Source organism: Sphingomonas canaveralia (assembly GCF_047238125.1).
In the GTDB taxonomy this organism is placed as follows: Bacteria; Pseudomonadota; Alphaproteobacteria; order Sphingomonadales; family Sphingomonadaceae; genus JBDFMH01.
Genome location: NZ_JBDFMH010000001.1, coordinates 284,608 through 341,355 on the forward strand (window position 1 = coordinate 284,608; position 56,748 = coordinate 341,355).

Annotated in this window: 51 protein-coding genes (2 of these 51 cut by a window edge); 24 read left to right on the forward strand and 27 right to left on the reverse strand. The window is 68.1% G+C overall.

The window, feature by feature from the left end; genetic code table 11:
- Window positions 1-1,001: the 5' portion of a tryptophan synthase subunit beta gene (gene trpB / locus ABC347_RS01420; RefSeq protein ID WP_413244002.1), read on the reverse strand. It extends 253 nt beyond the left edge of the window; 1,001 of the gene's 1,254 nt are visible here — the first part of the coding sequence; the start codon lies at window positions 999-1,001; its stop codon lies beyond the left edge, outside the window.
- Window positions 998-1,633: a phosphoribosylanthranilate isomerase gene (locus ABC347_RS01425; RefSeq protein ID WP_413244003.1), complete on the reverse strand. Its 636-nt coding sequence runs from the start codon at window positions 1,631-1,633 to the stop codon at window positions 998-1,000. The genes trpB and ABC347_RS01425 overlap by 4 nt, the downstream gene beginning before the upstream one ends.
- Window positions 1,634-1,711: 78 nt before the next feature.
- Between ABC347_RS01425 and ABC347_RS01430 the strand changes: the two genes are divergently transcribed.
- Both ABC347_RS01430 and ABC347_RS01435 read left to right on the forward strand, forming a co-directional pair.
- Window positions 1,712-4,333, forward strand: coding sequence for a valine--tRNA ligase (locus ABC347_RS01430; RefSeq protein ID WP_413244004.1), 2,622 nt, complete (start codon window positions 1,712-1,714; stop codon window positions 4,331-4,333).
- Complete coding sequence (locus ABC347_RS01435; RefSeq protein WP_413244005.1) at window positions 4,334-5,773, forward strand: MATE family efflux transporter; 1,440 nt, start codon at window positions 4,334-4,336, stop codon at window positions 5,771-5,773.
- A gap of 15 nt (window positions 5,774-5,788) precedes the next feature.
- Here ABC347_RS01435 and ABC347_RS01440 read toward each other — a convergent pair whose 3' ends face one another.
- Window positions 5,789-7,240, reverse strand: coding sequence for an AMP nucleosidase (locus tag ABC347_RS01440; RefSeq protein WP_413244006.1), 1,452 nt, complete (start codon window positions 7,238-7,240; stop codon window positions 5,789-5,791).
- A gap of 60 nt (window positions 7,241-7,300) precedes the next feature.
- Window positions 7,301-7,780 (reverse strand): peroxiredoxin, encoded by a 480-nt coding sequence (locus ABC347_RS01445; RefSeq protein WP_413244007.1) that lies wholly within the window; start codon window positions 7,778-7,780, stop codon window positions 7,301-7,303.
- Window positions 7,781-7,907: 127 nt separating this feature from the next.
- Here ABC347_RS01445 and ABC347_RS01450 point away from each other — a divergent pair, with 127 nt between their 5' ends.
- A complete protein-coding gene (locus tag ABC347_RS01450) occupies window positions 7,908-8,468 on the forward strand; it encodes a YqgE/AlgH family protein (RefSeq protein WP_413244008.1) in 561 nt (186 codons plus the stop codon).
- A gap of 9 nt (window positions 8,469-8,477) precedes the next feature.
- Here ABC347_RS01450 and ABC347_RS01455 read toward each other — a convergent pair whose 3' ends face one another.
- Window positions 8,478-10,769, reverse strand: coding sequence for a coiled-coil domain-containing protein (locus ABC347_RS01455; protein WP_413244009.1), 2,292 nt, complete (start codon window positions 10,767-10,769; stop codon window positions 8,478-8,480).
- Between the two features lie 81 nt (window positions 10,770-10,850).
- On the opposite strand from ABC347_RS01455, the gene ABC347_RS01460 reads away from it, so the two are divergent.
- The 4 genes from ABC347_RS01460 to ABC347_RS01475 all read left to right on the forward strand — a co-directional run bounded on the left by ABC347_RS01460 (window position 10,851) and on the right by ABC347_RS01475 (window position 14,923).
- A complete protein-coding gene (locus ABC347_RS01460; protein ID WP_413244010.1) occupies window positions 10,851-11,156 on the forward strand; it encodes an Hpt domain-containing protein in 306 nt (101 codons plus the stop codon).
- A gap of 66 nt (window positions 11,157-11,222) precedes the next feature.
- Window positions 11,223-12,416, forward strand: a complete 1,194-nt coding sequence (locus ABC347_RS01465) for a hypothetical protein (RefSeq protein WP_413244011.1) — start codon at window positions 11,223-11,225, stop codon at window positions 12,414-12,416.
- Window positions 12,417-12,458: 42 nt separating this feature from the next.
- Window positions 12,459-13,592 carry a DUF2336 domain-containing protein gene (locus ABC347_RS01470; protein WP_413244012.1) on the forward strand — a complete coding sequence of 378 codons (1,134 nt, stop codon included), beginning with the start codon at window positions 12,459-12,461 and terminating at the stop codon, window positions 13,590-13,592.
- On the forward strand, window positions 13,589-14,923 hold the full coding sequence (locus ABC347_RS01475) for a sensor histidine kinase (protein ID WP_413244013.1): 1,335 nt from the start codon (window positions 13,589-13,591) through the stop codon (window positions 14,921-14,923). The genes ABC347_RS01470 and ABC347_RS01475 overlap by 4 nt, the downstream gene beginning before the upstream one ends.
- A gap of 3 nt (window positions 14,924-14,926) precedes the next feature.
- Here ABC347_RS01475 and gltA read toward each other — a convergent pair whose 3' ends face one another.
- Together gltA and gltX are read right to left on the reverse strand one after the other, a co-directional pair.
- Entirely contained in the window at window positions 14,927-16,210 is a 1,284-nt protein-coding gene (gltA, locus tag ABC347_RS01480; protein ID WP_413244014.1) for a citrate synthase, read from the reverse strand.
- A 17-nt stretch (window positions 16,211-16,227) separates the two neighbouring features.
- Window positions 16,228-17,688, reverse strand: coding sequence for a glutamate--tRNA ligase (gene gltX, locus ABC347_RS01485; RefSeq protein WP_413244015.1), 1,461 nt, complete (start codon window positions 17,686-17,688; stop codon window positions 16,228-16,230).
- A 134-nt stretch (window positions 17,689-17,822) separates the two neighbouring features.
- On the opposite strand from gltX, the gene ABC347_RS01490 reads away from it, so the two are divergent.
- Window positions 17,823-19,886, forward strand: a complete 2,064-nt coding sequence (locus tag ABC347_RS01490; protein WP_413246977.1) for a ComEC/Rec2 family competence protein — start codon at window positions 17,823-17,825, stop codon at window positions 19,884-19,886.
- Window positions 19,887-19,957: 71 nt separating this feature from the next.
- Here ABC347_RS01490 and ABC347_RS01495 read toward each other — a convergent pair whose 3' ends face one another.
- From ABC347_RS01495 to ABC347_RS01525, 7 genes are all read right to left on the reverse strand, one after another.
- Window positions 19,958-20,710: a PEPxxWA-CTERM sorting domain-containing protein gene (locus tag ABC347_RS01495; RefSeq protein ID WP_413244016.1), complete on the reverse strand. Its 753-nt coding sequence runs from the start codon at window positions 20,708-20,710 to the stop codon at window positions 19,958-19,960.
- A 187-nt stretch (window positions 20,711-20,897) separates the two neighbouring features.
- A complete protein-coding gene (locus tag ABC347_RS01500) occupies window positions 20,898-22,517 on the reverse strand; it encodes a peptide chain release factor 3 (protein WP_413244017.1) in 1,620 nt (539 codons plus the stop codon).
- A 335-nt stretch (window positions 22,518-22,852) separates the two neighbouring features.
- Entirely contained in the window at window positions 22,853-25,114 is a 2,262-nt protein-coding gene (locus ABC347_RS01505) for an EAL domain-containing protein (protein ID WP_413244018.1), read from the reverse strand.
- Between the two features lie 113 nt (window positions 25,115-25,227).
- Window positions 25,228-26,238, reverse strand: a complete 1,011-nt coding sequence (locus ABC347_RS01510) for a fumarylacetoacetate hydrolase family protein (protein ID WP_413244019.1) — start codon at window positions 26,236-26,238, stop codon at window positions 25,228-25,230.
- A 136-nt stretch (window positions 26,239-26,374) separates the two neighbouring features.
- Entirely contained in the window at window positions 26,375-28,258 is a 1,884-nt protein-coding gene (locus tag ABC347_RS01515) for an outer membrane protein assembly factor BamB family protein (protein ID WP_413244020.1), read from the reverse strand.
- A 90-nt stretch (window positions 28,259-28,348) separates the two neighbouring features.
- Window positions 28,349-29,551 (reverse strand): mechanosensitive ion channel family protein, encoded by a 1,203-nt coding sequence (locus ABC347_RS01520; protein ID WP_413244021.1) that lies wholly within the window; start codon window positions 29,549-29,551, stop codon window positions 28,349-28,351.
- A 6-nt stretch (window positions 29,552-29,557) separates the two neighbouring features.
- Window positions 29,558-30,559: a DNA topoisomerase IB gene (locus ABC347_RS01525; RefSeq protein WP_413244022.1), complete on the reverse strand. Its 1,002-nt coding sequence runs from the start codon at window positions 30,557-30,559 to the stop codon at window positions 29,558-29,560.
- Between the two features lie 116 nt (window positions 30,560-30,675).
- On the opposite strand from ABC347_RS01525, the gene ABC347_RS01530 reads away from it, so the two are divergent.
- The 4 genes from ABC347_RS01530 to ABC347_RS01545 all read left to right on the forward strand — a co-directional run bounded on the left by ABC347_RS01530 (window position 30,676) and on the right by ABC347_RS01545 (window position 33,926).
- Window positions 30,676-31,230, forward strand: coding sequence for a type 1 glutamine amidotransferase domain-containing protein (locus ABC347_RS01530; protein WP_413244023.1), 555 nt, complete (start codon window positions 30,676-30,678; stop codon window positions 31,228-31,230).
- Between the two features lie 155 nt (window positions 31,231-31,385).
- Window positions 31,386-32,807 carry an exodeoxyribonuclease VII large subunit gene (xseA, locus tag ABC347_RS01535; RefSeq protein ID WP_413244024.1) on the forward strand — a complete coding sequence of 474 codons (1,422 nt, stop codon included), beginning with the start codon at window positions 31,386-31,388 and terminating at the stop codon, window positions 32,805-32,807.
- A gap of 16 nt (window positions 32,808-32,823) precedes the next feature.
- Entirely contained in the window at window positions 32,824-33,030 is a 207-nt protein-coding gene (locus ABC347_RS01540) for a DUF2093 domain-containing protein (protein WP_413244025.1), read from the forward strand.
- 38 nt (window positions 33,031-33,068) lie between these two features.
- Window positions 33,069-33,926 carry a M23 family metallopeptidase gene (locus ABC347_RS01545; RefSeq protein ID WP_413244026.1) on the forward strand — a complete coding sequence of 286 codons (858 nt, stop codon included), beginning with the start codon at window positions 33,069-33,071 and terminating at the stop codon, window positions 33,924-33,926.
- A gap of 16 nt (window positions 33,927-33,942) precedes the next feature.
- On the opposite strand, the gene ABC347_RS01550 is transcribed toward ABC347_RS01545, so the two are convergent.
- Window positions 33,943-34,575: a hypothetical protein gene (locus ABC347_RS01550; protein WP_413244027.1), complete on the reverse strand. Its 633-nt coding sequence runs from the start codon at window positions 34,573-34,575 to the stop codon at window positions 33,943-33,945.
- 150 nt (window positions 34,576-34,725) lie between these two features.
- Between ABC347_RS01550 and ABC347_RS01555 the strand changes: the two genes are divergently transcribed.
- Complete coding sequence (locus ABC347_RS01555; RefSeq protein ID WP_413244028.1) at window positions 34,726-37,779, forward strand: TonB-dependent receptor domain-containing protein; 3,054 nt, start codon at window positions 34,726-34,728, stop codon at window positions 37,777-37,779.
- A gap of 343 nt (window positions 37,780-38,122) precedes the next feature.
- Here ABC347_RS01555 and ABC347_RS01560 read toward each other — a convergent pair whose 3' ends face one another.
- Window positions 38,123-38,992: a LytR/AlgR family response regulator transcription factor gene (locus tag ABC347_RS01560; RefSeq protein ID WP_413244029.1), complete on the reverse strand. Its 870-nt coding sequence runs from the start codon at window positions 38,990-38,992 to the stop codon at window positions 38,123-38,125.
- Window positions 38,989-40,083, reverse strand: a complete 1,095-nt coding sequence (locus tag ABC347_RS01565; protein WP_413244030.1) for a sensor histidine kinase — start codon at window positions 40,081-40,083, stop codon at window positions 38,989-38,991. Before ABC347_RS01565 ends, ABC347_RS01560 begins: the two co-directional genes overlap by 4 nt.
- Before the next feature lie 93 nt (window positions 40,084-40,176).
- Here ABC347_RS01565 and ABC347_RS01570 point away from each other — a divergent pair, with 93 nt between their 5' ends.
- Together ABC347_RS01570 and ABC347_RS01575 are read left to right on the forward strand one after the other, a co-directional pair.
- Entirely contained in the window at window positions 40,177-40,908 is a 732-nt protein-coding gene (locus ABC347_RS01570; protein WP_413244031.1) for an RNA methyltransferase, read from the forward strand.
- A 59-nt stretch (window positions 40,909-40,967) separates the two neighbouring features.
- A complete protein-coding gene (locus ABC347_RS01575) occupies window positions 40,968-41,219 on the forward strand; it encodes a hypothetical protein (protein WP_413244032.1) in 252 nt (83 codons plus the stop codon).
- 4 nt (window positions 41,220-41,223) lie between these two features.
- Here the strand turns inward: ABC347_RS01575 and ABC347_RS01580 are convergent, their stop codons facing one another.
- Complete coding sequence (locus ABC347_RS01580) at window positions 41,224-41,496, reverse strand: chorismate mutase (RefSeq protein ID WP_413244033.1); 273 nt, start codon at window positions 41,494-41,496, stop codon at window positions 41,224-41,226.
- Between the two features lie 276 nt (window positions 41,497-41,772).
- On the opposite strand from ABC347_RS01580, the gene rpsD reads away from it, so the two are divergent.
- Entirely contained in the window at window positions 41,773-42,387 is a 615-nt protein-coding gene (gene rpsD / locus ABC347_RS01585) for a 30S ribosomal protein S4 (protein ID WP_413244034.1), read from the forward strand.
- Between the two features lie 60 nt (window positions 42,388-42,447).
- Here the strand turns inward: rpsD and ABC347_RS01590 are convergent, their stop codons facing one another.
- A complete protein-coding gene (locus tag ABC347_RS01590; protein WP_413244035.1) occupies window positions 42,448-44,436 on the reverse strand; it encodes an alpha/beta hydrolase family protein in 1,989 nt (662 codons plus the stop codon).
- Window positions 44,437-44,568: 132 nt separating this feature from the next.
- Between ABC347_RS01590 and ABC347_RS01595 the strand changes: the two genes are divergently transcribed.
- The 3 genes from ABC347_RS01595 (at window position 44,569) to ABC347_RS01605 (ending at window position 46,837) form a co-directional block, all read left to right on the forward strand.
- Complete coding sequence (locus tag ABC347_RS01595; RefSeq protein ID WP_413244036.1) at window positions 44,569-45,561, forward strand: agmatine deiminase family protein; 993 nt, start codon at window positions 44,569-44,571, stop codon at window positions 45,559-45,561.
- A 3-nt stretch (window positions 45,562-45,564) separates the two neighbouring features.
- Window positions 45,565-46,413: an N-carbamoylputrescine amidase gene (aguB, locus tag ABC347_RS01600; protein ID WP_413244037.1), complete on the forward strand. Its 849-nt coding sequence runs from the start codon at window positions 45,565-45,567 to the stop codon at window positions 46,411-46,413.
- 91 nt (window positions 46,414-46,504) lie between these two features.
- The gene (locus ABC347_RS01605; RefSeq protein WP_413244038.1) at window positions 46,505-46,837 is read left to right on the forward strand and encodes a hypothetical protein; all 333 of its coding nucleotides are present in this window, start codon (window positions 46,505-46,507) and stop codon (window positions 46,835-46,837) included.
- 251 nt (window positions 46,838-47,088) lie between these two features.
- On the opposite strand, the gene ABC347_RS01610 is transcribed toward ABC347_RS01605, so the two are convergent.
- The gene (locus ABC347_RS01610) at window positions 47,089-47,310 is read right to left on the reverse strand and encodes a hypothetical protein (RefSeq protein WP_413244039.1); all 222 of its coding nucleotides are present in this window, start codon (window positions 47,308-47,310) and stop codon (window positions 47,089-47,091) included.
- Between the two features lie 174 nt (window positions 47,311-47,484).
- Between ABC347_RS01610 and ABC347_RS01615 the strand changes: the two genes are divergently transcribed.
- The gene (locus ABC347_RS01615; protein ID WP_413244040.1) at window positions 47,485-47,715 is read left to right on the forward strand and encodes a hypothetical protein; all 231 of its coding nucleotides are present in this window, start codon (window positions 47,485-47,487) and stop codon (window positions 47,713-47,715) included.
- Window positions 47,716-47,795: 80 nt separating this feature from the next.
- Here the strand turns inward: ABC347_RS01615 and ABC347_RS01620 are convergent, their stop codons facing one another.
- The 3 genes from ABC347_RS01620 to ABC347_RS01630 form a co-directional block, all read right to left on the reverse strand.
- Complete coding sequence (locus tag ABC347_RS01620; RefSeq protein WP_413244041.1) at window positions 47,796-47,951, reverse strand: hypothetical protein; 156 nt, start codon at window positions 47,949-47,951, stop codon at window positions 47,796-47,798.
- Entirely contained in the window at window positions 47,951-48,589 is a 639-nt protein-coding gene (locus ABC347_RS01625; RefSeq protein ID WP_413244042.1) for a uracil-DNA glycosylase, read from the reverse strand. Before ABC347_RS01625 ends, ABC347_RS01620 begins: the two co-directional genes overlap by 1 nt.
- A 197-nt stretch (window positions 48,590-48,786) precedes the next feature.
- Window positions 48,787-48,972 (reverse strand): hypothetical protein, encoded by a 186-nt coding sequence (locus tag ABC347_RS01630; RefSeq protein ID WP_413244043.1) that lies wholly within the window; start codon window positions 48,970-48,972, stop codon window positions 48,787-48,789.
- 122 nt (window positions 48,973-49,094) lie between these two features.
- Between ABC347_RS01630 and ABC347_RS01635 the strand changes: the two genes are divergently transcribed.
- The 4 genes from ABC347_RS01635 to ABC347_RS01650 all read left to right on the forward strand — a co-directional run bounded on the left by ABC347_RS01635 (window position 49,095) and on the right by ABC347_RS01650 (window position 52,757).
- On the forward strand, window positions 49,095-49,421 hold the full coding sequence (locus ABC347_RS01635) for a hypothetical protein (RefSeq protein WP_413244044.1): 327 nt from the start codon (window positions 49,095-49,097) through the stop codon (window positions 49,419-49,421).
- A gap of 74 nt (window positions 49,422-49,495) precedes the next feature.
- Window positions 49,496-50,581, forward strand: a complete 1,086-nt coding sequence (locus ABC347_RS01640) for a winged helix-turn-helix domain-containing protein (RefSeq protein WP_413244045.1) — start codon at window positions 49,496-49,498, stop codon at window positions 50,579-50,581.
- The gene (gene mobA / locus ABC347_RS01645) at window positions 50,578-51,117 is read left to right on the forward strand and encodes a molybdenum cofactor guanylyltransferase (RefSeq protein ID WP_413244046.1); all 540 of its coding nucleotides are present in this window, start codon (window positions 50,578-50,580) and stop codon (window positions 51,115-51,117) included. Before ABC347_RS01640 ends, mobA begins: the two co-directional genes overlap by 4 nt.
- Window positions 51,114-52,757: a c-type cytochrome gene (locus ABC347_RS01650; RefSeq protein WP_413244047.1), complete on the forward strand. Its 1,644-nt coding sequence runs from the start codon at window positions 51,114-51,116 to the stop codon at window positions 52,755-52,757. Before mobA ends, ABC347_RS01650 begins: the two co-directional genes overlap by 4 nt.
- A gap of 22 nt (window positions 52,758-52,779) precedes the next feature.
- On the opposite strand, the gene ABC347_RS01655 is transcribed toward ABC347_RS01650, so the two are convergent.
- The 4 genes in view from ABC347_RS01655 to ABC347_RS01670 are tightly spaced (each overlapping or abutting the next) and all read right to left on the reverse strand, a layout consistent with a single transcriptional unit that may run on beyond the window.
- A complete protein-coding gene (locus ABC347_RS01655) occupies window positions 52,780-53,763 on the reverse strand; it encodes a hypothetical protein (protein WP_413244048.1) in 984 nt (327 codons plus the stop codon).
- The gene (locus tag ABC347_RS01660) at window positions 53,760-54,845 is read right to left on the reverse strand and encodes a GNAT family N-acetyltransferase (protein ID WP_413244049.1); all 1,086 of its coding nucleotides are present in this window, start codon (window positions 54,843-54,845) and stop codon (window positions 53,760-53,762) included. The genes ABC347_RS01655 and ABC347_RS01660 overlap by 4 nt, the downstream gene beginning before the upstream one ends.
- Window positions 54,842-56,011, reverse strand: coding sequence for a hypothetical protein (locus ABC347_RS01665; RefSeq protein ID WP_413244050.1), 1,170 nt, complete (start codon window positions 56,009-56,011; stop codon window positions 54,842-54,844). Before ABC347_RS01665 ends, ABC347_RS01660 begins: the two co-directional genes overlap by 4 nt.
- Window positions 56,008-56,748, reverse strand: the 3' portion of a protein-coding gene (locus ABC347_RS01670) for a HesA/MoeB/ThiF family protein (RefSeq protein ID WP_413244051.1). It continues 138 nt past the right edge of the window; 741 of the gene's 879 nt are visible here — the last part of the coding sequence; its start codon lies off the right edge, out of view; its stop codon occupies window positions 56,008-56,010. Before ABC347_RS01670 ends, ABC347_RS01665 begins: the two co-directional genes overlap by 4 nt.

Here is a 56,748-nt window from a genome sequence, read left to right on the forward strand (position 1 = left end):
GGGCCGATGCCCGGATAGTCGAGCCCGGCCGAGATCGAATGCGCCTCGCTGATCTGCCCGTCTTCATCCTGCAGCAGATAGGTGCGGTTGCCGTGGAGCACGCCGGGTGTGCCACCGGTCAGGCTGGCGGCATGGGCGTCGGTATCCAGCCCGCGGCCCGCGGCCTCGATGCCCAGCATCTCGACCGCCGGTTCGTCCAGGAAGGGGTGGAACAGGCCGATCGCATTCGATCCGCCGCCGACCGCCGCCACCAGCAGATCGGGCAGCCGGCCTTCCGCGGCCAAGATCTGCTCGCGCGCCTCGATCCCGATCACCGACTGGAAATCGCGGACGAGTTCCGGATAGGGATGCGGGCCTGCGGCGGTGCCGATGATGTAGAAGGTGTCGTGGACGTTGGCGACCCAGTCGCGCAGCGCCTCGTTCATCGCATCCTTCAGCGTCTGTGCGCCGCTTTCCACCGCGCGGACTTCTGCGCCCAGCAGCTTCATCCGGAACACGTTGGGCTGCTGGCGCACCACATCCTTGGCGCCCATGAAGATGGTGCAGGGCAGGCCGAACCGGGCCGCCACAGTGGCGGTCGCCACGCCATGTTGGCCTGCGCCCGTCTCCGCGATGATCCGGGTCTTGCCCATCCGGATGGCGAGCAGGATCTGGCCGATGCAATTGTTGATCTTGTGCGCGCCGGTGTGGTTCAGCTCTTCGCGCTTGAAATAGATTTTCGGGCCCATGCCCTCGGGCGCGCTGGCGCGCAGCACTTCGGTCATCCGCTCGGCATAATAGAGTGGGCTCGGGCGGCCGACATAATGGGTCATCAGCCCGTCGAGCTCGGCCTTGAAGGCCGGATCGGTCTTGGCCGCGCGATATTCGCGGTCGAGATCCAAAATCAGTGGCATCAGCGTCTCGGCGACATAGCGTCCGCCGAACTGGCCGAAATGCCCGCGATCGTCGGGCTGGGCGCGCAGCGAGTTCGCTCCGCCCGGAAGAGTGGTCTGCACGGTCATAGCTGGGCGACCGATTGGAGGAAGCCCGCGATCTTGTCCACATCCTTGACGCCCGGCGCGCTTTCCACGCCCGACGAGACATCGACGAGCCGCGCGCCGGTCATCCCCGCGGCGTCGGCGACGTTGCCCGCATCGAGCCCTCCGGAGAGCGCCCAGGGCAGCGGGTGATCATGCCCCTTAAGCAGCGTCCAGTCGAAGCGCAGGCCCATGCCCCCGGGCAGATCGGCCCCGACCGGCGTCTTGGCGTCATAGAGGATGCGATCGGCAGCGCCACGAAACGCGCGCGCCGCAGTGAGATCGGCGCGCAGCTTGACGGGGATCGCCTTCCACACCTCCAGGCTGTGGGCTCTCGCGATCGCGGCCGCGCGCTCCGGCGTCTCATGCCCGTGCAGCTGGATCGCGGTGAGCCGTGCGCGCGTGATCGCCGTTGCGAGAAGTTCGTCGTCGGGATCGACGAACACGCCGACCCGGCCGACCCCCGGCGGCGTGGCGAGCGATCCGGCGCGATCCGGATCGATATCGCGCGGACTGCGGGGAAAAAACACGAAGCCGACATGGCTCGCCCCGCCGCCGACCGCGGCGGCGACGGTGGCGGCGGTCGAAAGGCCGCAGACCTTGGCACGAACAGGCATCGCGCGCAGGTGCGCCTTTCGCGCGCGCGGTTCAAGGCGGCGTTGTCCTGATCGTGATTGGGCCCTAGATCGCGCGGCATGACGATCGACAAGACTTTCGACCCAGCCGCCATCGAAGCGCGCTGGTATGCCCATTGGGAAGCGGAAGGCCGGTTCCGCCCGGATCGGCCGGAGGCGGAGCCGTTCACGATCGTGATCCCGCCTCCGAACGTGACGGGCTCGCTGCATATCGGCCATGCGCTGGACAACACCCTACAGGATATCCTGATCCGCCACGCCCGGCTGAAGGGTAAGGACGCGCTCTGGGTGGTCGGCACCGATCATGCCGGCATCGCCACCCAGATGGTGGTCGAGCGCCAGCTGAACGCGAAGGGCGAAAAGCGCACCGATTTCAGCCGCGAGGCGTTCGTCGACAAGGTGTGGGAATGGAAGGCGGAGAGCGGCGGTCAGATCACCCGCCAGCTCCGCCGGCTGGGCGCTTCGTGCGATTGGGCGAACGAACGCTTCACGATGGACGAGGGCTTCAGCCGCGCGGTCATCAAAGTGTTCGTCGATCTGCACGCACAGGGATTGCTGTATCGCGACAAACGGCTGGTGAACTGGGATCCAGGCCTGGGCACGGCCATTTCCGATCTCGAAGTTGAGACGCGGGAGATCAACGGCAAGTTCTGGCACTTCCGCTATCCGCTGGCGGACGGGTCCGGCCATATCTCGGTCGCGACGACGCGGCCCGAGACGATGCTGGCCGACATGGCGGTGGCGGTGAACCCAGCCGACGATCGCTATGCGGCGCTGGTCGGCAAGCAGATCCGGCTGCCGATCACCGGCCGGCTGATCGCGATCGTAACCGACGAGCATGCCGATCCGGAGCTGGGATCAGGTGCGGTGAAGATCACCCCGGGACATGATTTCAACGATTTCGAGGTTGGGCGCCGCGCGGGCTTCAAGGCCGGCGAGATGCTCAACATGCTCGATGCGAAGGCGGTCGTCTGCCAGACCGCGGACGGGCTGATCCCGGCCGATCTGGTGGGATTAGACCGGTTCGAGGCGCGCAAACGCGTGGTCGATCTAATCGAGGCCGAAGGCCTGCTCGAAAAGGTCGAGGATCGCGTGATCCAGACGCCCTATGGCGACCGGTCGGGCGTGGTGATCGAGCCCTGGCTGACCGACCAATGGTATGTCGACGCAAAGGCGCTGGCCGGCCCCGCGATCGAGGCGGTGCGATCGGGCGACATCCGCGTGGTGCCCGAGACGTGGAAGAAGACCTGGTACAACTGGCTGGAGAATATCCAGCCCTGGTGCGTCAGCCGCCAGCTCTGGTGGGGCCACCGGATACCTGCTTGGTACGACGAGGACGGCAACGCCTATGTCGCCGAGGATGAGGCTGGCGCGCAGGCGCAGGCGGGCAACCGCCGGCTGACCCGCGACGAGGACGTGCTCGACACCTGGTTCTCGTCCGCGCTCTGGCCGTTCGGCACGCTGGGCTGGCCCGACGACGAGGCGATGGTGCGCCGCCATTATCCGAACGACGTGCTGATCTCCGGCTTCGACATCCTGTTCTTCTGGGATGCGCGGATGGCCATGCAGGGCTTGCACTTCATGGGCGAGAAGCCCTGGAAGACATTGTATCTCCACGGGCTCGTCCGCGATGCCACCGGCGCGAAAATGTCCAAGTCCAAGGGCAACACGGTCGATCCGCTGGGCCTGATCGATCAATTCGGCGCGGATGCACTGCGCTTCACGCTGGCGGCGATGGAAAGCCAGGGCCGCGATATCAAGCTCGATGAGAAGCGGGTCGAAGGCTATCGCAACTTCGCGACCAAGCTGTGGAACGCCGCCCGCTTCGCGCAGGCCAACGGCATCGGCGCCAGCACCGCGCTGGAGCCGCCCGCGGCCGAACAGGTGGTCAACCGCTGGATCCTGGCAGAGACCATTAAGACCATCCAGGCACTCGATCTGGCGCTGGCCGACCTGCGCTTCGATGAGGCCGCCAACACCATCTATCAGTTCGTCTGGGCGACCTTCTGCGACTGGTATCTTGAACTGATCAAGGGCCAGATCGACGACGAAACCAAGGCGGTGGCAGGCTGGGTGCTGGACCAGATCCTGGTCATCCTGCACCCGTTCATGCCGTTCATCACCGAGGAGCTGTGGCATGCGCTCGGAGACCGGCCTTATGATCTGATCCTGGCGAAGTGGCCGATGGCCGATGCGCGCGCGATCGATCCCGCCGCGGCCGCCGAGATCGACTGGCTGGTCCGCCTGATCGACGGCATCCGCGCCGCCCGCGCCGAACTGCAGGTGCCGCCGGGCGCGAAGCTGCCGCTGCATGTGCGCGATGCCGGGCTCGACACAGCGGTGCGGCTCGGCGCGCAGGCGGCGGCGCTTGCCCGCCTGGCGCGCGTCTCGATCATCACCACTGATGATGCACCGCCCGGCGGCGCGGCGCAGATCGTGGTCGACGAGGCGACCTATGTGCTGCCGCTGGAAGGCGTGATCGACATCGCGGCCGAACGCGCGCGGCTGGGCAAGGCGATCGCGCAGGCGGAAAAGGAGCGCGATGCGCTGGCGCGCCGGCTCGATTCGCCCGGCTTTGCTGAGAAGGCCAAGCCGGAAGCTGTCGCCAAGGCGCGCGCCGATCATGCCGAACGTTCGGCCGAGGCGGAGCGGCTGGGCGCAGCGCTCGCGCGGCTCGCATAGATGGCGGCAGCAGCATCGCGGCGTGATCTGACGACAGGTCCGATCGCGGCCACGCTGCTGCGGTTCGCCTTGCCGACGCTGGGATCGAGCATCCTGCAATCGCTGAACGGATCGGTGAACGCGATCTGGGTCGGCCGTTTCCTTGGCGAGAATGCGTTGGCGGCCACGTCCAATGCCAATCTCGTGATGTTCCTGATGTTCGCGGCCATGTTCGGCTTCGGCATGGCGGCGACGATCCTGGTCGGCCAGAGGATGGGCGCGCGCGATCTGGATGGTGCGCGGCGCGCGGTCGGCAGCGCGCTCGGCCTGTTCGCCGGGCTGTCGATCGTCATCGCCGTCGTGGGTTGGCTGCTGGCGCCCGATCTGCTGGCGCTGCTGGCGACGCCATCCGGCGCGCGTGCGGAGGCGCTGGCCTATCTCCGCGTGATCTTCCTCGCGATGCCGGCCTCGTTCGTTTCGACGCTGCTGATCATGGCGATGCGCGGCATGGGCGATTCGCTGACGCCGCTATGGTTCATGGGGCTGGCGGTCGCGCTCGATATCGCGCTGAACCCGCTGCTGATCGCAGGCATCGGTCCGTTCCCGGCGCTGGGCATAGCCGGATCCGCCTGGGCGACACTGATCGCGACCGTCGTGTCGTTGGCCGCATTGCTCGGCTGGATCTATGCGCGCGACCTGCCGGTCCGGCTGCGCGGGGGCGAGCTCGCCTATCTCCGCCCCGCGCCTGCGCTGGGGCGCGCGATGCTGGGCAAGGGCCTGCCGATGGGCCTGCAGATGATCGTAATCTCGGTGTCGGCCCTCGCGATGATCGGCCTGGTCAATCGCGAGGGCGTCATCGTCACCGCGGCCTATGGCGTGACCCAGCAGCTGTGGACCTATGTCCAGATGCCGGCGATGGCGATCGGCGCCGCCGTCAGCGCGATGGCCGCGCAGAATATCGGCGCCGGGCGCTGGGATCGGGTCGGCGCGATCACGCGCTGGGGCATCGTCTTCAATCTGGTGCTGACTGGCGCGCTGGTGCTGGCGCTCACCCTTGCCGATCATGGCGCGCTCGGCCTGTTCCTGGGGGCCGGCAGCCCCGCCATCCCGATCGCCGAACATATCCACCGCCTGGCCGGCTGGAGCTTCATCCTGTTCGGCGTCTCGCTGGTGCTGTTCGCTACCGTGCGCGCCAACGGCGCGGTGATCGCGCCGCTGGTCATCCTGACAGTCGCGCTGTTTCCGGTCCGGCTCGGGCTCGCCCGGCTGGCCTATCCCGTGCTGGGCGCGGACGCGATCTGGTGGAGCTTCCCGGCCGGATCGCTGGCCACGCTGCTGCTCGGAGCCGGCTATTACCGCTTCGGCAGCTGGCGCAAGGGCAGTTTCGTGCCGCCGGCGCAGGCGGAGGAAGCCGCGCTCGCCGACGGCGATGCCTGTGGCAAGCTCAGCCCCACCGGCTGAGTCTGCCGGCGTCGATCAGCGGAACGGCGGTTCGTTGAACGCCCGCAGCTTGCGGCTGTGGAGCGATCGGCCGGTGGCGCGCAGCTCGTCGATTGCGGCGATGCCGATCCGCAGATGCTCGTTGATCGCACGCTCGTAGAAGCGATTGGCCTGGCCGGGCAGCTTGATCTCGCCATGGATCGGCTTGTCCGACACGCACAACAGCGTGCCATATGGCACGCGGAAGCGATAACCCTGCGCCGCCAATGTCGCCGATTCCATGTCGATCGCGACCGCGCGGCTCTGGTTGAAGCGCAGCGCGGAGCGCGTGTAGCGCAGCTCCCAGTTGCGATCGTCGGTGGTGACGACGGTGCCGGTGCGCAGCCGCGCCTTCAGCAGATCGCCGCTCTCGCCCGATACGATCTCCGCCGCCCGGCTCAATGCCACCTGGACTTCTGCGATCGCCGGGATCGGGATTTCGGGCGGCAGCACATCGTCCAGCACATGATCGTCACGCAGATAGGCGTGGGCCAAAACATAATCGCCGATCCGCTGGCTGGGGCGCAGTCCGCCGCAATGGCCGATCATCAACCAGGCTTCCGGCCGCATCACGGCCAGATGATCGGTGATCGTCTTGGCGTTCGAAGGGCCGACGCCGATGTTGACCAGCGTGATGCCCGATCGGTCCGGCCCGACCAGATGGTAGGCCGGCATCTGATGCTTCTTCCAGGCCGAATCGCTGATCGCCCCGGCCGGATCGGGATGTTCGGGGCCGATCTCCAGTCCGCCCGAACAGCTCAGCAGTCGATAGGGCCCGTCGGCAGAAATCATGCTGGTCGCCCACTGCACGAATTCGTCGACATAACGGTTGTAGTTGGTGAACAGGATATAGTTCTGGACGTGCGCCGGCGGCGTGCCGGTGTAGTGCCGCAGCCGGGCGAGGCTGAAGTCGACGCGCTGCGCATCGAACAGCGCCAGCGGGCGGGCCGAATCGGGTACCGCAGGCGTCCAGAAACCGTCCGCCACCTCGTCGCCGATATGGACCAGTTCGTTGGCCGGGAAGATCCGCGCAAGCTCCACCGCGGCCGCCCCGGTCAGATCGATGTCGTGTCCGGCGTCGAGCACATAGGGGTAGGGGATCTCCTGCCGACCACGGCCGATCTCCACCGTCGCGCCATAATCGCTGACCAGCAGGTCCAGCTGTTCTGCCAGATAGTCGCGGAACAGCGCGGGCTGGGTGACGCTGATGGCATAGTCGCCCGCCGCGGTCAGCCGGCCATAGGCGCGCGCAGGATGTTCGCGCGGCAGCGAGCCGTCATAATGCAGCCGGATCTCGGGATAAGCGAAGGCGCCCGCCGCCCGCGCGGCGTCGTCCGGGCGCTCCCCGGTTTCGATGTAGAGCGCGAGCGCACGGCGCAGCGCCGCGACCGAGGCGCGGTACAGCCGGTCGAGTTCGTCGACGGTAGCGAAGCTTTGTTCGGAGGCCATCGGGCCCTTTCTTGCAAACAGGTGGTGCGGCCACCGATCGATCGGCGGCCGCAAGGCGGATCAGAGCTGCTCGAGCAGATACTCGGCGGAACTCACCTTGAACTCGCCGGGCGCTTCGACGTGCAGCTGCTCGATCGTGCCGTCGTTCACGATCATCGCGAACCGCTGCCCGCGCAGGCCCAGGCCGAATGCGGATCCGTCCATCGTCAGGTCAAGCGCCTTGGCGAACTCGCCATTGCCGTCCGCCAGCATAGTGATGCCGTCCGCGCCGGCGGACTTGCCCCAGGCGCCCATCACGAACGCATCGTTGACCGCGGTCGCAGCGACCTCGTCGATGCCCTTGGCCTTCAGCGCATCCAGCTTGTCGACGAAACCCGGCAGGTGGCGTGCGGAACAGGTGGGCGTGAACGCGCCCGGCACCGAGAACAGGGCGATGCGCTTGCCGGCGAAATAGTCGCGTGCGGAAACCTTCTCGGGGCCGTCCGCCGTCGCCTTGGTCAGCGCAACATCCGGAATGGTGTCACCGATCTTGATCGCCATGGCTCAGTCTCCTTCAGGGTCGTTCGTCGAGCGACTAGCCGATGGGGATGACAAAGGGAAACGGGCTTGGGGCGAAGCGCGCGCAGGCGCGTTGGAGGGGGATGCCGCACAGCCTATAGGTTGTTGAATGACCGAGCCGATCTTCCTCAGTGGCCAGTTCCTGCTTGCGATGCCGGGCATCGGCGATCCGCGGTTCGAGCGCGCGGTGATCGCGATGTGCGCGCATGACGAGAATGGCGCGCTGGGAATCGGGGTCGGCCGGGTCGCGCAAGGGCTGCGGCTGCATGCGCTGCTCGATCAGCTGTCGATCGACCGGGGGGTCGCTCCCGACGTGTCGGTCCATGTCGGCGGCCCGGTGGAGCCGCAGCGCGGCTTCGTGATCCACGGCCTGGATTGGGGCGGGCAGGATACGCTGCAGGTCGGCGATCGCTGGGGGCTGACCGGCACGCTCGATGTGCTGCGCGCGATCGCCGAGGGGCGGGGGCCGGCGCGCTACGTGATCGCGCTGGGCTATGCCGGCTGGGGCGAAGGCCAGCTGGATGAGGAGATGACGCGCCACGGCTGGTTCGCGACCCCCGCCGATACCGCCCTGTTGTTCAAGACGGAAGCGCCGCAACGCTGGGATGCTGCCTTCGCGAGTGCCGGTGTCGATTCGCGGCTGCTGGCAACGGGCGCGGGACGCGCCTGACGTCGCCGATCAGGCGCGCAGCCGCTCGATCGCCTGCGCCAGCGCCACATACAGCTTGCCCATGTCGGACGACAGCAATGTCACGCCCAGCGCATGGCCATCGCGGCTGGCCAGGATCCGGCGCAGCATCAGCTCGAAATCATGGATGTAGCGGTTCACCTGATCGCGGAACTCGGGCTCGTCCTCGTAGTGGCGCACAATCTCACGCACCTCGGCGGTGTCGAGCAGCCGCACCGCACGCCGCGTGAAGACGCCGCGGTCGCCCTTCAGATAGGCGGACCAGGCGGTGTCGGTGACATCGTTCGACAGCAACTTCGTCACGTCGATCGCAGTCGAATTGAGCGATTCGATCAGCAAAGCCACGCGCCGCGCCAGATTGTCCTCGTCATGCTCGGCGGCTTCGGCGCGCGCCTCGGCGATCCGGTCCTCGACCTGCGCAGTGGTGTCGGCGATCGTCAGCATCTGGCGCATCAACCGATCGGATGCCGCCTGCGCGGCGGATACCGCGCGCTCGGCCGCTTCGCCGATCTCGCGCATCTGGCCTTCGACGCGGTCACCCATCGCCGCGCGCATCGCATCGCTGGTGGCGGCGCCCAGCGCCTCGGCCGCCTCGGGGATCACACCAGCCAGCGCCTCGCGCGCCCGCTCGGATGCCTGGGTCGCGGTTTCGCGAACCCGCAGCAGTGCTTCGACCAGCTGTCCGCCGGCCGCCTCGGCCGCGATCCGCGCGGCTTCGCCAGTCTCATCGTTCAGCTGCTTCAGCGCCTGGGTGCGCGTCTCGACCGTGGAAAGGTGCCCCGCCAGCATGTCGGACAAGCCGGCCAGCGTGTCGTGCTGCGCCGCCAGCGCACCCCGCGATTCGTCGAACCGCGCGGCGATCGCGTGGGCCGATAGAGCCAGCTTCGCGGCATCGGTGGTCGCGCTCGAAACATGCTGCGCGCCGCGCGCCGCCTGGTTCTCGATATCCAGCAAAAGCGGGGGCAGATCCTCGACCAGCGTGCGCGCGCTGGCATCGATGCGGTCGCGCAGCGCCTCCGCCCGCGCGATCAGCGTGTCGGCCGATCCGGTGCCGTCCTCGATCGCGAGCCTGGCCCGTTCGGCCTGGCCACGTAGCGCGCCGACTGCGTCCGAAAGCATGTTGGTGCGCTGGATGCCGGCCGACTCCATCGTCGCCAGCAGCTGCTCGATCTCGACCAGCCCGCGCCCGAGCCGTGACAGCAGCGCATGGCTGGCCGCATCCTGCGCAGCCAACTGCGCCGACAGATGATCGACCTGCTGGCCTGCCTCGGCAAGCCGGCGGCCCAGCGACCGCGCCGCTTCCGATCCCGCGCTCTCGAACCCGGATTGGGCCTGATCGATCATCGCCATCAGCGCTGCGGCCTGGGCGTCGATGCCGGTGCGCACGCCATCGATCGCCCGGCCGGCCGCATCCAGCGCGGCATCCGCGCTCTCGGACAGGCGGGCGCCTGCTTCCTCGATCCGCCGGCCTGCCGATTCGCCCGCGCCTTCCAGCCGCGCGGCGTGCGCCGCCAGCCGCTGCGCCGCGCCGCCCGCGGCATCCTCCGCCTCGCGGCCGCGTGCGACGAGCGCGATCAGCTGCGCATCCAGCGCCGCCGCCTGCTCGTGCGCGCCGAGCCCGGCCTCGCGCAGCTGCCCGGTCATCGTGCGGAGCTGTTCCTCGGCGCGTGGCAGATCGGTCATCAGCACGCCCATGTCGGCGCGCGCGGCGGATGCGGCGCGGGCCAGGCTGTCCGAATGACGCGCGAGAATCGCTCCCTCCTGCGCGAACCCGGCGCTGACCGCAGCCAGCCGTCCGCCCGCTTCCTCACCGAGCGCCAACAGCCGATCGCCATGGTCGCCCAGCGATTCGCGCTCGGCGGCCAACCGGTCCGACAGGCTGGCGACGACCGCTTCGAGCCGCATCGATTCGGCGCGCATCGCTTCGGCCGTGGCGGCGAAGCGCAGCGATTCGCGGCGGCTGGTGCGCGCGATCAGCAGATAGGCGATGCCGATCACTGCGATCGGTGCGGCGATCACCGGCATCAGCGAGAACAGGTCCAGCAGCGGATCGGTGCCGCCCGGTAGCCGCGTCACCGCGACATAGGTGGCGAACAGCACCCAGCCGATCGCCACCACGCCCAGTAACACGGCCAGCGCCAGCATGCCGCGCCGGCGGGGTGGCAGCTCCTCCTCGAACAATTGGCTGTCCACCATCGGCGGGCCTTCCGGCTCCGCCTGCTCGCTCCTGCCCGCGGCGATCAGATCGCCCAGGCTCTGCGCCCCTTTTGCCCCTGGTCCCATGCCCGATGTTTACCATTTTTGGACGCAGGCGGAAGGGTGGCCGGCAACGCTTGGTTAAGCTCGTCGCACTATCACACCATCATGGCCTACGAACCCCAGGGACTTGATGCGATGCTCGCGGCAGCGGTGGGAGACGATCCCGCGCTGGTGAACGAGCTGCGAACCGCCTTTGCCGAGAGCGCCCGCGCGCTTGCCGGCGAATTGCGCTCGGCGCCCGGCGATGCCGAATGGCGTGCCGCGGCGCTGCGCCTGCAGGGGCTTGCCGCCAGCTTCGGCGCGCTCGGGCTCATGGCACTGGCCGAGACCGCGCTGGCAGGGAGCGCCGCCGATCGCGCAACGCTGCGCCGGATCGATGCCTTCGTCGACGGAATCCTGCTGCCGCACTGATCGCGGCGCTTTGCATCGCGCCTGAACTGTCGGTAACTCGCGCTCTTTTCGGGCGAGGGGACGGGTGTGGCGCTGGCGGCGCTGATCATGGCCTATGATACGATCGACGGTGGCAGCGAAGCGTTGCGGGCGACGCTGCCGGTGGCCGGTCGCACGCTGGTCGAGCATCAGGCGCGGCAGGCGATCGCCGCCGGCGCGCGCCACGTGATCCTGCTGGTCGAGCGTATTCCGGCCGAACTCGTCGCCGCCATCGACCGCCTGCGCCACGATGGCGTCCAGCTCGAAGTCGCGCGAACGATGGCCGATGCCGCGGACCGCGCCCATCCGGACGAGGGCCTGTTGCTGTTCGCCGATGGGTGCCTGGCCGATCAGCGGCTGGTCGAGCGCGTCGCATCGGCCGCTTCGCCGGCGGTGCTGGTGTTGGAGGACCGCGCCGGCCGCGATCGCCACGAGCGGATCGATGGCAGCCACCGTTGGGCAGGACTTGCCCGTCTCGACGGCGAATCGGTGCGGCGGACTGCTGCGATGCTGGGCGATTGGGATGCGCAATCCACCCTGCTGCGGCGCGCGGTGCAGGCCGGCGCCGCCCGGATCCTGGCCGATCCCGAACCTACGCCGCTGCTCGCATCGTCCGCGCAGGCGGTAGATGGTTATGATCGTGCGCTGGTCACTGCGTCGCGGCGCGATGCCCCGGGCTGGCCATCCCATTATCTGTTCGCGCTGGGCGAGGGGCCGGCCGCGGCTGCGCTGGCGGCGCGCGCGGTCGATCCGGTGCTGGTCGCGGCAGGCGGCGCCGCGCTTGCGATCGCGGCACCGCTTGCCGGTCTGGCGGGTTGGGTCGGCAGCGGGCTCGCGCTGGCGCTGCTGTCCGGCCCGGTCGCGGGGATCGCGGCGCGGATCGGGCGGTTGCGGCTCTCCCCGGTACGCCATGCCCGGCTGATCGAACGCGTCCGGATCGCCGGGCTGGCGGCGGGCCCGCTGGCGCTGGCGCACTGGCTGGCGATCGACGGGCAATGGGGCTGGTGGGCGCTGGCCGCGCTGCTGCTGGGGGCGGGGGCGACGCTGTGGCAGGCCCGTCGGCTGCAGCGCAGCCTGCCGCGCTGGATCGCCGATCCCGATGCGTTGGCATGGTTGCTGGCGCCGTTCGCCGTCGCCGGCTTCTGGGGCGAGGGGATGGTGGCGATCACCGCCTATGCGGCGGTTTCCGCCGGTGATGCGCTGCGCCGGCTGGGCCGCGATCGAGACTTGAACGCGGTTTAGGCCGCCTTAATCACAAGCCGCTAAGCCCGCTCCATGGGTGGCGTGAACGACGACCCTTGGATGGGCGCGCCTGCGGGCGCAAGCCGGCTGCTGGCGGATGCCGCACGCGCCGAGGCGCTGGCACGTGCGCGCGTGGCGGCGGCCGCGGGCGACATCGCCAACCGCTTCGATGCCCGTCCCACCGATTATCAACGCGCGACGATGGCTCGCCTGCTCGACATGATCGTCGGCGACATCGAAGCGGCGCTGCGTGCCCGCCTGCCGGCATTGCTGGCCGATGTCGCCAGTCCCGAGGCGCTCGCCGCGATCGAAGTCGCGCGCGTGCCGCTGGCTCGGCCGTTGCTCGATCGGGCGCGGATGCTGGCCGATGCGGAGTTCGCCGCACTGCTGCTGTCGCGCGCCGACGAGCATGCCCGCGTGACCGCGCTGGCGCTGGCCCGTGCGGAAGCGAGCGCCGCCGATCCCCAGCTGTTCGCCATGCCCCGCTTCGATGGCCTGCTGGCAAGCGCGGATACTGCGCTGGCGGCTGCGGCGCGCGCAGTGGCGGAGGGTGAGGCTCGGCGGCTGGACAGGTTCCAGGATGCCGCCGCCGGCCGCCTCGATCTGCCTGCCGAACTGCATCACCGCCTGTCGTGGCGGGTAGCGGCGGCGTTGCGCTACTATCTCGTCGGCGCGCAGGCGCTGCCGGCGGCTGCGGTCGATCGCGCGGTGTCTGCCGCAGCGGCATCGGCCATGGCGGATTATGACGAGGGTGAGACGCTCGAGGGGCGGGCGATGGCGCTCGTGATCGCGCTGCGCCTGCGTGGACTGCTCGACGACGACATGCTCGCGTCGCTGGCGCTGGAGGGGCATGTCGCGGTCACGATGGCCGCATTGTCGGCGCGCGCCGGGATCGCGATCGATCTGGTGCGCGAGATTGCCGGCGATGCCGATGGCGCCCGCCTGCTGTTGTTGCTCGCTGCTTCCGGCGTCTCGCGCGATGCCGCCGCTGCGTTGCTGCTGGCGCTGGAACCGGCCGACGGGATCGGCATGGCCGAGCGTCGCATGGCCGATTTCGACCGGACGACGCCCGAATTCGCTGCCGATGCGGTCGCCAACTGGCGGCTCGATCCCGAATATCGCCACGCGCTCGCCGATCTGGCGGCGGGGCTGGGCCAGGGGGATCGGATCGCATGATCGCTCCGCAACCGCCGATCCGCGGCCATGCCGATCGTGCCGGCAGGCTGGTGGATGCCGATCCCCCGCTGGCCGGGCTGCAGGCGCGTGCCGGGGGCGTGCCCGGTGGGCCGATCGCGGTGCCGCAACTGGCCGCGCTCGTCCGGCTGGTGCTGCGGCTGAAGATCGTCGTGTCGCGCGGCGTCGTCGCCGCCGACGGCGATCAGGATCTCGACCTGTGGGTGCGGGCTGCGCCGGATGGCGACGGGGTGTCGCTCGCCATCGTCGGCTGGACGGAACGGCCCGCGAGCCTGCCTGTGGCGGCAGCGTCGATCGCACGCGAGCATGATCATCTGCGCGCGGAGGCCGACTGGCTGTGGGAGTGCGATGCGGCGCTTGCGATCACCGGGCTTTCCGCCAACGCGGCGGCCAGCGTACCGCACGATGCGATCGGCGCACCGCTGACCCGCATCTTCGCCCTGCGCGCCGATCGTGACGGGGCGATGCCGCTGATCGACGCGATGGCCGAACGCCGCCGCTTCCACGGCCAATATGCCAGCCTCCAGGCTGATCCCGCCCGGTCGCTGCTGCTTTCGGGCCTGCCGCTGACCGCCGGCGATGGCGGCTTCGCAGGGTTCCGCGGGCAGGCCCGCACGCTCCCGCCCGAGCCGGCCGAGCCCGGCGGCAGCGCATTCCGCGATCGGCTGGGCAGCGCACTGCGCCAGCCGCTCGATCGCATCATCGCATCGGCCGAGGCGATCCGTGAGCAGGATGGCGGGCCGCTGCGCCGCGACTATGCCGGCTATGCCGGAGATATCGCCAGCGCGGGCCGACACCTGCTGGCGCTGGTCGGCGATCTGGTCGACCTGTCGGATATCGAAAGCGCCGATTTCCGCCCCGAACGTGATCCGATCGACCTGGCCGACGTCGCCCGGCGTGCGGCCGGGCTGCTGGCAATCCGCGCCGCCGAGCGCGCCGTGCGGATCGATCGCCCGGCAGAGGCGGATACCGCGCCCGCCACCGGCGATTTCCGACGCGCGCTGCAGATCGCGGTGAACCTGATCGGCAACGCGATCCGCCACTCGCCCCAGGGTGGCACGATCCACCTGGCCTGCAATGTGGAGCCGGGGCTGGCGCGGCTGACGGTCGCCGATCAGGGAGCGGGCATCGCCGCCGAGGACCAAGCCCGCATCTTCGAGAAATTCGCACGGCTCGATCCGGCGACGCCGGATGGCAGCGGGCTCGGCCTCTATATCGCGCGCCGACTGGCCCGCGCGATGGGCGGGGATGTCGAGGTGGACAGCATTCCCGGCCAGGGTGCCCGCTTCACCCTGACCCTCCGGGACGGCTGACGCTTAGCGCTCGCCCACCGGCACATAATCGCGCTGCGTCGGCCCGGTATAGAGCTGGCGCGGACGACCGATCTTCTGCTCGGGATCGGCGATCATCTCGTTCCATTGCGCCACCCAGCCGACGGTGCGGGCGAGCGCGAACAATACGGTGAACATCGTCGTCGGGAAACCGATCGCCGACAGGATCACGCCCGAATAGAAATCGACGTTAGGGTACAGCTTCTTGTCGATGAAATAGGGATCCTCGAGCGCGATCCGCTCCAGTTCGCGCGCGGTGTCGAGCACCGGATCGCTCTTGCCCAGCTTGTCCAGCACCTCGGTCGCCGCCTTCGACAGCACCTTCGCGCGCGGATCGAAATTCTTGTAGACGCGGTGGCCGAAGCCCATCAGCCGGAACGGATCGTCCTTGTTCTTCGCGCGGGCGATATATTCGGGGATGCGGTCCGGCGTGCCGATCTCGCGCAGCATGTTCAGCGCCGCCTCGTTCGCGCCGCCATGCGCGGGGCCCCACAGGCAGGCGATGCCGGCGGCGATGCACGCGAACGGATTGGCGCCCGAAGAGCCCGCCAGCCGTACGGTCGAGGTCGACGCGTTCTGTTCGTGATCGGCATGGAGGATGAAGATCTTGTCCATCGCATCGCGCACGATCGGATCGACTTCATAATCCTCGGCCGGCACCGAGAAGGTCATCCGCAGGAAGTTGGCCGTATAGTCGAGATGGTTCTGCGGGTAGACGAAGGGCTGGCCGACCGAATATTTATAGGCCATCGCAGCGATCGTCGGGATCTTGGCGATCAGCCGGTGGCTGGCGACCAGCCGCTGGTGCGGATCGTTGATGTCGGTCGAATCATGGTAGAAGGCGGAAAGCGCGCCGACCACGCCGGTCATGATCGCCATCGGGTGCGCATCGCGGCGGAAACCGCGATAGAATTGCGCCAGCTGCTCGTGCAGCATGGTGTGGCGGGTGATCGTGGTCGTGAACTTGTCGAGCTCGGTCTTCGCCGGCAACTCGCCGTTCAGCAGCAGATACGCCACTTCCATGAAGCTGGACTGTTCGGCCAGCTGATCGATCGGGTAGCCGCGGTGAAGCAGCACGCCGGCATCGCCGTCGATATAGGTGATCTCCGACTCGCAACTCGCGGTCGAGGTGAAGCCGGGATCATAGGTGAACGCGCCGGTCTGCGCATACAGCTTGCGGATGTCGATGACATCGGGCCCGACCGATCCGGACACGACGGGATATTCCGCAGCTTTTCCTGCGATCTCGATCTTGGCGTTCGCCCCCATATCGTCCTCCTTGGCTGTCAGTCCCTGCCATCCAGCCGGTCGGCCAAGCGCGCGAGGCTCTCGGTCCGTCCCAGCAGGACGAGCACATCGAAAATGCCGGGAGAGGTGGCCCGCCCGGTCAACGCGGCACGCAACGGCTGCGCGACCTTGCCAAGGCCCACGCCGGCACTTTCCGCAACCCCCTTGACCGCGGCTTCGAGCGTCTCCGCGCTCCAGTCGGTCACCCCTGCGATCGCGCCGCGCGCCTGGGCGAGCAGCTCGATACCCGGCCCCTCTAGCAGCAGCGCGGCCTTCTCGTCCATTGCGAGCGGGCGGGCGGCGAACAGGAATTCGGCGCCGGATGCCAGCTCGTTCAGATCCTTCGCGCGCGGTTTCAGCACCGGCATCGTCCGTTCCAGCAGCGCGCCTTCCTCGGCGGTCAGCGCGCGGCCGAGCCCGGCTTCCGCACGCGGCGCCGTCAGTTCCGCCAGCCGTGCATCGGCCGCCTCGCGAATATAGTGGCCGTTGAGATTTTCGAGCTTCTTGAGATCGAAGCGCGATGGCCCGCGGCCGACATCGCCGATGTCGAACCACTGGATGGCCTGCTCGCGGCTGATGATCTCGGCATCGCCATGCCCCCAGCCCAGCCGCAACAGATAGTTGGACAGCGCCTCCGGCAGCATGCCCATCTCGTCGCGATACGCCTCCACGCCCAGCGCGCCGTGACGCTTGGAAAGCTTGGCCCCGTCCGCGCCGTGGATCAGCGGCACATGCGCATAGACCGGCTCGGCCCAGCCATCCTCGATCCTGGCCATCGACCGGATGATGCCTAGCTGGCGGAACGCGTTGTTGAGATGATCATCGCCGCGGATGACATGCGTCACCCCCATGTCGCGATCGTCGACGACCACTGCCAGCATGTAGGTCGGCGTGCCGTCCGACCGCAACAGCACCATGTCGTCCAGCTCGGCATTGCGGACGGTGACATCGCCCTGGACGCGATCATGGATGGTCGTCTCGCCGCTTTGATCGGCCTTGAGCCGTACCACGAACGGCGCCCCGGCCGGCGCATCGGCCGGATCGCGATCGCGCCAGCGCCCGTCATAGCGCAGCGGCAGTTTCTGCGCCTTCTGCTCAGCGCGCATCGCTTCCAGCTCTTCGGGCGTGGCGAAGCATTTATAGGCATGACCCGCGGCCAGCAGCTGGTTGGCGACTTCGGCGTGGCGGTCCGCGCGGGCGAACTGGAACACCGCGTCGCCGTCCCAGTCCAACCCCAGCCAGCGCATGCCATCCAGGATCGCATCGATTGCGGGCTGGGTGGATCGCGCGCGATCGGTATCCTCGATCCGCAGCAGGAACTTGCCGCCGAAATGGCGGGCGTAGAGCCAGTTGAACAGCGCCGTCCGCGCGCCCCCGATGTGCAGGAAGCCCGTCGGCGACGGTGCGAACCGCGTGACCACGGGGGCGTTGCTGTCTGCCGGATCGGTACTGGCGGCCATCCGCAATCGTCTCCAAGATGTGCGGCATGGCCACGAGGTTCGGCGGCGCCCTTAGCATGGCTTTTCGCGCGCTTGGAAGGGGCGCGGATGCGCCGCCGCGCGCGCGTCTCCATCCGCTGGCCCGGATCGAGACGATGCTGGAGGCAGAGCGCGACCAGCTCCCGCTCTGGTTGCCGGTCGGGCTGGGGCTGGGCATCGTCGCCTGGTTCGCGCTGCCCGATCGCGATGGCTGGATCGCCGTCATGCTCACTGCCGCGGCGGTGGCGACGGGCGGGGCGATATTGGCGGGCCGCTGGCGGGTGGGGCGGGCGGCAGCCTGGTTCGCGCTGGCCGTCGCGATCGGCTGCGCGCTGATCTGGTGGCGGGCGGAGCGCGTGGCCGCTCCGGTCGTGACCCGGCCGACCGTCGCCCGCTTCGTCGCCGTCGTCGAATTGATCGAACCGCAGCCCGCGCGGGACCAGATCCGGCTGCGGCTTGCACCTGCGGCCGACAGCGGCCTGCCGCCGCGCGTGCGCGTGAACATGGCGCAGGGGGACGCGCCACCCGGGCTCGCGCGGGGCGCCACGATCCGTCTGCGCGCACGGCTCATGCCGCCGCCGGAAGCCGCGGTGCCGGGCGCTTATGATTTCGCGCGGGTTGCCTGGTTCCAGGGGATCGGCGGCACCGGCCGCGCCTTCGCCGGGGCCGAGATCCTTTCCCCCGGCCGGGCCGATGGCTGGCGCGCGACGCTGGCCGGCTGGCGCGCCAGGCTGTCAGCCCATATCCAGCGACAGTTGCCCGGCGGGGAAGGGGGCGTGGCCACCGCCCTGGCGACGGGCGATCAGGGCGCGATCGGGGAAGCGGATGCGGAGGCGATGCGTCGCTCCGGCCTCGCCCATCTCCTGTCGGTCAGCGGCCTGCACGTCTCGGCGGTGGTGGGCGCTACGATGCTGCTCGCGCTACGGCTGCTCGCCCTGTCGCCCTGGCTGGCGCTCCGCCTGCCGCTGCTCCTGATCGCTGCGGGTGCGGCCGCGGTCGCCGCCATCGCCTACACCGCGCTTACCGGCGCCGAGGTGCCGACCTTGCGATCATGCATCGCAGCGCTGCTGGTGCTGGCGGGCATCGCGCTCGGCCGGGAAGCGATCACGCTGCGGCTGGTGGCGACGGGGGCGATGATCGTGCTGCTGCTCTGGCCCGAGTCGCTGGCCGGCGCGAGCTTCCAGCTCAGTTTCGCCGCCGTCACCGCGATCGTCGCGCTGGCGGAAAGCCGGTGGGCGCGCGCGCTGTTCGCCCGCCGGGAAGAGCTCTGGCCCGAACGGATCGGGCGCACCCTCCTCGCGTTGCTGGCGACCGGCATCGTCGTCGAACTCGCGCTGATGCCGATCGCGCTGTTCCATTTCCACAAGGCCGGTCTCTACGGGGCTGCCGCCAACATTGTCGCGATTCCGCTGACAACCTTCATCGTGATGCCGCTGGAGGCGGCGGCCCTGCTGGCCGATCTGATGGGGGCAGGGGCGCCTTTCTGGTGGCTGGCGGGGCAGGCCCTCGGCCTGCTGCTCTGGATTGCGCACCGGGTGGCCGATGCACCCGGTGCGGTCACCATGCTGCCGGCGATGCCGCACGGTGCGTTCGCGCTGATGGTCGCCGGCGGGCTGTGGATACTGCTCTGGAAAAGCCCGGTACGTGCCTGGGGATCGGTGCCGCTCGCGATCGGCGCCGTCTGGGCGTTGTTGACGCCCGCGCCCGATCTGCTGATCACGGGCGATGGCCGTCACCTCGCGGTGCGCCGCACCGATGGCAGCCTGGCGCTGCTCCGCCCCCGCGCCGGCGATTATGTCCGCGATCTGCTGGGCGAAGGGGCGGGCAGCGATGTCGAGCCGGGCGCGCTCGACGATGATGCCGACGCGCGCTGCGGCCCGGATCTTTGCGCGGCGACGCTGGCATCTTCCGGGCGGCGCTGGCGCCTGGTCGCGACCCGATCGCCCTACCTGGTCGAGATCGGCGCGATGAACCGCGCCTGCGCCGATGCCGATATCGTCGTCAGCGAACGCCGCCTGCCGCGCACCTGCCGCCCGCGCTGGCTGAAGGTGGACCGGTTGCTGTTGCGGGAAACGGGCGGTCTGGCGATCACGCTGGATGGTCCGCGTGTCGCCACCGTGCGCAGGCCCGGCGACGCCCATCCATGGCGGACATCCACCACCCCGGCCGCGCCCCGGTGATCGTGGCACAGACATGAAAAAGGGCCGGCGCGGCAATACCGCACCGGCCCCGTTTTCACGATCGAAGCGGATCAGGCGGTAGCCAGGTTCCGCTCGCTGCGACGCGCGCTGCGCATCGTGCCACCGACCAGGCCGAAGCCGCCGATCATCAGCGCCCAGGTGGCCGGCTCCGGCACCACCGGACCACCGATTTCGGTGATCAGGAAGGAAGCGCCCGAGAAGCTGTTGGCGAATGCGATACCGGGGCCGCTCTGGGTGACCGAAGCGCCATTATGCACCAGCGAGAAGGTGTAGCTGCCCGCGCCCAGCGTGAATTCGCGGGTACCGGTGCCGGTGAGGCTGCCGAGCTGCGAGAAAGTGCCGCCGGACAGCGCGAAATCAAGCGTGGGCGATCCCGTGCCGCCGACTTCATAATCCAGCGCGAACGTCGCGGACTCGGTCAGCGTGAACAGATAGTCCGCTGCCAGATAATAGGGATCGGCAGTGGCGTTGCCGCCCACCGCGCTCACGAAGGCCTGCGCCCCGGCGGTGAAGTCGAACACGCCCGATGTGGCCGAAGCGAAATCGACCGAGACGTCGGCATTGCCGGCCGCATCGGCGCCCGTCACGAACGGCGCGGCGAAAGCGGAAGCCGCCAGCGTGCCGGCCGGCAGCGAAGTCGCTTCCTGCAGATCGTACGAATCGGCCGTGTCGGTCAGCTCGTTGCCACCATTGGGGTTCACGACGGTGGCATCGGCACCGGCGATCACGTCAGCGAAGTCGAACGTCACGACGGCCATGGCGGGCTGGGCCATCAGAGCGGTACCGGCGACACCGGCGATCATGGCGAGACGGGCTAGTGAAGTCATTGTGCGGTAACCCCTTTTGATCCCCCGGCCATCGCGCGATGGCCTAGCCGGAACGCCGGCAGATGCATCGACTATATCGCGCTGCAATAGCGTGTAAATCACGTTAACCAGTTTCTGCCGCCTTTATTGTCCCGTGTGAGATAGCGTGCCGCAGCGGGACAGTTCAGGCGCGTTCCTTGGTCGCAGTGAACCGCACGTCGGGATGCCGACCGCTGACATAATTCAGCTCCCAGCCGTCCTTCGCCATGAAGACCGGGGCGCCATCGCGATCGGTCGCCATCGCGCCCTTGTGCAGGTCGACGAACGCCTTCAGCGCGGCGGAGTCGTCCGCCGCCACCCAGCGTGCGGTTTCCCACGGACTCGGCTCGAGCGCGGCATCCACCTTATATTCGGCTTCCAGTCGCGAGATCAGCACTTCCAGCTGCAGCTGGCCGACCACGCCCACGATTCGCTGCGATCCGATCGCCGGCTGGAACACCTGGGTCACCCCTTCCTCGGCCATGTCGTCCAGCGCCTTGGAAAGCTGCTTGGTCTTGGTGGGATCCTTCAGCGCGACACGGCGCAGGATCTCGGGCGCGAAGTTGGGCAGCCCAGTGATCGTAACCGGGGCGCCTTCGGTAAGCGTGTCGCCCACGCGCAGCGTGCCGTGATTGGGAATGCCGATGATGTCGCCGGGAAACGCCTCGTCCGCCACCTCGCGCTCGCGTGCGAAGAACAGGATCGGGCTGTGCACGGCGACCGACTTGCCGGTGCCGACCTGGTTGAGCTTCATGCCCCGCCGGAACCGGCCCGAGCACAAGCGCATGAAGGCCACGCGGTCGCGGTGCATCGGGTTCATGTTCGCCTGCACCTTGAAGATGAAGCCGGTCACGGCGGGATCGTCGGGGGAGACCGGGGCAGGGTCGGCCGGCTGCGCGCGCGGGGAGGGTGCGAATCGCGCCAGCGCATCGATCAGCTCGGCGACGCCGAAATCCTTCAGCGCCGATCCGAAGAACACCGGGGTCAGATCGCCGTGTCGGTAGAGCGCTGGATCGAACGGTGCATAGCCACCGACCGCAAGTTCGGCCTCCTCGCGCAGCCGCGCCGCGCCATCCGCGCTCAGCAGCGATTCGATCCGCGGATCGGCCAGGCCGTCGAGCGCGGTCTCGTCGCCTTCGAACGCTCGGACATTGTCGCTCGCCGGACGCATCAGCCGGTTGCGCTCGAGGTCGTAGATGCCTTCGAACTCGCCGCCCATGCCGACTGGCCAGCTCATCGGCGACACGTCCAGCGCCAGCTGATCGGCCACCTCGTCGAGCAGCGAGAAGGGGTCTCGGCCCTCGCGATCGACCTTGTTGATGAAGGTGATGATCGGCACCGATCGCAGCCGGCACACCTCGAACAGCTTGCGGGTCTGCGCCTCGATGCCACGCGCGGCATCGATCACCATGACGGCCGAATCGACCGCGGTCAGCGTGCGGTACGTATCCTCCGAGAAGTCCTCATGGCCGGGCGTGTCGAGCAGGTTGAAGGTTAGCGTGCCGCCGCGCGGATCGGGCCGCTCGAACGTCATCACCGAAGACGTGACGGAGATGCCGCGCTGCTGTTCGATCTTCATCCAGTCGGATCGTGCGCGGCGATTGGCGCCACGCGCCTTCACTTCGCCCGCGGCATGGATCGCGCCGCCGAACAGCAGCAGCTTTTCGGTCAGCGTGGTCTTGCCGGCGTCTGGGTGGGAAATGATCGCGAAGGTGCGGCGATCGGGTCGGCCGCTGGGCCGGGCAGCATCGATGTCAGGGTTCATGGGCGGGGGCGGTTAACGGGTTTGCGTCTCGAACGCGACCCCCGGTCGCACAGCCGAGCCCGGTGCGCAGCCGAACCAGGTCGCCATGGCCCAGAAACGGAAAAACCCTGGCCGTCGGCCAGGGTCTTCCTGAGTTCAGCCGGGCTGGTGATCAGCCGACCGCACCACCGCTCGTCCAGCCACCGCCGAAGAGCCATTCCCAAACGCCACGATTCGGACGCTGCGGAGCAACCTTCTTAGCCATACGACCCCCTGTCCAAAGGAGATGCACACGAGCGCACATCCCCGGACGGTGGTTAAGGGGGCCTTAATAAGTTAGCAACCCGTTAACTTTGTTAGGCAACCATCTTTCTTCGCGCAGACAGCAAAAGCCGTCCTAGGGCCCGCAAATGCATGGGGCGGCCGATCAGATAGCCCTGCGCGATATCGCACCCCATCTCCTCCAGGCGATCGAGCGTCACCTGGCGCTCGACACCTTCGGCGACGACCTTGTGGCCCAGCGAATGGGCCAGCTCGATCGTGGATCGCACCATCACCCGATCGTCGTGATTGTCGTCGATCAGCTGGACGAAGCTCTTGTCGATCTTGATCTCGTTGGCCGGGATCCGCTTGAGATAGTCGAGCGTGGACTGGCCGGTCCCATAGTCGTCGATCGAGATGCGGATGCCGAGCGCGCGGAGCGCGTGCAGCGTCTCCAGGCTGGCACCGCCGGTGATCAGCGCCGCAGTCTCGGTGATCTCCAGCGTCAGCAGTTTGGGCGGCAACTGGTGCCGCTCCAGCAGCGCCGCGATCGAACCCGGCAAGGTGCGATCGTCGAGCAGTCGGGTAGAAAGGTTGACCGCGATCGAGAAGACGATGCCGCGCGCGTTGATTCGCGCAGCGGCGTGCACCGCGCGGTCCAGGATATGCATCGTCAGCCGGTCGATCCGGTTCTCCTGCTCGGCGGCGCGGATGAATTCGTCCGGGCTGATCGGGCCGCGTTCGGGATGGGTCCAGCGCGCCAGTGCCTCGGCGCCGATGATCTCGCCGCTGCCGATCTCGATCTTGGGCTGATAGGCGATCCAGAGCGCGCCGGTGTCGATCGCGGCATCCAGCTGGCTCAGCAGCGACAGCTTCCATTCGCTGCTCTTCAGGCGGGCCGGGTCGTTATGCTTCCAGCGCAGCCCCTCGGCGGCGGCCTCGTCCGCGGCGACGAGCGCGCCAGCCAGCCGCTTGACGATGTCGCGGTCACCCGCGGGGTCGACGCCGAACGCGATCGCCAGGTCGAAGCGCTGCTGCTGCACGACGATCGGGCTGCGGAACAAGGCGTGCAGCGCATCGAGATGATCGCCGACCGGGGCGCCGGTCTGATCGGCGAACCAGGCGAAAATGCCTTCGTCGCCCTGATGCAGGGCGACACCGTGCGCGCCGAGCGTAAGCCGGGCCGCGATCTGTTCGACGAGCGCACGCTCCTGATCGGGTGGCAGTGCGGAAACGATCCGGGCGAAGTTTCTGATCCGCGCCGCAATCAGCAGATGGTGAGGGTGGGGCGGCTTGTGGCGGAACGCCTCCAGGTTCGGCAGTCCGGAATTGGCGTTGGTGGTGCCGCGTTCGCGATAGGATTTCTTGGCTGCGGCCGATGCCCGGGCGGCGCTGGCGATGATCAGCAGGAACAGCGCGGGTAACACGTCGACCGGCATCGCCGCGGCATCCAGCGCGATCGGGCCGGCCAGCAACGCGATGCCGCCCAGCGCCAGTAGTGCGACGGCGTTGCGCAGCCGCTTCAGGCGGATGCCGCCCGCCGCGCACAGCAGCGCCACCAGGAACGGCGGCACCCAGCCCAGCGGCAACGGCCGCCCCTCGCGCAGCGTCTCGGCACCCAGCACATGCATGTACACGCCCGGCACCAGCCCGGTGCCCGGTGCCAGGAAGCGATCACCGAGCTCGGGCGAGGTCACGCCGACGATCAGCGTGCGGCCTTTCAGCGCGTCCGCCGGCACCTTGCCGTCCAGCAGATCGGCCAGGCCGTAGACCGGTACGGACTTGAGCTGGATCGCATAATCGATCGGGAAGATCTCACCGGTCTTGCCACGCTGCCCGGCCATGTGCGCGGACATGCTGGGATGATCCTGGCCGCCAGTCGTCAAAGCATAGGGCAGGTCCCAGATCGCGCCCTGGTGATTGTAGCGATAATTGATGTTGGCGAGATCGACGAGCGGGCGGATACCTGCGAACGGCAGATGTTCGGATCGCCGACCGGTGAGCGGATCGATCACGAAGCGGGTGGCGACGACCGGCTTGGTCGACCATTTGGAAAAAGCGGTGCGCAGCGCGGCATCGTCGAGCGGGGTCGAATCCGGCGCGAAATCGATATCGAAATAGATGCGGCTCGCGCCCATCTCGCGCGCGGTATCGGCCAGCCGCGCATAGTTGCGCCGCGCGATCGGCCATTTACCGAGCTGGCGGACGCTGCGATCATCGATGCCGATCACGGCGATCCGGCCACTGGCATCGTGGCTGCGGGCCAGGTTGCGCAGCGCGCGCAGCACGTCGTCGATCGGGGCACCGGCGTCCAGCAATCCGCACGCGAGGGCGACGACCGTGGCCCATATGAGCACGCGCCAGCCGGGCCTGCCGCCCGATTTCTTCCTTTCTGTGCGCGCGTTCAATGCCATGCCACCACCAACATCAGAGTTGGCTGTGGCAGAGAAAGGTTAGCAAACCGGAACCACTATTCCCCGGGCACGACGAGCTGTTCGATCGTCCCGAAAATCGGGTGGCCGCGGGCATCCGCCAGCATGATCCGCACCGTATCGCCATGCTTCAGGAATGGCGTCGCGGGCTTGCCGTCGCGGATCGTCTCCACCATCCGCAGCTCGGCGATGCAGCTATAACCCAGCCCGCCATCGGCGACCGGACGACCGGGGCCGCCATCGGCATCGCGGTTCGATACGGTGCCCGATCCGATGATGCTGCCCGCCACCAGCGAGCGCGTCTTCGCCAGATGCGATATCAGCGTGCCGAAATCGAACGTCATGTCGATCTGCGCCTCGGCCCGGCCGAACGGCTGGCCGTTGAGATCGACCTGCAACGTGCCGTGCAGCTTGCCATCCACCCAGCGATCGCCAAGCGCGGTCGGCGTCACCAGCACCGGCGAGAAGGCGGATGCGGGCTTGGATTGGACGAAGCCGAATCCCTTGGCCAGCTCCGCCGGAATCAGGTTGCGCAGGCTGACATCGTTGGCCAGCCCGACCAGCCGGATCGCGTCCAGCGCCTGCTCACGCGTGGCGCCCTGCGGCACGTCGCCCGTCACCACCACGATCTCGGCCTCGAAATCGCAGCCCCAGGCTTCGTCCGCCAGCGGGATCGGATCGCGCGGGGCCAGGAAGCCGTCGGATCCGCCCTGATACATCAGCGGATCGGTCCAGAAGCTTTCCGGCATTTCCGCGCCGCGCGCCTTCCGCACCAGCTCGACATGGTTCACATAGGCCGAGCCGTCCGCCCACTGATAGGCGCGCGGCAGCGGCGACGCGGCCTCGCGCTCGTGGAAGCGGCGCATCGGGATCACTTCATGCTGCAGGTCGGTCTGCAGCGCTTCCAGCCGCGGGGCGATGTCGTCCCAGTCGTCGAGAGCGGCCTGGAGCGTCGGCGCGATATGCTGCGCCTCCGCGCACCAGGCGAGATCGTCCGATACCACGATTAGGCGACCGTCGCGCCCGCCCTTCAGGCTAGCCAGCTTCATCTGCGCTCCTCTCCGAAACTTCGTTCGGCAAGGCATAGGCTGGTTGCGGCCAGCGCGCGACAGCAATTGCGCGGAGCGTCCACCGGCTCAGCGTCACCCTGGTCGAGCCCGCGGTGACGGTGGCAGGGTGACCTCGCTACTTAGCCGGGGCGAACACCATCAGCAGGTTGCCGGGCATGTGGTAATAGAGCCCGTAGCCCGAATTCACGATCACATGACCGCGCGCCACGGTCGCGCCCGCGCCGCTCATCGCTCCGCCATGGCCTTCGATGCCGTTCACGCCCGCCACCGGTTTCGTCGTGTCGACTTCCCAGATCACCTTGCCGCTGTCGGCATCATAGGCGCGGAAGCGGCCGTCGAGATGACCGGCGAAGACCACGCCGGGGATGGCGGTGATCGCCGCCGAGATGCCAGGATCGCAATGCTCCGCACCCGCGCACTTGTCGTCGGCCATCGTCCGCCACAGGATCCTGCCCGTCGCCGGGTCGACCGCGTGCAGCCCGGCGCCGCGCTGGGCGGCGTCATAGATGCGCGCATCCTTGGTGTCGGCCATGTCGTTGATCGGCACGAACAGGCGGCGGCCATCGCTGGCCATGCCGAAATGCACGCCGCCCTGCGTGCCGCCATGGCCCAGCCGGGTCTGCCACAATATCTTGCCGGTTTCGGGGTCGAGCCCATGCGCCACGCCAGATTTCTGGCCGACCATCAGCACATCGCGCCCGCCCGCCTTCGTCAGGATGGTTGAGGCGGCGACATCGAGATCCGGCCCGTTCTCCTTGGGACAAGTGCCGTTGTTGAGCATACAGCCGACATGCCAGGCATCGCCCTTGGTCAGCTGCGTCGTCCACAGCCGCTTGCCGGTCTTCGCATCGACCGCGAACACCGCATCGCTGTTGCCGTCCGCGGGCGAGGAGTAATTTTCGCCCGATCCGAAATAGATCCGGCCGCGCGCCGCATCATAGGTCGGGCTGTTCCACACCGGCGCGCCGGACGGGCCGAGGATGGTGGTGCCGTGCACCGTCTTGCCGTGCGGGCTAGGCGGGTTGGGGATCGTGTAGCTCTGCCAGCGGATCGCGCCGGTGGCCGGATCGATCGCCGCCACCGATCCGCGGAAGGTGCAGCATTCATAGGCCGGGTCGCCCGGTGCCGCGACCTCCAGCGATGAAACGGGCACGTAGAGCATGCCTGCCGCCAGCGTCGGCGTTCCGGTAATCGTGGCGTTGGGATGGTCGTCCACCTTGGTGCGCCACAGCGTCTTGCCGGTCATCGCATCGACCGCATAGGCGCGACCGAGAATGTCGCCGAAATGGAGCCGCTTGGTGGCCGGATCGATCACGATGCCGGTGCGCACCTCAGCGCCCAGCGCCTGTGTCCAGCGCGCGCAGCCGGTTTCGAGATCGAAGGCATAGAGCGTGCCGTCCTGGCTGCCGGCGAAGATCGTGCCCCAGCCGACCGCAGGCTGCGATCGCGCGCGCAGCGCGTTGGGGAAGGCGAACGCCCATTTGAGTTTCAGCGCAGGCACCTGCGCCTTCGTCAGCCCGGCGTCGGCGGCCGGCACGAAGCGGCTGTTATCATGTCCCCACAGCCGGGTGACGGGCGCATCGGCCATGTCGAACCGCTTGCCCGCCGGGCAGGCCGGCGGCGGCGCCGGCGGGCGATAATCGGCCAGCCGGGTCCGCGCCAGATATTCGGCCACCTGATCCTGCTGGTCCTTGCTCAGATGCGCGGCCTGCTGGGTCATGATGCCGCCGCGCATCGCCGCCAGCACCGCGGTCGGCGTCAGCATTTCGAGGAAGGTCCGGCTCGGTGCCTTGGCGACACCGGTTTCGTGGCAGGCGGCGCAATTCTCGGCGAACAGCGCCTTGCCGGGATGCTTGTCGGCGTCGAACCCGCCCTTGCGGCTTTGCAGTTCGTCGGTCGATCGAATCCGCTCAGCGATCGGCGCGCCGGTCAGCGATGCCGATCCCGCCAGCGCGGCCACCAGAGCCGCCGCCCCAAGCACCCAACTCGATCGCCCCATCGCACCCGCTCCGCCGTTGCCGCCCGGTGATCCAGGTCAGCCGCGGCGATGCCCAAGCGCGCGCGAAAAATCAATCATGCCTGCATGTTTTCAGCGGATCGACGATGGCGCCTCGGCATGGTTGCCGTCGTCGTCCACCGCAGTGATCTTCTGCACGTCGGGATAAGGCAGCACCAGCGAACCATCTGGCGCGGCGGTATAGTTGGTCGTGGTGGGATAGGCGAAGGCGATGCCCGCTTCGTTGAAATCCTTCAGGATCGACAGCGCCACGCTGCTGCGCGCATCGAAGACCTCGTCGTAATTCTCCGAATGCACGTCGAACTGCAGCTCGAAATCGAGGCTCGATGCGCCAAAGCTGGTCATGCCGCAGCGAACGACGGTGCACTTGTCGTGACTCTCCACGATCGCACGCACCCGCGCCGGGATGCCCTGCAGCGTCTCGACCGGCGTCTCATAGGTCACGCCCAGCACCATCACGATCCGGCGCCGCGCCAGCCGCGCCATGTTGTGCAGTTCCTTGTTCAGCAGGTTGGTGTTCGAGATCACCACTTCCTCGCCGGTCAGCGCGCGCACCCGCGTCGTCTTCAGCCCGATCGCCTCCACGCTGCCCGATGTCTGGTCCCACCGGATCGAATCGCCCTTGCGGAACGGCTTGTCGAAGATGATCGATAGCGCCGAGAACAGATCGTCGAAGATGCCCTTGGCGGCCAGGCCGATGGCGATGCCGCCGATGCCCAGACCCGCGACCAGCCCGGTCACGTTCACGCCCAGATTGTCCAGGATCATCAGCGTGGCGATCGCGAACAGCACCACCGTCACCAGCAGCCGGATGATGCCGAGCGCCGACCCGAGCGTGCCATGTTCGACATCGCCACCGGCGCGGTGCTCGACCGCCCCCAGGATCGCCTCGCGCGCCCACAGCGCGCCCTGAATGGCGGCGGCCACCGTGAAAAGGAACGTCACCGTCTGCGCCACCGCGGCGGGCGGCTGGGCGTATCCGTCGACCAGCTTGGCGGCCAGCGCGATCATGAACCAGACCCGCGTCTGGCCGATCACGCGCGCCACCACCACGCGCCAGTTGGCGGCGGTCATCTCCTCGCGCGCCAGCTTCATGCCGAGCGACTTGGCGAAGCCGAGGATCGCGACGATCACGAACGCGATGGCGATGGCGATGGCGATCTGCAGCCAGTGGCTGGTCAGCCAGGCGATGCCGTCTCGGGTGGCAAGCGTCGCGTCATTCGCGATCTGATCGACGGAAAAGGGCGGTGCTGCGGGGGATGTCGTGTTGCTCATTAGCTGTCAGGCGGCCTTCTTGGCCGCAGTATCTCCGATCGTTTCAAGGAAGGCGACGAGGCCGCGTTCGGCCGGCTGCAGATAGCGCGTGGCGCGCGGCAGCTTCAACCCGGCCATGCTCTCGCCCGATTTGGCGATCTCGATCAAAGCGGGGTGGACATAGGATTTGCGCGCGATCGCCGGCGTGTTGCCCAGCGCTTCCGCCACCGGCTCGAGCATGCCCTTGACCGAGCAGGGCTTGTCTCCCGATTCGATCAGCGTGCGGAACGCGATCACGCTGGCGCCCCAGGTGCGGAAATGCTTGGCGGTGAAATCGCCGCCGGTGGCATCGCGGATATAGGCGTTCACGTCCGCCGATCCGATCGGGTGCGCGGTGCCGTCGTCATCAAGATATTGGAACAGGTGCTGCCCGGGCAGATCCTGGCAGCGCCGCGCCATCCGGCTCAGCCGGCCGTCCTCGATCGTCAGCCGCTGCACCTTGCCCGACTTGCCCTTATATTCCAGCTTTAGCCGGCTGCCCGAAACCTGCGCATGGCGCGCGCGCAACGTGGTCGCGCCGAAACTCTTGTTGGCTTTGGCATAGCCCTCGTTGCCGACGCGCACCTTGCCCAGATCCAGCAGCCGCACGATCGCGGCCACCACCGTGTCGAACGCCAGCTTGCGCCCTGCCAGATCGCTTTCGACGCGCGCGCGCAGCAGCGGCAGCGCCAGCCCGAATGCGGCGCAGCGATCATATTTGGCCGCTTCCTGCTGCTCGCGGAAACCGGTGTGATAGCGATATTGCTTCCGGCCCTTCTCGTCATAGCCGATCGCCTGGATATGCCCGTCCGGCGAGGGGCAGAACCACGCATCGCGATAGGCCGGCGGCAGGCCGATCGCGTTCAGCCGATCGATCTCCTCACGATCCTTGATGCGCTCGTCCTTGGCGTCGAAATAGGCCCATTTGCCGCGCAGCTTGCGACGGGTGATGCCGGGCAGATCATCGTCGACATAGGTGATGGCAGGCATGGCGAGGCTCCGATCGGGATGGCGGAGGAACGGCACGCTTTGCGGGATTGTTCCGGAACAGCCCGGTGCGGCCAGCGGTTGAGAAGCCCGAACCCCCCGACTGACGGAGACCCGCAATGCCTGCCATCGCAGACGCCAAGATCCTGATTATCGCCACCGACGGCTTCGAACAGTCCGAACTGTTCGGCCCGCTCGAAAAGCTGCGCGAGGCCGGCGCAACCGTACACCTCGCATCTGACAAGACCGATCCCATCCAGGGCATGGAGCATGACCAGAAGGGTCGCACCATCACGCCCGATCTGCTGCTCGGCGATGTCGATCCGGAGGACTATCATGCGCTCGTCATCCCCGGCGGCGTCGCCAACCCGGACAAGCTGCGCACGATCGACGAGGCGATCGAGATCGTCCGCGCGTTCGACGAGGACGATAAGCCGATTGCCGCGATCTGCCACGGCCCCTGGCTGCTGGTCGAAGCCGATATCGTCGAGGATCGCACCGTCACCAGCTGGCCTTCGATCCGCACCGATCTCGCCAATGCCGGCGCCGATGTGGTGGACGAGGAAGTGTGCGTCGACGGCAATCTGATCACCAGCCGCAAGCCGGATGACGTGCCCGCATTCTCGCAGAAGATCATCGAACTGGTCGAGGCGATGGATCACGCCGAGGCCTGACCTCTCTATCCGTCGCTCCTGCGCAGGCAGGAGCCCATGGCTCGCTCGCGTGGCACATCGGCCAGCCATGGGCCCCTGCCTTCGAAGGGGCGACGGTTATTCCTTCAACGCGCAACCCGCGTGACGAAACAGGTCCCGCGCCCTATCCTGTCCGCATGTCCGACACAGTCGATCTCATCGCCGCCGACCCGCCCGGGGCCAACGACGCGGCGCTCAGCGTCTCCGAACTGTCGGGTGCGCTGAAGCGCTCGGTCGAGGATGCGTTCGGCCATGTTCGCGTGCGGGGCGAGGTGTCCGGTTTCAAGCGCCATGCCTCCGGCCATTGCTATCTCACGCTGAAGGATGATCGCGCCTGCATCGATGGCGTGATATGGAAGGGGCAGGCGGCCGCCATGCGCTTCCGCCCCGAAGACGGGATCGAGGTGATCGCGACCGGTCGGCTGACCACCTATCCCGGCCGATCCAAATACCAGATCGTGATCGATCGCCTCGAACTGGCCGGCGCCGGTGCGCTCATGGCGCTGCTTGACCAGCGTCGCCGCGCGCTGGCGGCGGAAGGGTTGTTCGACGAAACCGCCAAGCGCACGTTGCCGGCATTACCGCGGGTGATCGGCGTGGTCACGTCGCCCACCGGCGCGGTGATCCGCGACATCCTTCACCGGCTGGCCGATCGGTTCCCCAGCCATGTGCTGGTGTGGCCGGTGGCGGTGCAGGGGGAGGGGGCGGCCGCTCAGGTCGCCGCCGCGGTGCGAGGCTTCGGCGCACTGCCGATGGGCAGCGCTATTCCCCGGCCCGATCTGCTGATCGTGGCGCGCGGCGGCGGATCGATCGAGGATCTGTGGGCTTTCAACGAAGAAGCGGTCGTCCGCGCGGTCGCCGAATCGCCGATCCCGGTTATCTCCGCGGTCGGGCATGAGACCGATACCACTTTGTGCGATTTCGCCGCCGACCGCCGCGCGCCGACGCCGACCGCTGCGGCCGAGATGGCGGTGCCGGTCCGCGCGCAGCTGGCCGAACGCGTGACCGAACTTGGGCTCCGCTCGGGCCGCTGCGTACGTCGCTATCAGGAGCGGGCCGGCGAACGGCTGGAAGCCGTCGCGCGTCGTCTGCCTGCGCCCGAATCTCTGCTCGGCCCGCAGACCCAACGGGTCGACGATGCCGGCGCACGGCTGCCGCGCGGGCTGGAACGGCGGCTGGCCCTGGCATCGGCCCAGTTGGCGCGCACCAGCGGTGCACTGCGCCCGGCGCTGATCGAACAGCGGATCGCGCGGGCCGCCGATCGCCTGCAGGGTCTGCGCTTCTCGCGCGCCGCGCTCGATCGGCGTCTGGCGGAGGATGGCCGCCGGCTCGCGCAGCTCGGCCGGCTGCTGGGCCAGCTCGATCCCGATGCGCCCCTTGGCCGCGGCTATGTGAAGGTGGAGCGTCGCGACGGCGCGGTGCTGACCAGCGCCGCCGAGGCGCGCGCCGCCGGCCTGCTGACGCTGAAGTTCGCCGATGGCGCAGTCGCCGCGAAGGTTGAGAAGCCCGAAGGCCCGGCCTATCACAGGTCCAAGCCCGAACAGCCCAGCCTGTTCTGATCGGAGCCTTTTGACGATGCTGATGTCCCCAGGCGGTCGCCCCGCGCGCCTTCATTACATGCCCAACGGCTTCCGCATGCTGGTGGCCGGCGATCATGTCGTCTGCGCGGTGTCCGGCGAGAAGATCGCGCTCGACAATCTGCGCTACTGGAGCGTCTCGCGCCAGCAGCCCTACGCCAGCGCCACGCTCGCCGCCCAGGCCGGGTTGGAGCAGGACAGCTGAAGCCAGCGGTTCGCGTAACGGCCGTTGCAGGGACGCTGGTGGGTGCGCTCTGCGTGCCATTGGCCCCGCCGGTCCTTGTCAACGCTGCACAGCCCGTCGCCGATGCGCTGCCAACGCTCGCGCTGGTCCCGCCGGCCGAGCGATCCTGGCAGCTGAGCGGCGCGCGCGAACAGGGCGGGGTGATGCTCGGCAGCGTGCCGCGCGGCGCGACCACGCTGGCCCTCGACGGCATACCCATCCCGATCGCACCCGACGGCCGCTTCCTGATCGCGTTCGATCGCGATGCGCCGCCGCAGGCCTGGCTCGAGGCGCGCGCCGCCGATGGTCGCCGCTGGCCGCTGACTCTTTCGATCGCGCCGCGCGCCTGGCAGATACAATCGCTGCCGACGCTGCCCAAGGTCCCTGTGCCCAGCGCCGATTTCCAGCGCCGCCGGCCCGAGGAACTGCGCCGCATCGCGTCCGCGCGCGCCACCTCCGCCGCTGTCGAGGGCTGGCGGCAAGGCTTCCTTTGGCCCGTGCGCGGCGCGATCACCGGCCGGTTCGGATCGCAGCGCATCTATGCGGGCGAGCCGGGCGCCTATCATTCCGGCGTCGATGTCGCGCGGCCGACCGGCACCCCCGTCGCCGCGCCGGCCGATGGCATCGTTGTGCTGGCCGCCACCGCCCCGTTCACGCTAGAAGGCCATCTGCTGATGATCGATCACGGCATGGGGTTGAATTCGGCGTTCCTGCACCTGTCGCGGATCGACGTGGCGGAGGGGCAGGCGGTACGCCGCGGCCAGATCATCGGCGCGGTGGGGATGACGGGCCGTGCCACCGGTCCGCACCTCCACTGGGGGATGAAGTGGCGCGATCGCCGCATCGATCCGCTGCTGCTGGCCGGGCCGATGCCGTAGCCGCCGGCCTACCAGCTCAGTTGATACGCTGCATCCGGGTGGCCTGCTGCTCGCCGACATTGGCGAAATAGCTGCCCATCAGCGCTTCGCGGATCTTGATCTTCATGCCCGGCTTCGGATCGCGGCGGAACCGCTTGGTCTCGGTCTGGGTCCAGCGCGCGCCATCCTCCAGCACGATCGTCCAGCGCTGGGTCTGGCCGTTATAGCTCGCGGACTTGATCGTCGTCTCGATCTCCTTGAACGCCTCGGCCTCCTTGCCGTCATCCGAATTGCCGAAGATCTTCAGGCTCGGCAGGCTGAGCCCGAACAGCGATCGCCGTGCCTGGCGAACCTGCGCCCGATCGACCACCACGACGTCCTTGGCCTGCTCCGCCGTATCGAGCGCGGCCACGCCGCGGTCGTAACAGGCCAGCCGCTCGGCCGCATCGGTCAGCGCGCGGCAGCCGACGAGGTCGCTCAGGATCTTCGGGCGTGCGCCTGGCTTGTCCGCAGCCGACGCCTGCCCGCCAAGGCCCAGCAGCAGCAGCACTGCCAGCCCGATCCCCGCCCGTCCCACCATCTGCTTCATCCCCTTGATGCCCGGCGGTCCGGCCGCCTGCTCGCCGTTGCCGCTAAACCACATTTCGCCCATCGGACGCCACTGTTGCATTTCGGCGACAGGGGCGGCGCAACCGCTTAACCGAGATGAACGCCAGCTTTACAGCCGCCCTGCCAATCCGCATCACGCTGCAATGCCGAAAGGGGGCAATGGGCGCGGTCGTGTGCTCATTTCGACCGGACGGTTGCGTGTCGGGGCCGCATGGCTCGCACACTCCAGAAAAGGGACTGGACCGTGACCAACTCCACCAAGTTTCTCAATCGCCGCGCGCTGAGCGCCAGCGCCGCGTCGTTCGCCATCGGCATCGCGATGTGCGCGTCGCCGGTCTTCGCGCAGACCGTTCCGGCTGAAGCCGAAGCCCCGATCGCTGAGGGCGGTGACAGCGACGTCATCGTCGTCACCGGCTCGCTGATCAGCAACCCGAACCTCGAGCAGTCGACCCCGGTCGCCGTCGTCGGCGCCGAAGAAATCGCGCTGCGCCAGTCGAACGTCGCGGAAGAACTGCTGCGCGATCTGCCGGGCGCGGTTCCGTCGGTCGGCTCGGCCGTCAACAACGGCAACGGCGGTCAGTCGTTCGTCAACCTGCGTGGCCTGGGTTCCAACCGCAACATCGTGCTGCTGAACGGCGAGCGCATCGTTCCGGGCGATCTCGTTGGCCGCGTCGATCTCAACAACATCCCGCTGGCGCTGGTCGATCGTCTCGACGTGCTGACCGGTGGTGCTTCGACCACCTACGGCGCGGACGCGATCTCGGGCGTGGTGAACTTCATCACCAAGCGTGACTTCGCCGGCGTCGAGCTGAACGCTTCGAATCAGATCACCGAGCGTGGCGACGGCAACTTCGTCCGTGTCGATCTCACCACCGGTGCGAACTTCGACGACGGCCGCGGCAATGCGACCTTCTCGATCGGCTATCAGCAGTCCGATCCCGTGTATCAGGGCGATCGTATGATCGGCATGAACACGATCGACTCGTTCACGGGTGCGAACTCGGGATCGGGCACCTCGATCCCGTCGCGCTTCACCCGTCCGGGTGCTGCGACCCAGCAGATCAACCCGACCACGGGTGCGCTGGTGCCGACCTTCCAGCTGTTCAACTTCGCGCCGTTCAACGTCTTCCAGACCCCGTTCGAGCGTTTCAACATGTTCGGCCAGGCCCGCTACGAAGTGACGGACGGCATCGAGGTCTACACCCGCGGCCTGTTCTCGAAGAACACCGTCAACACGATCATCGCGCCGTCGGGCATCTTCGGCAGCTCGGTCGTGATCCCGTACAGCAACCCGTATCTGCCCGCGGCGGCGCGGGCGCAGTTCTGCGCTTCCAACGGCCTGAGCGTCGCGCAGTGTAACGCTGCGGCAGCGGCGACCAGCCCGACCGATCCGAACTTCCGGACCTTCTCGACCAACGTGTCGCGTCGTACGACGGAAGCCGGTCCGCGTATCTCGGACTTCTCGACCACCATCTTCGACTATCGCGCCGGTGTGCGCGGTGCGATCACCGATACGATCAACTTCGACGTGTCGGGTGCCTATGGTGAGTCCGAGAACAAGCAGACCCTGCAGGGTTATGTGCTGACCTCGCGCGTCCGTTCGGCGGCTTACGCCACCAACACCACGTCGTGCCTCGGCGGCGCGCCGGGCGGTGCGGACATCGGTGCCGGCTCGGGCTGCGTTCCGATCAACCTGTTCGGTCCGGAAGGCTCGATCCTCGCCAACCAGATCCCGTACGTCACCGGTGAATCGACCAGCACGGTCCGTTCGACGCTGGCCCAGGCCCGCGCCGTCATCAACGGTGACTTCGGTGTCTCGAGCCCGCTGGCCGAAGAGCCGATCGGCTTCGCGATCGGTGCCGAGTATCGCAAGTATCGTGCGCAGCAGCGTTCGGACACGCTGGCTCAGACGGCCGGTGAACTCGGCGGCGCCGGTGGTGCTGCGCCGAACATCGACGGCGGCTACAGCGTGTACGAAGGGTTCGCCGAGCTTATCGCTCCGCTGATCAGCGATCGTCCCTTCTTCCAGAGCCTGACTCTCGAAGCCGGTGTCCGTCGTTCGAAGTACACGATCGTCGCGCCGTTCAGCCCGACCTTCAAGACGACCACCTACAAGGTGGGCGGTAGCTGGGAACCCGTCGACAGCCTGAAGATCCGCGGCAACTATGCCCGCGCGGTCCGTGCCCCGAACATCGGCGAACTGTTCTCGCCGGTCTCGACGGGCCTGACCAACCTGGCAGACGATCCCTGCGCTTCGCTGGACGAAAACGGCGTCTCGCTCGGCCGTGGCGTTCCGACCGGCGAACTGCGTGCGATCTGCTTGGCGCAGGGTGCGCCGATCGGTCAGGTCAACCTGATCCAGGTTCCGACCGCGGGCCAGGCGAACATCACCGCGGGTGGCAACACCAACGTTGGTCCTGAAAAGTCGAACAGCTACACCATCGGTGCTGTGATCCAGCCGACCTTCTTCTCGGGCTTCTCGCTCTCGGTCGACTATTACAACATCAAGGTGACGGGCGCGATCACCACCCCGACCCCGGGCGATCTGATCGCGGCCTGCTTCGGCACGGATCCGCAGAACCCTGCGGCCGGTGCTTCGACCAGTGCGGCTTGTACCTCGATCCGCCGTAACCCGGTCACGGGCGGTCTCGACGGCGATCCGGCGATTGCGCCCGGCCTGTTCGGCGTGCTTTCCAACCTGGGCCGCCTCAGCACCGACGGTATCGATCTGACCGCCAACTACCGCACCGATCTCGGCTTTGCGGGCCTGAACATGGCGTTCAACGGTAACTGGACGAACACCTCGAAGTTCAAGGCGACGCCGACCGACGTCAATCGTGAATGCACGGGTTACTACAGCATCAACTGCGGCTCGATCCAGCCGGAGTTCACCTGGAACCTGCGTACCACGCTGTCGTTCGACGACGTCGATGTCTCGGTCCTGTGGCGTCACATCGATAACGTCCAGTTCGAGCCGCTGCAGCGCGATCTCGACGGCGATGCCTATCAGGGTCCGGTTGCGGGCTTCGATGGCGATCGCGACTTCAACAAGATCAAGGCCTATGACTACTTCGATCTTGCTGTGAAGTTCGGCGTGACCGACAACTTTGACCTGACGCTGACCGGTATGAACCTGTTCGACAAGAAGCCGCCGCTCGTCGGCAGCACGATCGGCTCGACCTCGTTCAACAGCGGCAACACCTATCCGTCGACCTACGACGCGCTGGGCCGTCGCTTCGCAGCCGGTGCCCGCCTGAAGTTCTAAGGCGGTCGCTCACGCGACAAGACAAGAAAGGGCGGGTCTTCGGACCCGCCCTTTTTTGCGTGTGCGGTCGATTGGGACATGTCCGGCATGACCGTTTCGCCTCAAGAGCCGGGCCAGCCGTTGTGCGAGCCGTACTTCGGCGCAGGTCGGAGCCGAGCAGCGGTGCTGTCGAAGATGAGCGCACTGATGAGCATCCCGACTGGGTCTTGGACTTTGCGCCTGTCTAGCCGTGGCCGATGGGGGGGCGAACGCACCCTTCGTCCCGCCGAAGATTAGACCAAAGAAAAAGGCCGCCCTCCCATCCGGGAGAGCGGCCCGATAGCCCGCTGGATGGGCCCGGTTGTTAGTGGACGAAGCGAGCGACCACGTCGCGATAGCTGCGGCTCACCTTCACCTGCGCGCCAGAGCCCAGCACCAGGAAACATTCGCCGTTGGTGTGCGGCTTCACTTCCTTGACCAGATCGAGGTTGACGATGGTGGAGCGGTGGACGCGCTGGAACCGGCGAGGGTCGAGCCGCTTTTCCAGGTCCTTCATGGTCTCGCGCAGGATCAGCGTATTGTCGCCGGTATAGATGCACATATAGTCGCCGGCGGCGTCGATCCGCTCGATGCTGTCGACATCGACGCGGAAGATCTGGCCGCGATCCTTGATGTTGATGAGCTTCTCGAACCGGGAAGAGGCGGGGGCGTCGCTGCCGTCGGCGAAGCCCTCGGCCGCCTCGGGCGCCACTTCGGCCAGCACTTCCTTCAACCGGCCCGCTTCTTCCGATCCGCGCTTCTCGGCCAGCCGGGTGCGCACCAGATCCAGCGTGGCGGCCAGCTTGTCCTCTTCGACCGGCTTCATCAGATAGCCTACAGCCTGCGCCTCGAACGCGCGGATCGCATGGTCCGAATAGGCTGTCACGAACACGAACAGCGGCGGCTCGACTTCCATCAGCCCCTGGATCACCGAGAAGCCGTCGAAGCCCGGCATCTGGATATCGAGAAAGACGAGATCGGGCTTGTGGGTCTTGATGGCACGGATCGCCTCGCGGCCGTTCAGGCAGGTCTCGATGATCTCGACATCCTCGTGCGGCTCGAGCCGCAACTGCAGGCCCTGGACGGCGAGCGGCTCGTCATCGACCAGGATGGTACGGATCGTCGTGCGGGCCTGGGCCCGGCCTGGCTGCCCGCGCAGCGCAGCGTCGCCGGTGGCAGTCGGGGGATTGGTCATGCGGCTTCCTTGGCAAGTTCATTCTGGAAGGGGATCTCGATCGTCACGCCGAAACCCTCCTCTCGGTTCGTGTGGACATCGAAACGATGGTCCGCGCCATAGGCTTGCGCCAGCCTGTCGCGGATGTTCGCCAGTCCGACTCCGGTGGAATAGCTGGGTCGTGCAGGGCCCTCGTTCAAGCCCGGGCCGGTATCCGATACGGTGATCAGCAGCCGCTCGCCATGGCGGCGCGCCTCGACCGCGATCTCGGCGCCCTCCTCCTTCGGGGTGACCGCATATTTGATCGCATTCTCGACCAGCGGTTGCAGCAGCAGCGATGGCAGCCGCGCCTCGGCCGCGGCGGGATCGATCTCGAAGCGCGGCCGCAGCCGCTCCTCGAAGCGCATCTTCTCGATCTCGAGATAGAGCTTCAGCGTCTCCACTTCCTGCGCCACCGTCACCTGCGCGGTCGGCTCGTTGGCCAGCGTGTAGCGCAGGAAGGACGACAGCCGGGAAAGCATCACATTGGCGCGGTCGGTCTGCTTCAGCAGCACCAGCGTCGAGATGGAATTGAGCGTGTTGAACAGGAAATGCGGGTTCAGCTGATAGCGCAGCATCGCCAGCTGGGCGGAAGAGGCTTGCGTCTCCAGCCGCTCCATCTGATCCACCTTCTCTTCCAGCAGCAGGTAGAAGTTGATGCCGTAATAGAGCGCGGACCAGGCCCCCAGGATCGCGAAATCGAGCAGGATCGCGCCCAGGAACTGGATTCCTTCGGGCATCGATCCCGGGCGATAGAAGGTCGCGTGCGCCCAGGTCTCGATGGTGGAGAATGCGGCCGATGCAAACAGCAGGATGACGATCGAGACCGACCAGGTCGTCACGGCCGGCTTGCGGATCAGGCGGCGGAAGATGGCGGCCATCAGCAGCGTCAGCGAATAGCCGGTCGCAGTCGACAGCGCGGTCGGCACGATGAACAACAGGCCCATGCCGTTGGCCAGCCCGCCGAGTGAGCGCAGCGCGAAATAGCCTGCCCACCCGACCGACTGCAGCACCCAGAAGGCGCGATTCTTGTCGTCGAAGAAGGGCTGCGACTTGAGGCCGGGAAATGCCATGGCGCGAACCTAGCCGCATATCGCGACGAAGCGAAACCCCGCGCGTGCGCCGCAGGTGGCGGGGCGGGGCGCGACGCTGTATGCGCGCGGGCCATGACCAGCCAGACGCCGCCGCCCGTCATCGTCCTTGTCCGCCCGCAGCTCGGCGAGAATATCGGCAAGGCGGCGCGCGCGATGCTGAATTTCGGGCTGACCGAGCTGCGGCTGGTGGCCCCGCGCGATGGCTGGCCGAACCCGGATGCCGGTCCTGCTGCCAGCGGTGCCGATCGCGTGCTGGCCGATGCCGCGCTGTTTCCGGATCTTGCGGCCGCGGTCGCCGATTGCACCCATATCTATGCCACCACGGTGCGCCGCCGCGGCGTCACCAAGCCGGTCGTCACACCCGAGCAGGCGGCGCGCGCGATCCATGCCGGGCCGGGCCGGTCCGCCTTGTTGTTCGGACCCGAACGATCGGGCCTGGCCACGGAGGATGTGGCGCTCGCGCGAACGATCGTCACCGTGCCGATCAATCCTGAATTCGGCAGCCTCAATCTCGCGCAAGCGGTGATCCTGCTCGCTTATGAATGGTCGAAGGGAGTGGCGTTGGCGCAGCCGCCGCTGATCCCGGCCGAGCCGCCGGCCACTCAGTTCGAGCTCGACGGGATGATCGATCAGTTCGACACGATGCTGGATGCCGCCGGCTATTATTTTCCGCCCGATCGCAAGCCGGTCACCCGCCGGATGATCCGCACGCTGCTGACCCGCCCGGCCTGGACCGCGCAGGAGGTGCGCACCGTGCGTGGCATGCTCTCCGCGCTCGCCGTCCCGCACCCCCGCGAATCGTGACGCCTTGATATCCAAGCATAGTCTGTCAAACTGACCACTTTATTCTTCGGAGATGTAAGATGTCGCGTGCGCTGATTCTCGCTCTTCTTGTCGCGTCCACTCCGGCTCTGGCCGAGCCGCCGACCAAGCCTGCCGCGCAGGACGGGGCCGCCGCCGAGAAGGTCATCTGCCGCCGCATTTACGAAACGGGATCGCTGGTGAAGAGCAAGAAGATCTGCCGCACGAGCGCGCAGTGGAAGGCGGAGAGCGTCGCCGCGCGCGATGCCGCCTCGCAGTTCCAGAACGCGCCGGCCAGTTCCGGCAGCAACTGATCGGTCAGCCGGCGCGCTCGTCGAAGCGATCATATTCATAGGCGATCGACGCTTCGACCAGCCGGTCCCAGAGATCAGCCACGACCGCGTCGGGCACGCCGTGGGCGCGCGCATGATCGCGTGCCTGCGCGATCACGCGCGCCTTGCGCTCCTCGTCGCGCACCAGCCCCCGTTCCGGCTTGATCCGCGCGGCCGCATCCATGAAACGGAAGCGCCGGCCCAGCAGCGCGACAAGCTCGGCATCGGTCGCGTCCACGCCTGCGCGGACCTCGGCCATCGTGGTGCATCGATCGGGAGATATCATGGGCGCCGTCCATAGGGTCCAAACCCGGTCAGGTCGAGGATCGTGATTGGCGTGGACCCTCGACAGCGCCGCCGCCGCTGTCGACCTTGACGGGGAAGCCCACCGCGGCTAAGCGCCCCGCTTCGCAATTGGCCCCGCACGCTCGGTGAAGCGGTGGCCCTGCCAGACTTGTCGTCACGGTAGCGCGGTTCCGGGTACAACCGGCGGCCCCCGCGGGTCGTCGCCACGACGCAATTGAAGGAATGATGCATGTCGAAGCGCAACAGCGCCAAGTACAAGATCGATCGCCGCATGGGCGAGAACATCTGGGGCCGCCCCAAGAGCCCGGTCAACAAGCGTGAATATGGCCCCGGCCAGCACGGCCAGCGCCGCAAGTCCAAGGTGTCGGACTTCGGTCTGCAGCTGAAGGCCAAGCAGAAGCTGAAGGGCTATTACGGCGAGATCACCGAGAAGCAGTTCAAGAAGAACTACACCGAAGCATCGCGCATGAAGGGCGATACCTCGCAGAACCTGATCGGCCTGCTCGAGCGTCGCCTGGATGCGATCGTCTATCGCGCCAAGTTCGCGCCGACGATCTTTTCGGCCCGCCAGCTCGTCAGCCACGGCCATGTCCGCGTCAACGGCGTGAAGTGCAACGTCGCCTCGCGTCTGGTGAAGCCGGGCGACGAAGTGACGCTGGGCAGCAAGGCGCAGGAAATGGCGCTGGTGATGGAAGCGCAGAGCCTGCCGGAGCGCGACATCCCCGATTATGTCGCGACCGACGGTGCCGCCAAGGTCACCTTCGTGCGCGTGCCGACGCTGGACGAAGTGCCTTATCCGGTGAAGATGGAGCCGAACCTGGTCGTCGAGTTCTACTCGCGCTGATCCGGCCTTCCAGCTGAAATCCGAAAAGGGCGGTCCTTGCGGGCCGCCCTTTTTCGTGGCTCACATCCCCATCGATGCGCGCAGGAAGGTGTCGCTCTTGGCCAGCAGGTCGGTCCGGGCCTCGGCTGTCTCCAGGCTGTGGGCCAGCCCCGGATAGACGATCAACTCATGCTTCTTGCCCGCGGCGCGCAGCCGATCGGCCATCTCGCGGGATTGCTTGATCTCGACATTCTGATCCATGTCGCCATGTGCGAGGAAGACGGGCGCCTTGATCGTCGCGGCGTTCTGCAGCGGAGATGCGGCGCGGCTGTCGGGGGTATTCACGAATTCCTTCACTGCGTAGAAATTCGAATAGCCGCGGTTTTCCTCGATCGTGAGATTGAAGTCGGTCACCGGCGCGATCGCCACCACCGCCTTGTACAGATCCGGCGCGATCACGGCGGATTGCAGGGCCGCATAGCCGCCATAGGACCAGCCGACGATCGCTAGCTTCCCGGGATCTGCGATCCCTTCGGATACCAGCCACTTGCCGGCATCGACGACGTCACCGATTGCAGAGCGCCAGGATTTGAAGGCGTTCGTTTTCAGCCAGTCGTCGCCATAGCCCGCCGATCCGCGATAGTTCGGCTGCAGCACCGCATAGCCGCGCGCCGCATAATATTGCGCCAGCCAGTCGAACCCCCAACTATCGCGTGCGCTCGGCCCGCCGTGCGGCATCACGATCGTCGGCAGATTCTTGGTCTTGCCGACCGGTAACGTCAGATAGGCGGGCACCTGAGTGCCGTCTGTGGTGCGATAGGTGATCGGCTTGACCGCGGCCAGTGGGACGCCGGCAAGCTGCGGCCTTGCCAACATGAGTTTCTGCAGCTTCTTGGCGCTGCGATCGAACAGGAAGTAATTACCCGGATCGACGTCGCTGCCCGCCCACAGCAACATCTTGCTGGCGTCCAGGCTGGCATCGATCACTTGCACCTGCGGCAGGCCCGGCAACGCCTTCGAAAGCGATGAACGCATCGCGGCGACGTCCTTGTCGAAATATTGGGTATTGCCCGAATCGTCGGTGTAGTTAGCTCCCACGACGCGCAAGTTGCGTCCGATCGTGGCGACGCCATCCACATCGACCTGCGGGTTGGCGTAAACCAGCGTCTCGGTAAGATTGTCGTCCAGCGTGATCGAATAGAGCGCCTGCCGGCCATTCAGCTTCTTCAGGCCATAGACGAGGTTGCGTTCGGGATCGACCGCATAGGGGTTGAATCCGCTCTGGCTCGTCGTGTCGAAACTGCTGAGCTTGAGCCATTCCCGGGAGTTTGCCGGGCGGTACAGATAGTTGATGGTCGGCTTGCTGTAGCCGTCGATCGTACGTTCACGGGTGCCCATGATGCGCACTGTGCCGCGCCCGTCGGTAATATATTCGACGGCCTGGACGCGGGGCTGCTCGACGACCGTTCGCTTACCTGTCGTCACGTCGATCCGCTCGACGCCAAGGCCTTCGCGCATCTTGTCCACCAAGGAACCGACCCGCGATTCCGGCACGAACCAGCGCGCCATCATCACGGCCTGCCCGTCGCCTGGTAGCCAGTCCAGCACCCAGCCGCCGCCGAAGTTGCGATACTCGGCATTCTCGGACGGCCGGTCCGAAAGCATCTTGATGTTGCTGCCATCGGCATCGACCGCGATGACGCGCGTTGATCGCGCCAGCATCGTTGCGCCGCGCGCGACCGCGTTGATGTTCTGCTGCACACGCTGCAGCGCGCTGATCTGGCAGGCGAGCCGGACGTTCGAAACCCAGCCGCAGCGATCGATCACCAGCGGATTGCCGTCCGCGGCAGTCGCCACCTTGGGTTGCCCGGGGTTGGCCAAGTCGACCGTGTAGACCGTGTTGCCCTTGCCCTTGCGCGGGCCGATATAGGCCAGCTTCGTCCCGTCGGGCGAAAGCGATATCCCGTTGACCTGATCCAGCGCGCCGAACTTCGCTGCCATGTCGTCGGGCGCGGCTGCCACCAGCAGCGCCATTGCCGCGGCGCCGAGCGCCAATCTTTGCTTGAGCATATCCCCCCCGAAACAAACGCTTGCCGGCGATGCTGCCCTGTCTGCCCGTCTCTTTGCAAGCCCGTCCTTGAACCTGTCATGCAGCGCTGCCATCTGGCGCGGCTTGACCGCGCTTCGCGAAGGACGCCGCCCGTGACAGACCGCCGCCAGCCCGCCGAATGGGCCCCGCACGATTGGGTGTGGATCGGTTTTCCCAGCCATGCCGAGCTGTGGGAGGACGATCTCGAGCCCGCCCAGGCCGAAGTCGCCGCCTTCGCGCGCGCGGTGCATGCCGATGGCGCGGGCGAACAGATCGTGCTGGTCGCCGCGGACGAGCTCGCCGCCGAACAGGCGCGCGCGCTGGCGGGGCCGGGCATCGCGGTGGAGGTCCACCATTTCGGCGATATCTGGCTGCGCGATACCGGGCCGATCATCGTGGCAGAAGGCGGCCGGCCGCTGGCGATGGATTTCGCGTTCAACGGCTGGGGCGGCAAATATGATCTGCCCGGCGACGATGTGATCGGCCGCAAGCTCGCCGCCGAACAGGGCATGGCCTGCGTCACGCGCGATTGGGTGCTCGAAGGTGGTGCGATCGATACGGACGGGACCGGCCTGGCCGTCACCACCACGCAATGCCTGCTCAACCCCAACCGCAACCCCGACCTGTCGCAGGACGAGATCGCCGCACGGCTCGCTGCCGATCTCGGCCTGTCGCGCATCCTGTGGCTGGGCGATGGCCTGGCCAACGACCATACCGACGGCCATGTCGATAATCTCGCCCGGTTCGTGGCCGAGGGGGTGGTCGCGATCCCCGAGCCCGCGGGCGAGGGCGATCCCAACGCTACGGTCTATCGCGATGCCGCGGATCGCGCGCGCGCCTTCGGGCTGGAGGTCGTGGGCCTACCCTCGCCGGGGCTGGTCGAGCGTGACGGCGTGGCGATCCCGGCTTCGTACATGAACTTCTACATCGGCAACGCTGCGGTCGTGATCCCGCTCTATGGTGCTGCGAACGACGATGCCGCGGTTGCCGCGATCGGCGCGCTGTTCCCGGGCCGCACCGCGATCGGCTTTCGCGCCGACCATATCCTCACCGGCGGGGGCAGCTTCCACTGCATCTCGCAGCAGATGCCGCGCATCGGAGCCTGAGCCATGACCGAGATCACCGTGGCCGCCCTCCAGCTCGCGCTGACCGACGATGCCCAGGCCAACATCGCAGCCGTGTCCGATCTGGTGCGCGAGGCGGCGGGCAGGGGCGCGCAGGTGGTGCTGCCGCCCGAACTGTTCGAGGGCCATTATTTCTGCCAGGTCGAGGATGAGGGCCTGTTCGCGCGTGCCCAGCCGACCGACCGCCACCCCGCGGTGCTGGCGATGCGGCCGCTCGCGGCCGAGCTCGGCATCCACATCCCCACCAGCTTCTTCGAGGCGGATGGCCCGCACCATTACAACAGCCTGGCGATGATCGGGCCCGATGGCGCGGTGCAGGGCGTCTATCGCAAGAGCCATATTCCCGATGGCCCGGGCTATGAGGAGAAATTCTATTTCCGCCCCGGCAATACCGGCTTCAAGGTGTGGCCCACGCCTGCGGCCACGCTCGGCGTCGGCGTCTGCTGGGATCAATGGTATCCCGAAACTGCGCGCGCGATGATGCTGATGGGGGCGGATCTCCTCTTCTATCCCACCGCGATCGGCAACGAGCCGCACGATCCCTCGCTCGATACCTCGCGGCTGTGGCGGCGCGCGATGATCGGCCATGCCGTGTCCAACGTGGTGCCGGTGATTGCCTCCAATCGGATCGGCACCGAGAACGGCATGACCTTCTACGGCCACAGTTTCATCTGCGACGAACGCGGCGATATGCTGGCCGAGTTCGGCAAGGACGAGACCGGCGTGCTGGTCGCCACGATCGATCTCGCTCGCGTGAAGCGCCATCGCGCCGCCTTCGGCTTCTTCCGAGATCGCCGGCCCGAACTCTACGGGCGGCTTACCCAGGATATCTGAACGCGCGCCAACCGCGCGGCCATGGATCGTTCAACTGCCGCGGTGCATTCCGGCCCTCGCAGACATTCCTGCCCAGTATCGGAGACTCGCCATGCGCAAGACCTTGCTCGCCCTCATCGCCGCTTCGACCGTCGCGGTCGCGGTGCCCGGCGTCGCCAGCGCCCAGGCCTGGCAGCCCATCAACCAGCGCCAGCAGAACCTCGATCGCCGGATCGATCAGGGCATCCGCAACGGCGCCCTCACTCGCCGCGAGGCGCAGAATCTGCGCGCCGAATTCCGCGACATCGTCCGGATCGAGGCGCAGTATCGCCGCTCGAACGGCCTCCAGCCGCGCGAACGCGTCGATCTCCAGCGTCGCTTCGATCGCCTTAGCGCCCGCGTCTGGGTCAACAAGAACGACCGCCAGAACCGCCCGTACCGCTAAGCCCCGCCGGCCCCTCCCTCGCGGGGGAGGGGCCGGCGCTGCAGTGGGGCAATGTCCCGATTCGGTGGAAGGCCACATCAACCTGCTTGCAGCATCGCCTCCCCGATCTCATCATCGAAGGCGAAAGCCGTCGCTGCCGGCGGTGTCCCGGCGGCGCTCGATCTTCTCGTGCTGCGGGCGCCAGCGCTTCGAGCCAATCGGTCACCAGCAGGCGCCGAACGCCTCCCGAAAGGCGCGAAAGCGTCTCGGATTTAGCCTTGTTGCGCGGGCGATTGCGCCGGGGCAGCGCCATCGGTGCGGCTGGCACGCAGGATCGCGGCGAGTTGCTTCCTGATCGCCCCACCGTTCAAGTGCTGCTCGGCACCCTGATGTCCTTCGCGGGAAAGAACCTTCGCGATCGCGCTGGCATCTTTGAGTTGGCCTTCGCGGGCGAGTTCAAACGCGCGCTCGATGATCGTTACGGGACCGGACATGCAGCTTCAATAATCAAATTCCGCCATGCGGCAAGACTGCCGACAGCGCACACGCACAAATTGCGGGGCGAAGGTGTGCGAGCGGTCGTAGCGGGCCGGGCTGAATGTCCCGCTATTGGTGGATTGCGGTCCGGCAGCTTTCGGCGCTAGCCTGGCGTCAGCAGACATTCTGAGGTGACCGTGCAGCGCGAAGTCTGGTTCCATAAAGTGGCGTGGAGCTACATACCGTGTCACTGGAAGGGCTTCGCGATGATGGCTGCCATCATCTTCCCGACTGTTGTGGCGATCATCGTTGGGCAGATGGTGTTAGGCAGCCTCGGTTATGGCGATGTTGACTGGCTGCCACTCGCCATCTTCATACCCGCGCTGCTGATCCTCCTCCGTATCGCGAAGCGACATAGCTGAACAATCGGCCGCTACACGTCTCTGTCAGCATCATGCTCGACGGCGGTGATTGGGCGATTGCGGACTTTCCGTCCTTCCCTTCACCGCCGCCCCCTGATGCGCCGCAGCAGTTTCCATCCGCCCAGCAGCGCCACCACCCCGCCTACGATCACGCCGCCGATCCCCGCCATCGCCCACAGCGCCGAGCCGAGCAGGATCATCATGAAATCGACAATCGCCATCGTGAGGCCGACCATCAGCCGGGCCCGATCGCCACGGCGCGCGCGAATACCGCGTCGAACATCTCGGGCGTCAGCCGGCGGGTATTCTGGTTGTAGCGTGAGCAGTGATAACTATCGATCAGCACCACGCCCGATGGCAGCGTATGTTCCGCCAAGTGCGCGAAGCGCGCCTTCGGCAGCCGCCCGCCCAGCGCCTTCACGGCGGACTGGTGCGCGATCTGGCCCAGCGCCACCACCACCTTCAGCCGCGGCAGTGCCTCCAGCGGCGGCACCAGAAACTGGCGACAGGTGCGGATTTCCTCCGGCGTCGGCTTGTTCTGCGGCGGCAGGCAGCGCACCGCGTTGATGATCACCGCACCCGTCAGCGCCAGCCCGTCGTCGGGCCGCGCTAGATACTGGCCGGTCGCCAGCCCATGCTTCAGCAGCGTCTCGTATAGCAGCACGCCCGCGAAATCGCCGGTGAAGGGGCGTCCGGTGCGGTTGGCGCCCTGCATTCCCGGCGCCAGCCCCACGATGGCGAGCCAAGCCTGCGGATCGCCGAACACGGGCACGGGTGCGTTGAACCAGTCGGGATGCGCCAAGCGCTGTTCCTCGCGGAACGCGGCCAGGCGCGGGCAAAGCGGGCAATCGGGCGAAGGTTCGAGCGGCGTCATCCGTCTGCTCTAAAGGCATTTGCGAGCGAAGGGAAAAGGCCCGCCGTCGCCCTTGCGAACGCAGGGGCCTATGGCTCTCCGATCGGCCAGACCGTCCCGGCACAGCGCCGACCCATGAATGTGCCGCCCTCCGATCCCCGGGTGCCCCATTCAGACAGCCATGGATCCCTGCCTGCGCAGGGATGACGCACCGGAAATCAGCGCGGCCGCGTCGGCTCGCAGAAGCGGCGCGCCCATTCGGCCGGCGACATATCCAGTCCACGGGTGCGCGCATGCGCCATCTCGGGCAGCGTCGTCATGCACGCCAGCCCGAACAGGCCGACCGCCGACACGCAGGATCCCTTCCGTTCCTGATCGATCGGCTTGGCGGGCGCGGCGGACATTCTGGGCATTCCTCGTCTGGATCGGCGCGGCCTGGCCGCACGATCACGATGCCCCGCTACGCCGCATCCGCACCGCACAATTGGATGGAAACGCCATGCCGATCGACCGATCGACGAACTGCATGCGGGGGCCGACCGCGGACAGGCGTGCGCTTGCCATCCACGCGCCCTGCCGCCACGGTCCGAGGATGGATCTCGATGCGCTGCTCCACCATTATTTCGGCACCACCGATCCCGCCACGCTGGACGATGCCAGCTTCGAACGCGGGCTGGAACGGGCCGGCACCGATCTCGGTACCGAACAGGAACCGGGCCGCCGCTTCGCGCTGTGGACGCTGCTGCACGCGCTGGGCGATGCGCCCGATCCCGCCGCCACGTTCAAGGATCCGCGCCTGCGCGAGGCGGCCCAGCGCTACGCCCTGCTGGCGGCCCGGATCGACGAAAACTGATCGAGACGCTGTCTCCGGCCCAGGCGCGGCGAATCGCGCTGGCCGCGCAGGGCTTCGGCGCGGCTGCGCCCGCTATGGTTGGGCCGCTCCAGCTGCGGCGCACGGTCGATCGGCTCGGCCTGCACCAGATCGACAGCGTCAATGTTCTGGTTCGCGCCCATTATCTGCCTGCCTTCTCGCGGCTCGGCAGCTATGATCGCGGCCTGCTCGATCGCGCGGCCTGGGGTGCGCGCCGCGAACGCCGGCTGTTCGAATATTGGGCGCATGAAGCCTCGCTGCTTCCACTGGAGATGCACCCGCTGCTGCGCTGGCGGATGGCGGAGGCGGATCGCGGGCAGGCCGGCTGGGCCAAGATGCGCCGCTTCGCCACCGAACGCCGGGCGGAAGCGCTGGCGTTGCTCGATCGGGTGCGCGACACCGGCCCGATGGCCGCTTCCGATTTCGATGGACCGAAAGGGGCGGGCGGCTGGTGGGGCTGGGGCGAGACGAAGGCTGCGCTCGAATGGCTGTTCTGGGCGGGCCACCTGACCACCGCCACCCGCCGCGGCAGTTTCGAGCGCGTCTATGATCTGCCCGAACGTGTGATCCCCGCCGCGATCCGTGCGCTGCCCACGCCCGATCCCGCCGATGCGCGCGCCGCGCTGGTGGATCGCGCCGCCCGCGCGCTCGGCATCGCCACCGAAATCGAACTGCGCGACTATTTCCGGCTGCGTCCTGACGACACGCGCGCCGCGATCGATCGGCTGGCGGAGGAAGGCGCGCTGCTGCCGGCATCGGTGCCAGGCTGGCCGCGCGCGTGGGTGCACCGCGAAGCCCGCCGCCCGCGCCGAATCCGCACCGCCGCTTTGCTGGCCCCGTTCGATCCGCTCGTCTGGCATCGTGATCGGGCCGAGCGGCTGTTCGGCTTCCGCTACCGGATCGAGATCTATGTGCCCGCCGATCGCCGCCAGCATGGCTATTATGTGCTGCCCTTCCTGCTCGATGAGGCGCTGGTCGCACGCGTCGATCTGAAGGCCGATCGCCAGGGCGGGCGGCTGCTGGCCCGCGCGATCCACCTCGAACCCGGCGCCCCGCCCGAGACGCGCGATCGGCTGGGCGTCGAACTCGAACGAATGGCGGCCTGGCTCGGCCTGGATGGCGGCGTGGCGGTGGCGGCATGAAGCGGCTGGGCGCAGTGCTGGCCGGCGGGCGGTCCAGTCGCTTCGGCAGCGACAAGGCCCGGACGCTGCTGGCCGGGCGCGCGTTGATCGATCATGCGCTGGCCGCGCTTGCCCCGCATGTCGAGGCGCTGGTCGTCTGCGGGCGGGACTGGCCGGGGGTCGCCAGCCTGCCCGATCGTCCCGCACCGGGCCTCGGGCCGCTCGGCGGGCTGGCGGCGGCGCTGCATCATGCCGGCGCGAACGGGTTCGATGGCGTGATCGCCACCGGTTGCGACATGCCGGTGCTGCCGCACGGGCTGGTCGATCGCCTGGTCGGGCCGGATGCCGCAATCGTCGCCGGCCATCCGCTGATCGGCTGGTGGCCGGCATCGCTGGGCCAGGATCTCGATCATCTGCTGGCGGCCGACGGCAGCCGCGCGATCCGCGCCTTTGCCGATCGCGTCGCCGCCCGCCGCATCGATGCCGCGCCGGGCACGCTGCCCAACATCAACACGCCGGCCGATCTCGCCGCGCTGGCGCAGCGCTGGCCGGCATGAAGCGCGCCGCCGCCTGGATCGCGCTCGTGGCGGGGCTCCTCGCGCTCGCCGCATTCGCGCTGAAGGGGCCGGATCGCGTGTCCTCCGCCCTGCTGGCGGGCACCGAGGGGCGCCCGCTCGATCCGGTGCAGCGCGGGGCGATCGCCTTCTACGGTGCCGATTTCGGCGGGCTGTCGCTCGCCGCGCTTGAAAGCCATGCGGTGCCCTGGCGGCTGGTCGCGGCGGCGCTCCTGCTCGATGCGCGCGATGCTGATCCCGCCGTCCGGCTCGATCCCGCCGCGCTTGCCGCCACCATGGCCCGGTTCGGCTTCCTGTCGCCCGCCGCCATCGGCAACTGGCCCGCCGGCGTGCCCGCGATCCGCTCCACGCTGCCGCTCGGCTTCACCCATGGCGATCTGCCGCTGGTGCGCGGGCTGCCGGTGCGCGTCGCCAATCTCGGCTGCGCGGCCTGCCATGCCGGCGTGATGTGGCGTGCGGACGGCACTCCTGATCCGGCGCGCGCCTGGCTCGGCACGCCCAACAGCTCGCTCGATCTCGAAGCCTATACGCAAGCTGTCTTCCGCGCGATGCGCCGACAGACGCGCGATCCTGATCGGCTGCTGGCCGCCGCCGCCACGCTGTTCCCCGATATGGGCACGGGCGAGCGGCTGGCGCTGCGGCATCTGGTCCTGCCACGCGTGGCCGATCGGCTGGCGGCGCTGGCCGGGCAGGATCGGCCGCTGCCTTTCCCGAACGGCACCCCCGGCAGCACCAACGGCATCGCCGCGCTCAAGCTGGCGCTGGGCGTGCCGCTGGCCGGCGGCGGGGCGGGGGAGGTGGGGTTCGTCTCGATTCCCGATGTGGGCAATCGCAACTGGCGCAGCAGCCTGCTGGCGGACGGTGCCTATGCCGTGCCCGGCCGGCCGCGCAACGCGCCCACCACCGCCGCCGATCTCACCCCCGCCCATGCCAACGCGCAGGCGGCGATCACGACCTTCTTCACCGTGCCCAGCATGGGCGTCCATCCCGATCGCGCGATCGACAGCCTGCCCGCCGCGCGCGACGTCACCGCCTTCCTCGCCCGCTATCGCCCGCAGCGCTTCCCCGGCCCGATCGATCGCGCCGCCGCCGCCGCCGGCCGCACTCTCTATGCCGGCCGCTGCGCCGCCTGCCACGGCGCCTATGATGGGTCGCTGGATGCGCCAAGGCTGCTGCGCTTCCCGAACTGGATCGGGCTGGTAGGTACCGATCCCTTGCGTGCCCGCCTGCTCGATGCCCGGCTCGCCGCCGCAGTCGCCGCCTCGCCCTATCGCGACAAGGTCGCGCCGGCGTCGACCGGCCGCTATGCCGCGCCCCCGCTCACCGGCCTCTGGGCGAGCGCGCCCTATCTCCACAACGGTTCGGTGCCGACGCTCGCCGCGCTGCTCGACCCCGCGGCGCGGCCGGTTCGTTTCAAGGTCGGCGGCCATGCGCTGGATTTCGCTGCGGTCGGCCTGCGCCTCACCCCGGCGGGCGACTATCCGCCCGGCTATCGCCCCTGGTCCACCCCCGCTTGGATCGATACCCGCCTGCCCGGCAAGGGGGCGGGCGGGCATGATCACGGCAGCGACCTGTCCGCGATCGAAAAGCGCCAACTGATCGAATATCTGAAGCTGCTGTAAGCCTCCGATTACGGGAGGGGCGTCACACCAGCAGCTCCTCCACCGCCAGCCGCGCACGCGGATAGGCCGCGCCAGCCGGGGCCCGCCCGATCCGCATCGTGCTGATCAGCGTGCGCCCCGCCGGCACGCCGAACCGCGCCGCCAGCGCCGCCGCGCAGGCCGCATCGTCGGCCAGCGCCGCCATCACCGCCCCATCCAGACCCGCCGCCGTCACGCGCAGCCACAGCCGATGGAAGGCGCGCCCGCTGTCGAACCGCGCTTTCCCCGCCGGGCGGTGGAACAGCAGCACGGCCGCCGATCCGCGAATCGTCGCCGCCTCGCCGGTCAGCGGCGCGGCCAGCCCGATCGCATCGAGCGGCCGGAACAGCGGGCCCAGCACCAGCCCCGCGCCGATCGCCTCGATCCGCGACATCGCCATTGCCTCGGCGTTCAGCCCGTCGCGCGCCCAGCGCGGATCGCGCCGCGACAGCCGCATCCAGCTGCGCAGTTCCGCGCGAAAACCGGTGTCGCGCAGGAAGCCCAGGCTCGCCGGATCGGCCAGCACGGCGATGGCCGCAATGCCGTCCGCATCGGCCACCACGATCGCATCCTCGCCCGCCAGCCCGCGCGCGGCCGTCCGGTCCGCCTCGGTCGGCGACTCGAACGCGCCGCGCCACGATCGCCTCCCGGCCACGAACGCACCTAGCGGATCGGCCGTGCCGCCAGGCTCGATCGCGAACGCCCGCACCGGCTGCAGATCGCCCTCCGGCGCGCCGCCCGCAGGCCCCCGGTCGATCAGCGTCAGGCCATGGCCCGCGCAGGCGATCGCCATCCCCTCGGCCGCCGCCCCCAGGCTGGTTGCCGCGTCGCGCCCCTCGGGATCGCCCGCCGGCAGCCGCCGCCCCCTATCCTCGAACAGGGTCACGTTGCCGTCCGCGAACCGCCACCGCGCCGGCTGCACATTGTGCACGCTTGGGGCTAGCGCCGCTTCCGCCACCAGCGCGCGGATCAGCTCAACCGCGATCATGCCAGCGCCTTGGCGAACAGGTGCGTGCGGTGCAGCGGCTTCGCGCCCAGCCGTTCCATCTGGCGCAGGCTGGCGGCATTCCCGTCGGCGATCCAGGTGATGCCGAGCCTCGTATATCCCCCGTCGCGCAGGTTCGCGATCAGACGCGCCAGCATCGCCCCCATCAGCCCGCGGCCATGTTCGGCTCGCGCCACCGAATAGAAGATGATTACGGCGCGCTTGCGGTTCAGCCGATAACGCAGAAACTGGAACGGCGTCCGCCAGCTGATCCGTGATCGGGTCGCCGCCATGAATCCGTTCAGGTCGGGAATGCACACGATCACGCCCACCGGCCGCCCGTCATGCGTCAGCACGCTCGACAGGCGGGGATCGAGGATCGCCATCATCTCGCCGGCCTGGAAGCGGAATTCCTCCGCGGTCAGCGGCACGAACATCGGGTTGCGATCGAACCCGTCGTTCAGCACCGCGCGCGCTTCCTCCATCCGCGCCGCGAAATCGGCCTTGGCGATCGGCGTGAAGGCATAGCCGGCGGGCACCGGCCGCGGCACGCTCGGCGCGTCCGCCACGTCCAGTTCGAACGTCGTCATCGGAAAGGTCGCGACATAGCCGTTCGCCTCGAGCAGGCGCGGAATGTGCGGCGGGTTCGCGATCATGTCGGTGAAGGCGGGCTTGCCGAAACCGCCGGTCTGCACGCCCGCCTGCTGCATCGCGGTCAGGTTGAAATTCCCGATGATCTCGTCGCAGCCCTGGTCGCGCGCGAATGCCTCCGCCGCACCCAGCAGCGCCGCCGCCGCCTCGCCGTCGTCCGCGCAGTCGAAGAAGCCGAACTGGCAGCGGTTGGTGCCGTGCCGAGTATTCGACTCGCGGTGCACCAGCGCGATGATCCGCCCGATCGGCCTGCCGTTGCGATGCGCGGTCCAGAAGCCATGGGGATTGCCGCCCGCCAGCAGCGGGTTTTTGGCCCGATCCAGCATCCGCAGCACGTCGGCCCGCATCGGTGAGACATAGAAGCTGTCCGCCGGATAGGCGTTGAACGGCGCGTCGAAGAACGCCCCGGCATCCCCTTGAATCAGCCGGATCATGCCCGCGCCGCCAGTCGCGCCACCATGTCGAGCTCGTCGGCCAGCGCCTCGCCGCCGCCCGCGCCCCCCGCCGCGATCGCCAGGAAGCGCGGCGGATCGCGGCTCAGCCGCACCAGATGGCTCGCCGCCTGCGCCGCCAGCAGGTCGCGCGCGGCATCGCCCGCCTCGCCGGCCGGGGCCGATCGCTGCGTGGTCACGCGCCGCTCGGCCATCCGCCCCGCCGCCCCGCCATAGGCCGCCAGCGCCGCGCCTTCGATCAGCCGGCCCGATGCCAGCAGCGGATGCGCCGCGATCAGCCGGTCCGCGTCCGCCGGCTCGGGCAGCCGCGCGATCGCCGCGATCAGCGAGGGCCGCGCGCGCGCCAGCAGCCGCGCCTCGCCCAGCCGCTGCGCGATCAGCACCATCGCAGCGGTCGCGCTGCCGATCGCCGCCAGCCGGGCCAGCGCCTCGATCGTGGCCTCCGGCAGCAGCAGCGCCGCGCCCGCCGCCACCAGCCCGCCGCCCGCAAGCACCAGCGTGCAATCCGCCAGCAGCATCGCCACCGATCCCGCGCCATTGGCGAAGCGCGACGTCGCCAGCACCAACAGCAGGATCGCGAATGCGCCGCCGCGCACCGGCAGCCCGGGCAGGATCGCGGTGAAATCGCTCGCCGCCAGCGGGATCGCCAGCAGCAGCGCCAGCGCGAACACGTTCGCCTCGCGCGCCTCGGCCGGGGCCAGGTCACCGGGTTCGCGCCGCACCAGCAGCAGGATCGCCGCCGCCGTCGCCACCGCCTGGAACAGCGCAAGCGCGATCAGCACGCCGCTGCCCCAGAACGGCCCGATCAGCAGCGCGGCCACAGAGAAGCCGATCGCCCCGCCCAGCGCCAGCCACTTCACCGGCCGGCGCGCATGGCGGCGCACCAGATGCTCGGCCAGCCACAGCGCCAGCAGCGGCAGCCACGCCGCCACCATCATCAGCGGCACCGCGGCGATCGTGTCCGGCATCGGCCAGGCGATCAGCCGCGCCACCAGCAGCAGCGCCAGCCCGCGGTAAAGCGTCGCCAGCCGCGCCGCGACTGCCGATCCGCCCCGTCGCGGGCCCGCCAGCGCCGCCAGCGCCGCGATCACCGCCGCCAGCGCGATCGCGTTGATCAGCAGGTCGGTCGCCAGCCGCGCGTCGCTCATGCCGCGGCCATCATCTTCGTCAGGAAGCGCCTTACCAGTAGCCGCCGCACCGCCGCGATCGGCGCAGGCTGCGGCCGCTCGATACGCACCGCGTGGGTGTTCAGGAAATAGCCGCGGCAGTCGGTGCCCCCCGGCCGGCCCAGGATCACGCGGATCGCCTCCTCGGCCATCAGCGTGCCCGCCATCGTCACCATCGTCGAAAAGGAGAAGCGCGACCGCTTGCCCGCCGCCACCTCGGCCGCCACCGCCAGATCGACATGCTTGTGGCTCGATGAATGGGTCAGCACATATTCGATCTCGCGGACCAGGCATTCGGCCTTCATCGCGGCATCGATCCGCGTCCATTCGACGCCCACGGTCGGATAGCCCAGCCGCTCCTCCAGCCGCGGATCGCCCGGCTTTACCACGGTGACGGAGGGCAGGGGCGATGCATAGGCGTCGATCACGGTGCGGCCATGCGCCTTGGCGCGGCGATAGAGGTGCACACCGGCGGCGGCATCGTCCATCCCGTTCACGATCACGTCCACGCCGGCCGCCACCCGGTCCAGCGCGGCGGTCCATTCCGCTCCCATCAGGTCGATCCGGGCTTCGGGATTGATGCGCAGGGCACCGTCGCGCGCCGCTTCCGCCTTGGGCCGGCCCACCGTGTCCAGCGTCGCGAACAGCTGCCGGTTGAGGTTCGAGACTTCGAACGTGTCGATATCGGCGATCGTGAAGCGGCCCACGCCGGCGCGCAC

Coding starts and splice junctions, on each gene's coding strand:
- ABC347_RS01605 (WP_413244038.1), top strand. CDS start 46,505: ATGCGCAAGACCTTGCTCGCCCTCATCGCCGCTTCGACCGTCGCGGTC.
- ABC347_RS01560 (WP_413244029.1), bottom strand. CDS start 38,992: ATGACCAATCCCCCGACTGCCACCGGCGACGCTGCGCTGCGCGGGCAG.
- ABC347_RS01430 (WP_413244004.1), top strand. CDS start 1,712: ATGACGATCGACAAGACTTTCGACCCAGCCGCCATCGAAGCGCGCTGG.
- ABC347_RS01575 (WP_413244032.1), top strand. CDS start 40,968: ATGTCGCGTGCGCTGATTCTCGCTCTTCTTGTCGCGTCCACTCCGGCT.
- ABC347_RS01500 (WP_413244017.1), bottom strand. CDS start 22,517: ATGAACCCTGACATCGATGCTGCCCGGCCCAGCGGCCGACCCGATCGC.
- ABC347_RS01630 (WP_413244043.1), bottom strand. CDS start 48,972: ATGTCCGCCGCGCCCGCCAAGCCGATCGATCAGGAACGGAAGGGATCC.
- ABC347_RS01520 (WP_413244021.1), bottom strand. CDS start 29,551: ATGAGCAACACGACATCCCCCGCAGCACCGCCCTTTTCCGTCGATCAG.
- ABC347_RS01510 (WP_413244019.1), bottom strand. CDS start 26,238: ATGAAGCTGGCTAGCCTGAAGGGCGGGCGCGACGGTCGCCTAATCGTG.
- ABC347_RS01580 (WP_413244033.1), bottom strand. CDS start 41,496: ATGGCCGAGGTCCGCGCAGGCGTGGACGCGACCGATGCCGAGCTTGTC.
- ABC347_RS01635 (WP_413244044.1), top strand. CDS start 49,095: ATGCGGGGGCCGACCGCGGACAGGCGTGCGCTTGCCATCCACGCGCCC.
- ABC347_RS01475 (WP_413244013.1), top strand. CDS start 13,589: ATGATCGCTCCGCAACCGCCGATCCGCGGCCATGCCGATCGTGCCGGC.
- mobA (WP_413244046.1), top strand. CDS start 50,578: ATGAAGCGGCTGGGCGCAGTGCTGGCCGGCGGGCGGTCCAGTCGCTTC.
- gltX (WP_413244015.1), bottom strand. CDS start 17,688: ATGGCCGCCAGTACCGATCCGGCAGACAGCAACGCCCCCGTGGTCACG.
- ABC347_RS01550 (WP_413244027.1), bottom strand. CDS start 34,575: ATGCAACAGTGGCGTCCGATGGGCGAAATGTGGTTTAGCGGCAACGGC.
- ABC347_RS01570 (WP_413244031.1), top strand. CDS start 40,177: ATGACCAGCCAGACGCCGCCGCCCGTCATCGTCCTTGTCCGCCCGCAG.
- ABC347_RS01445 (WP_413244007.1), bottom strand. CDS start 7,780: ATGGCGATCAAGATCGGTGACACCATTCCGGATGTTGCGCTGACCAAG.
- ABC347_RS01650 (WP_413244047.1), top strand. CDS start 51,114: ATGAAGCGCGCCGCCGCCTGGATCGCGCTCGTGGCGGGGCTCCTCGCG.
- ABC347_RS01660 (WP_413244049.1), bottom strand. CDS start 54,845: ATGATCCGGCTGATTCAAGGGGATGCCGGGGCGTTCTTCGACGCGCCG.
- ABC347_RS01540 (WP_413244025.1), top strand. CDS start 32,824: ATGCTGATGTCCCCAGGCGGTCGCCCCGCGCGCCTTCATTACATGCCC.
- ABC347_RS01495 (WP_413244016.1), bottom strand. CDS start 20,710: ATGATCGCCGGTGTCGCCGGTACCGCTCTGATGGCCCAGCCCGCCATG.
- ABC347_RS01425 (WP_413244003.1), bottom strand. CDS start 1,633: ATGCCTGTTCGTGCCAAGGTCTGCGGCCTTTCGACCGCCGCCACCGTC.
- ABC347_RS01450 (WP_413244008.1), top strand. CDS start 7,908: ATGACCGAGCCGATCTTCCTCAGTGGCCAGTTCCTGCTTGCGATGCCG.
- gltA (WP_413244014.1), bottom strand. CDS start 16,210: ATGGGGGCGAACGCCAAGATCGAGATCGCAGGAAAAGCTGCGGAATAT.
- ABC347_RS01440 (WP_413244006.1), bottom strand. CDS start 7,240: ATGGCCTCCGAACAAAGCTTCGCTACCGTCGACGAACTCGACCGGCTG.
- ABC347_RS01610 (WP_413244039.1), bottom strand. CDS start 47,310: ATGTCCGGTCCCGTAACGATCATCGAGCGCGCGTTTGAACTCGCCCGC.
- ABC347_RS01530 (WP_413244023.1), top strand. CDS start 30,676: ATGCCTGCCATCGCAGACGCCAAGATCCTGATTATCGCCACCGACGGC.
- ABC347_RS01490 (WP_413246977.1), top strand. CDS start 17,823: ATGCTGGAGGCAGAGCGCGACCAGCTCCCGCTCTGGTTGCCGGTCGGG.
- ABC347_RS01460 (WP_413244010.1), top strand. CDS start 10,851: ATGGCCTACGAACCCCAGGGACTTGATGCGATGCTCGCGGCAGCGGTG.
- ABC347_RS01555 (WP_413244028.1), top strand. CDS start 34,726: ATGGCTCGCACACTCCAGAAAAGGGACTGGACCGTGACCAACTCCACC.
- ABC347_RS01515 (WP_413244020.1), bottom strand. CDS start 28,258: ATGGGGCGATCGAGTTGGGTGCTTGGGGCGGCGGCTCTGGTGGCCGCG.
- ABC347_RS01640 (WP_413244045.1), top strand. CDS start 49,496: ATGGTTGGGCCGCTCCAGCTGCGGCGCACGGTCGATCGGCTCGGCCTG.
- ABC347_RS01625 (WP_413244042.1), bottom strand. CDS start 48,589: ATGACGCCGCTCGAACCTTCGCCCGATTGCCCGCTTTGCCCGCGCCTG.
- ABC347_RS01665 (WP_413244050.1), bottom strand. CDS start 56,011: ATGAGCGACGCGCGGCTGGCGACCGACCTGCTGATCAACGCGATCGCG.
- aguB (WP_413244037.1), top strand. CDS start 45,565: ATGACCGAGATCACCGTGGCCGCCCTCCAGCTCGCGCTGACCGACGAT.
- ABC347_RS01525 (WP_413244022.1), bottom strand. CDS start 30,559: ATGCCTGCCATCACCTATGTCGACGATGATCTGCCCGGCATCACCCGT.
- xseA (WP_413244024.1), top strand. CDS start 31,386: ATGTCCGACACAGTCGATCTCATCGCCGCCGACCCGCCCGGGGCCAAC.
- rpsD (WP_413244034.1), top strand. CDS start 41,773: ATGTCGAAGCGCAACAGCGCCAAGTACAAGATCGATCGCCGCATGGGC.
- ABC347_RS01590 (WP_413244035.1), bottom strand. CDS start 44,436: ATGCTCAAGCAAAGATTGGCGCTCGGCGCCGCGGCAATGGCGCTGCTG.
- ABC347_RS01565 (WP_413244030.1), bottom strand. CDS start 40,083: ATGGCATTTCCCGGCCTCAAGTCGCAGCCCTTCTTCGACGACAAGAAT.
- ABC347_RS01435 (WP_413244005.1), top strand. CDS start 4,334: ATGGCGGCAGCAGCATCGCGGCGTGATCTGACGACAGGTCCGATCGCG.
- ABC347_RS01455 (WP_413244009.1), bottom strand. CDS start 10,769: ATGGGACCAGGGGCAAAAGGGGCGCAGAGCCTGGGCGATCTGATCGCC.
- ABC347_RS01620 (WP_413244041.1), bottom strand. CDS start 47,951: ATGGTCGGCCTCACGATGGCGATTGTCGATTTCATGATGATCCTGCTC.
- ABC347_RS01655 (WP_413244048.1), bottom strand. CDS start 53,763: ATGATCGCGGTTGAGCTGATCCGCGCGCTGGTGGCGGAAGCGGCGCTA.